This window comes from Litorilituus lipolyticus (assembly GCF_006439335.1).
Taxonomy (GTDB): Bacteria; Pseudomonadota; Gammaproteobacteria; order Enterobacterales; family Alteromonadaceae; genus Colwellia; species Colwellia lipolytica.
On the sequence record NZ_SAWY01000019.1, the window covers coordinates 115344 to 172400 of the forward strand.

The 57057-nt window shown below is 38.0% G+C and carries 53 protein-coding genes (1 of these 53 cut by a window edge); 31 read left to right on the top strand and 22 right to left on the bottom strand.

Annotation, left to right across the window (positions count from 1 at the left end):
• The 4 genes in view from glpG to EPA86_RS08575 are tightly spaced (at most 59 nt apart) and all read right to left on the bottom strand, a layout consistent with a single transcriptional unit that may run on beyond the window.
• Positions 1-204, bottom strand: the 5' end (the start) of a protein-coding gene (gene glpG / locus EPA86_RS08560; protein WP_140603019.1) for a rhomboid family intramembrane serine protease GlpG. It extends 684 nt beyond the left edge of the window; the window shows 204 of its 888 coding nt (coding positions 1-204); the start codon lies at positions 202-204; the stop codon falls past the left edge of the window.
• A complete protein-coding gene (gene glpE, locus EPA86_RS08565) occupies positions 204-506 on the bottom strand; it encodes a thiosulfate sulfurtransferase GlpE (RefSeq protein ID WP_140603171.1) in 303 nt (100 codons plus the stop codon). Before glpE ends, glpG begins: the two co-directional genes overlap by 1 nt.
• A gap of 59 nt (positions 507-565) precedes the next feature.
• Positions 566-1594 (bottom strand): L-threonine 3-dehydrogenase, encoded by a 1029-nt coding sequence (gene tdh / locus EPA86_RS08570; protein ID WP_140603020.1) that lies wholly within the window; start codon positions 1592-1594, stop codon positions 566-568.
• A gap of 28 nt (positions 1595-1622) precedes the next feature.
• Positions 1623-2837: a glycine C-acetyltransferase gene (locus EPA86_RS08575; RefSeq protein ID WP_140603021.1), complete on the bottom strand. Its 1215-nt coding sequence runs from the start codon at positions 2835-2837 to the stop codon at positions 1623-1625.
• Positions 2838-3014: 177 nt separating this feature from the next.
• On the opposite strand from EPA86_RS08575, the gene EPA86_RS08580 reads away from it, so the two are divergent.
• Complete coding sequence (locus EPA86_RS08580; protein WP_140603022.1) at positions 3015-3443, top strand: Lrp/AsnC family transcriptional regulator; 429 nt, start codon at positions 3015-3017, stop codon at positions 3441-3443.
• A 219-nt stretch (positions 3444-3662) separates the two neighbouring features.
• Here the strand turns inward: EPA86_RS08580 and EPA86_RS08585 are convergent, their stop codons facing one another.
• Together EPA86_RS08585 and EPA86_RS08590 are read right to left on the bottom strand one after the other, a co-directional pair.
• Positions 3663-6962: a putative Ig domain-containing protein gene (locus tag EPA86_RS08585; RefSeq protein WP_140603023.1), complete on the bottom strand. Its 3300-nt coding sequence runs from the start codon at positions 6960-6962 to the stop codon at positions 3663-3665.
• Between the two features lie 445 nt (positions 6963-7407).
• Positions 7408-8313 carry an alpha/beta fold hydrolase gene (locus tag EPA86_RS08590; RefSeq protein WP_140603024.1) on the bottom strand — a complete coding sequence of 302 codons (906 nt, stop codon included), beginning with the start codon at positions 8311-8313 and terminating at the stop codon, positions 7408-7410.
• A gap of 90 nt (positions 8314-8403) precedes the next feature.
• Between EPA86_RS08590 and waaA the strand changes: the two genes are divergently transcribed.
• From waaA to EPA86_RS08610, 4 genes are all read left to right on the top strand, one after another.
• A complete protein-coding gene (waaA, locus tag EPA86_RS08595) occupies positions 8404-9714 on the top strand; it encodes a lipid IV(A) 3-deoxy-D-manno-octulosonic acid transferase (RefSeq protein ID WP_140603025.1) in 1311 nt (436 codons plus the stop codon).
• Positions 9715-9787: 73 nt separating this feature from the next.
• Positions 9788-10522 carry a 3-deoxy-D-manno-octulosonic acid kinase gene (locus EPA86_RS08600; protein ID WP_140603026.1) on the top strand — a complete coding sequence of 245 codons (735 nt, stop codon included), beginning with the start codon at positions 9788-9790 and terminating at the stop codon, positions 10520-10522.
• Between the two features lie 12 nt (positions 10523-10534).
• Positions 10535-11026, top strand: coding sequence for a GNAT family N-acetyltransferase (locus tag EPA86_RS08605; protein WP_140603027.1), 492 nt, complete (start codon positions 10535-10537; stop codon positions 11024-11026).
• Between the two features lie 17 nt (positions 11027-11043).
• Positions 11044-11361, top strand: a complete 318-nt coding sequence (locus EPA86_RS08610) for a hypothetical protein (protein WP_140603028.1) — start codon at positions 11044-11046, stop codon at positions 11359-11361.
• 18 nt (positions 11362-11379) lie between these two features.
• Here EPA86_RS08610 and EPA86_RS08615 read toward each other — a convergent pair whose 3' ends face one another.
• A complete protein-coding gene (locus tag EPA86_RS08615) occupies positions 11380-12123 on the bottom strand; it encodes a helix-turn-helix domain-containing protein (protein ID WP_342777397.1) in 744 nt (247 codons plus the stop codon).
• Between the two features lie 227 nt (positions 12124-12350).
• On the opposite strand from EPA86_RS08615, the gene EPA86_RS08620 reads away from it, so the two are divergent.
• Genes EPA86_RS08620 through EPA86_RS08645 form a run of 6 tightly spaced genes read left to right on the top strand, consistent with a single transcriptional unit; the run spans position 12351 to position 19222 of the window.
• Positions 12351-13496 carry a Gfo/Idh/MocA family protein gene (locus tag EPA86_RS08620; RefSeq protein ID WP_425462567.1) on the top strand — a complete coding sequence of 382 codons (1146 nt, stop codon included), beginning with the start codon at positions 12351-12353 and terminating at the stop codon, positions 13494-13496.
• Positions 13497-13507: 11 nt separating this feature from the next.
• Positions 13508-14584 carry a sugar phosphate isomerase/epimerase family protein gene (locus tag EPA86_RS08625; RefSeq protein ID WP_140603030.1) on the top strand — a complete coding sequence of 359 codons (1077 nt, stop codon included), beginning with the start codon at positions 13508-13510 and terminating at the stop codon, positions 14582-14584.
• Positions 14577-15821, top strand: coding sequence for an MFS transporter (locus EPA86_RS08630; protein WP_140603031.1), 1245 nt, complete (start codon positions 14577-14579; stop codon positions 15819-15821). The genes EPA86_RS08625 and EPA86_RS08630 overlap by 8 nt, the downstream gene beginning before the upstream one ends.
• 25 nt (positions 15822-15846) lie before the next feature.
• Positions 15847-16515 (top strand): gluconate 2-dehydrogenase subunit 3 family protein, encoded by a 669-nt coding sequence (locus EPA86_RS08635; protein WP_140603032.1) that lies wholly within the window; start codon positions 15847-15849, stop codon positions 16513-16515.
• 39 nt (positions 16516-16554) lie between these two features.
• On the top strand, positions 16555-18273 hold the full coding sequence (locus EPA86_RS08640) for a GMC oxidoreductase (protein WP_140603033.1): 1719 nt from the start codon (positions 16555-16557) through the stop codon (positions 18271-18273).
• 37 nt (positions 18274-18310) lie between these two features.
• Positions 18311-19222, top strand: coding sequence for a sugar phosphate isomerase/epimerase family protein (locus tag EPA86_RS08645; RefSeq protein ID WP_246058318.1), 912 nt, complete (start codon positions 18311-18313; stop codon positions 19220-19222).
• Between the two features lie 65 nt (positions 19223-19287).
• Here EPA86_RS08645 and yiaA read toward each other — a convergent pair whose 3' ends face one another.
• The 3 genes from yiaA to EPA86_RS08660 form a co-directional block, all read right to left on the bottom strand.
• Entirely contained in the window at positions 19288-19761 is a 474-nt protein-coding gene (gene yiaA / locus EPA86_RS08650; RefSeq protein WP_140603034.1) for an inner membrane protein YiaA, read from the bottom strand.
• Between the two features lie 157 nt (positions 19762-19918).
• Positions 19919-21286 carry an alpha/beta hydrolase gene (locus EPA86_RS08655; protein ID WP_140603035.1) on the bottom strand — a complete coding sequence of 456 codons (1368 nt, stop codon included), beginning with the start codon at positions 21284-21286 and terminating at the stop codon, positions 19919-19921.
• Positions 21287-21296: 10 nt separating this feature from the next.
• Positions 21297-22034 carry a helix-turn-helix domain-containing protein gene (locus EPA86_RS08660; RefSeq protein WP_140603036.1) on the bottom strand — a complete coding sequence of 246 codons (738 nt, stop codon included), beginning with the start codon at positions 22032-22034 and terminating at the stop codon, positions 21297-21299.
• A gap of 144 nt (positions 22035-22178) precedes the next feature.
• On the opposite strand from EPA86_RS08660, the gene EPA86_RS08665 reads away from it, so the two are divergent.
• The gene (locus EPA86_RS08665; protein WP_246058319.1) at positions 22179-22694 is read left to right on the top strand and encodes a hypothetical protein; all 516 of its coding nucleotides are present in this window, start codon (positions 22179-22181) and stop codon (positions 22692-22694) included.
• On the top strand, positions 22694-23524 hold the full coding sequence (locus EPA86_RS08670; protein ID WP_246058320.1) for a DUF2145 domain-containing protein: 831 nt from the start codon (positions 22694-22696) through the stop codon (positions 23522-23524). Before EPA86_RS08665 ends, EPA86_RS08670 begins: the two co-directional genes overlap by 1 nt.
• Positions 23525-23625: 101 nt before the next feature.
• Here the strand turns inward: EPA86_RS08670 and pyrE are convergent, their stop codons facing one another.
• The 3 genes from pyrE to EPA86_RS08685 form a co-directional block, all read right to left on the bottom strand.
• On the bottom strand, positions 23626-24291 hold the full coding sequence (pyrE, locus tag EPA86_RS08675; protein WP_140603037.1) for an orotate phosphoribosyltransferase: 666 nt from the start codon (positions 24289-24291) through the stop codon (positions 23626-23628).
• Positions 24292-24319: 28 nt separating this feature from the next.
• The gene (gene rph, locus EPA86_RS08680; RefSeq protein ID WP_140603038.1) at positions 24320-25033 is read right to left on the bottom strand and encodes a ribonuclease PH; all 714 of its coding nucleotides are present in this window, start codon (positions 25031-25033) and stop codon (positions 24320-24322) included.
• Between the two features lie 138 nt (positions 25034-25171).
• On the bottom strand, positions 25172-27154 hold the full coding sequence (locus tag EPA86_RS08685) for a CHASE3 domain-containing protein (protein ID WP_140603039.1): 1983 nt from the start codon (positions 27152-27154) through the stop codon (positions 25172-25174).
• 435 nt (positions 27155-27589) lie between these two features.
• On the opposite strand from EPA86_RS08685, the gene EPA86_RS08690 reads away from it, so the two are divergent.
• The 5 genes from EPA86_RS08690 (at position 27590) to EPA86_RS08710 (ending at position 32566) form a co-directional block, all read left to right on the top strand.
• Positions 27590-28159: a thioredoxin family protein gene (locus EPA86_RS08690; RefSeq protein WP_140603040.1), complete on the top strand. Its 570-nt coding sequence runs from the start codon at positions 27590-27592 to the stop codon at positions 28157-28159.
• A gap of 3 nt (positions 28160-28162) precedes the next feature.
• The gene (locus EPA86_RS08695) at positions 28163-28816 is read left to right on the top strand and encodes a gluconate 2-dehydrogenase subunit 3 family protein (RefSeq protein ID WP_140603041.1); all 654 of its coding nucleotides are present in this window, start codon (positions 28163-28165) and stop codon (positions 28814-28816) included.
• A complete protein-coding gene (locus EPA86_RS08700; RefSeq protein ID WP_140603042.1) occupies positions 28816-30555 on the top strand; it encodes a GMC family oxidoreductase in 1740 nt (579 codons plus the stop codon). Before EPA86_RS08695 ends, EPA86_RS08700 begins: the two co-directional genes overlap by 1 nt.
• An 84-nt stretch (positions 30556-30639) precedes the next feature.
• Positions 30640-31557: a DM13 domain-containing protein gene (locus EPA86_RS08705; protein WP_140603043.1), complete on the top strand. Its 918-nt coding sequence runs from the start codon at positions 30640-30642 to the stop codon at positions 31555-31557.
• Between the two features lie 145 nt (positions 31558-31702).
• The gene (locus EPA86_RS08710; protein ID WP_140603044.1) at positions 31703-32566 is read left to right on the top strand and encodes a YicC/YloC family endoribonuclease; all 864 of its coding nucleotides are present in this window, start codon (positions 31703-31705) and stop codon (positions 32564-32566) included.
• 85 nt (positions 32567-32651) lie between these two features.
• On the opposite strand, the gene EPA86_RS08715 is transcribed toward EPA86_RS08710, so the two are convergent.
• Positions 32652-33863: an aromatic amino acid transport family protein gene (locus EPA86_RS08715; protein ID WP_140603045.1), complete on the bottom strand. Its 1212-nt coding sequence runs from the start codon at positions 33861-33863 to the stop codon at positions 32652-32654.
• Between the two features lie 199 nt (positions 33864-34062).
• The gene (locus EPA86_RS08720) at positions 34063-34656 is read right to left on the bottom strand and encodes a carboxymuconolactone decarboxylase family protein (protein WP_140603046.1); all 594 of its coding nucleotides are present in this window, start codon (positions 34654-34656) and stop codon (positions 34063-34065) included.
• A gap of 276 nt (positions 34657-34932) precedes the next feature.
• Between EPA86_RS08720 and EPA86_RS08725 the strand changes: the two genes are divergently transcribed.
• On the top strand, positions 34933-35436 hold the full coding sequence (locus tag EPA86_RS08725) for a MarR family winged helix-turn-helix transcriptional regulator (RefSeq protein ID WP_211664918.1): 504 nt from the start codon (positions 34933-34935) through the stop codon (positions 35434-35436).
• Positions 35437-35634: 198 nt separating this feature from the next.
• Here the strand turns inward: EPA86_RS08725 and EPA86_RS08730 are convergent, their stop codons facing one another.
• Positions 35635-36870 (bottom strand): DUF4785 domain-containing protein, encoded by a 1236-nt coding sequence (locus EPA86_RS08730; protein WP_140603048.1) that lies wholly within the window; start codon positions 36868-36870, stop codon positions 35635-35637.
• A gap of 8 nt (positions 36871-36878) precedes the next feature.
• Positions 36879-37736, bottom strand: a complete 858-nt coding sequence (locus tag EPA86_RS08735; protein ID WP_140603049.1) for a hypothetical protein — start codon at positions 37734-37736, stop codon at positions 36879-36881.
• A 359-nt stretch (positions 37737-38095) separates the two neighbouring features.
• Between EPA86_RS08735 and EPA86_RS08740 the strand changes: the two genes are divergently transcribed.
• The gene (locus tag EPA86_RS08740) at positions 38096-38761 is read left to right on the top strand and encodes a YceH family protein (RefSeq protein ID WP_140603050.1); all 666 of its coding nucleotides are present in this window, start codon (positions 38096-38098) and stop codon (positions 38759-38761) included.
• An 18-nt stretch (positions 38762-38779) separates the two neighbouring features.
• On the opposite strand, the gene EPA86_RS08745 is transcribed toward EPA86_RS08740, so the two are convergent.
• Positions 38780-39469 carry an SIR2 family NAD-dependent protein deacylase gene (locus EPA86_RS08745; RefSeq protein WP_140603051.1) on the bottom strand — a complete coding sequence of 230 codons (690 nt, stop codon included), beginning with the start codon at positions 39467-39469 and terminating at the stop codon, positions 38780-38782.
• A gap of 130 nt (positions 39470-39599) precedes the next feature.
• Here EPA86_RS08745 and EPA86_RS08750 point away from each other — a divergent pair, with 130 nt between their 5' ends.
• From EPA86_RS08750 to nrdD, 4 genes are all read left to right on the top strand, one after another.
• Positions 39600-40595 carry an adenosylmethionine decarboxylase gene (locus tag EPA86_RS08750; protein ID WP_140603052.1) on the top strand — a complete coding sequence of 332 codons (996 nt, stop codon included), beginning with the start codon at positions 39600-39602 and terminating at the stop codon, positions 40593-40595.
• A 182-nt stretch (positions 40596-40777) separates the two neighbouring features.
• The gene (locus tag EPA86_RS08755; protein ID WP_140603053.1) at positions 40778-42106 is read left to right on the top strand and encodes a sensor histidine kinase; all 1329 of its coding nucleotides are present in this window, start codon (positions 40778-40780) and stop codon (positions 42104-42106) included.
• 201 nt (positions 42107-42307) lie between these two features.
• The gene (gene nrdG, locus EPA86_RS08760; RefSeq protein ID WP_140603054.1) at positions 42308-42808 is read left to right on the top strand and encodes an anaerobic ribonucleoside-triphosphate reductase activating protein; all 501 of its coding nucleotides are present in this window, start codon (positions 42308-42310) and stop codon (positions 42806-42808) included.
• A complete protein-coding gene (gene nrdD, locus EPA86_RS08765) occupies positions 42795-44576 on the top strand; it encodes an anaerobic ribonucleoside-triphosphate reductase (RefSeq protein WP_140603055.1) in 1782 nt (593 codons plus the stop codon). Before nrdG ends, nrdD begins: the two co-directional genes overlap by 14 nt.
• Positions 44577-44643: 67 nt before the next feature.
• On the opposite strand, the gene EPA86_RS08770 is transcribed toward nrdD, so the two are convergent.
• On the bottom strand, positions 44644-45270 hold the full coding sequence (locus tag EPA86_RS08770; protein WP_140603056.1) for a helix-turn-helix transcriptional regulator: 627 nt from the start codon (positions 45268-45270) through the stop codon (positions 44644-44646).
• 205 nt (positions 45271-45475) lie between these two features.
• Between EPA86_RS08770 and EPA86_RS08775 the strand changes: the two genes are divergently transcribed.
• Genes EPA86_RS08775 through EPA86_RS08785 form a run of 3 tightly spaced genes read left to right on the top strand, consistent with a single transcriptional unit; the run spans position 45476 to position 46984 of the window.
• The gene (locus EPA86_RS08775) at positions 45476-46096 is read left to right on the top strand and encodes an NADPH-dependent FMN reductase (protein ID WP_140603057.1); all 621 of its coding nucleotides are present in this window, start codon (positions 45476-45478) and stop codon (positions 46094-46096) included.
• Positions 46097-46128: 32 nt separating this feature from the next.
• On the top strand, positions 46129-46512 hold the full coding sequence (locus EPA86_RS08780) for a VOC family protein (RefSeq protein WP_140603058.1): 384 nt from the start codon (positions 46129-46131) through the stop codon (positions 46510-46512).
• 52 nt (positions 46513-46564) lie between these two features.
• Positions 46565-46984, top strand: coding sequence for a VOC family protein (locus EPA86_RS08785; RefSeq protein ID WP_140603059.1), 420 nt, complete (start codon positions 46565-46567; stop codon positions 46982-46984).
• A gap of 143 nt (positions 46985-47127) precedes the next feature.
• On the opposite strand, the gene EPA86_RS08790 is transcribed toward EPA86_RS08785, so the two are convergent.
• Positions 47128-48072, bottom strand: a complete 945-nt coding sequence (locus EPA86_RS08790; RefSeq protein ID WP_140603060.1) for a carbon-nitrogen hydrolase family protein — start codon at positions 48070-48072, stop codon at positions 47128-47130.
• Between the two features lie 118 nt (positions 48073-48190).
• Positions 48191-48709: a hypothetical protein gene (locus tag EPA86_RS08795; protein WP_170309606.1), complete on the bottom strand. Its 519-nt coding sequence runs from the start codon at positions 48707-48709 to the stop codon at positions 48191-48193.
• A 263-nt stretch (positions 48710-48972) separates the two neighbouring features.
• Here EPA86_RS08795 and EPA86_RS08800 point away from each other — a divergent pair, with 263 nt between their 5' ends.
• From EPA86_RS08800 to EPA86_RS08810, 3 genes are all read left to right on the top strand, one after another.
• Positions 48973-51336, top strand: coding sequence for a fatty acid cis/trans isomerase (locus tag EPA86_RS08800; RefSeq protein WP_140603061.1), 2364 nt, complete (start codon positions 48973-48975; stop codon positions 51334-51336).
• Between the two features lie 212 nt (positions 51337-51548).
• Complete coding sequence (locus tag EPA86_RS08805) at positions 51549-53714, top strand: prolyl oligopeptidase family serine peptidase (RefSeq protein ID WP_140603062.1); 2166 nt, start codon at positions 51549-51551, stop codon at positions 53712-53714.
• 352 nt (positions 53715-54066) lie between these two features.
• Positions 54067-54426, top strand: coding sequence for an STAS/SEC14 domain-containing protein (locus tag EPA86_RS08810; protein WP_140603063.1), 360 nt, complete (start codon positions 54067-54069; stop codon positions 54424-54426).
• Positions 54427-54455: 29 nt separating this feature from the next.
• Here EPA86_RS08810 and recQ read toward each other — a convergent pair whose 3' ends face one another.
• Entirely contained in the window at positions 54456-56288 is a 1833-nt protein-coding gene (gene recQ / locus EPA86_RS08815; RefSeq protein ID WP_140603064.1) for a DNA helicase RecQ, read from the bottom strand.
• A 172-nt stretch (positions 56289-56460) separates the two neighbouring features.
• Between recQ and EPA86_RS08820 the strand changes: the two genes are divergently transcribed.
• Positions 56461-56916, top strand: a complete 456-nt coding sequence (locus tag EPA86_RS08820) for a thioesterase family protein (RefSeq protein WP_140603065.1) — start codon at positions 56461-56463, stop codon at positions 56914-56916.
• Positions 56917-57057: the final 141 nt, after the last annotated feature.

Genomic DNA, 57057 nt, shown 5'->3' on the forward strand with positions numbered 1-57057 from the left:
CTCAAATTCAGCTTTAGCTTGTGCCAAATGATTTTGGTCACAGTAAATAATATAGTTTTGCTGCTGAGTCACTACTTCAGTTTCAATGCTCAACGTAGCAAGGTAATTGGCAAATAATAGTGCAAGATTATGATCTTGCAGCTGCACTAACGCTTGCAATAAACAATTGTTTTTCTCTATGGTATTGCCTGCGTTGTCAATCATTAGCGGGCAATGACATCAGGGTATTGGGTTTGCCATTGTGTAAAACCACCATCAAGTGAATACACTTCGGTGAAATCTTGGCTAATTAAATACTGAGCAGCTTGGATGCTTGAAATACCGTGGTAACAGCAAACCACCACTGGCTGGTCTAAATCAGCCTCTCTAACAAAGTCAGTAATATTTTCATTGGTTAAATGGCTGGCTTGTTGAATATGACCATTAGCAAAAGAGGTCGCATCACGAATATCCACTACTTTATGACTGCCAGCTGCAAGTAAATCATGTAACTCTGACACCGACATATGTTTCACTGTATTTGAATTATCTGACACGAATACCTCTTTATTTCATTTAATTAACGTTACTTATTCCAATCTAGAATCACTTTACCTGATTGACCAGAGCGCATCACATCAAAGCCTTGCTGAAAATCATCAATACTGAAATGATGTGTGATCATTGGTGATAAATCTAACCCTGATTGGATCAGGCTTGCCATTTTATACCAAGTTTCAAACATTTCGCGACCATAAATTCCTTTAATGGTTAAACCCTTGAAGATAACTTTACTCCAATCGATCGCCATGTCATTGCCAGGAATGCCTAGCATAGCAATTTTACCGCCGTTGTTCATGTTCTCTAACATGCTAGTAAATGCCACTGGTACACCCGACATTTCAAGGCCGACATCAAAGCCTTCAGTCATGCCCAACTCATTCATCACATCAGCTAAATTCTCTTTACTGACATCAACGGCGCGGGTAGCGCCCATAGTTTTCGCAAGATCTAAACGGTATTCATTGATATCGGTAATAACAACATGACGAGCTCCTACGTGCTTAGCAACTGCAGCCGCCATAATACCAATAGGGCCAGCGCCTGTGATCAGTACATCTTCACCGACTAAATCAAATGACAAAGCTGTATGTACGGCATTTCCAAATGGGTCAAAAATAGCCGCTAAATCATCAGAAATTTCATCCGGTAATTTAAAAGCATTGTAAGCGGGAATGACTAGATACTCAGCGAAAGCACCCGGGCGATCGACACCTACACCTACAGTGTTACGACATAAATGCGTTCTACCGCCACGACAGTTACGACAATGACCACAAGTAATATGCCCTTCGCCCGAAACACGATCGCCAATTTCAAAGCCTTTAACTTCTTGACCAATACCAACTACTTCGCCTGCATATTCATGGCCAACAACCATAGGAACTGGAATCGTTTTTTGCGACCACTCATCCCAGTTATAAATATGTATATCAGTACCACAGATAGCCGTCTTATTGATTTTAATTAAAATATCATTATGCCCAAGTTCGGGTTTATCTGTTTCTTGTAACCAAATACCCACTTCAGGCTTTAATTTAACTAAAGATTTCATAATATTTTTCTCTATAAATAGCGCAAACTTAGGCTGAAATAATGCCCATTTCTTTACCAATACGTGTGAACGCATCAATGGCTTTGTCTAATTGCTCTCTAGTATGGGCAGCAGAAATTTGCGTACGAATACGTGCTTGGCCTTTAGGTACTACTGGGAAAGAGAAACCGATAACATAAATGCCTTCAGCTAATAATCTATCAGCCATGTCGCTAGCCACTTGGGCATCACCTAACATAACTGGCACAATAGCGTGGTCTGCACCAGCACAAGTAAAGCCTGCTGCTTCCATATTTTTTCTAAAGTATGCGGCATTATCTTTTAGCGTGGCACGTAATTGATCACCATCAGCGAGTAATTCAAGTACTTTTAATGAGGCGTTCACAATTGCCGGAGCTAATGAATTTGAAAATAAATAAGGGCGTGAACGTTGACGTAACCATTCAACCACCTCTTTTTTACCTGAGGTATATCCACCTGATGCGCCGCCCATCGCTTTACCTAACGTACCAGTGATAATATCTACGCGATCCATTACCTCACAATATTCATGGCTACCTCGACCTTGTTCACCAACAAAGCCCACGGCATGTGAATCATCGACCATGACCATAGCATTATATTTATCAGCAAGATCACATACACCTTTTAGGTTAGCAATAACGCCATCCATTGAAAAAACACCATCGGTAGCAATTAATTTAAAGCGTGCGCCTGCTTCATCTGCTTCTTTCAAACATTGCTCTAATGCTGCCATATCGTTGTTAGCATAACGAAAGCGCTTAGCTTTACATAAACGAACGCCATCAATAATTGACGCATGGTTTAATGCATCACTAATAATGGCATCTTCAGGCCCTAAAATGGTTTCAAATAAACCGGCATTGGCATCAAAACACGAAGAGTAAAGAATAGTGTCTTCCATACCCAAGAATTTACTGATGCCTTGCTCTAATGCTTTATGAATATCTTGCGTACCACAAATAAAGCGAACTGACGCCATACCAAAACCGTGCTCATCTAAACCCGCTTTTGCCGCCGAGATAAGCTCAGGATGATTGGCTAAGCCTAAATAGTTATTAGCACAAAAGTTAACCACTTGCTCACCTGTTGTTACGGCAATTTTTGCTTGTTGTGCTGTGGTGATTATACGCTCGGCTTTATATAAACCATCTGCTTTAACTTGATCAATTTGCTCAGTTAAGTGTGAAAAAAAGCCTTGTTTAGATACAGAACCAGTCATGTGAATTCCTTAAAATTAGTGTGCTTCAATAAGCCTATTATCAACGTAGACCCTATAACATTAAAAGTGACACTACTTGTTGATTTAACCTTTTTTATAGTTAAATTGACATATTTACCTGTCAAAGTGTACATTGATAGCTAGATTATGAATGTAACTATGAAAGTGGAGTATAGTTTGCTAACTGAAAAAGATGAAGAATTGCTGTCAATCTTACAAGTTAATGCCAGAGCAAGTGTCTCTGATATTGCCAGAGCAACAGGCGTTTCAAGAACCGCGATTCAAAACCGTTTAAATAAACTTGAAAACAATAATGTAATCAAAGCCTACAGTGTAGTACTTGATAGTGCCTATACTAGCGGCCTTATTTCTTCAAACGTTTCATTAAAAGTAAAACCAAACTTACGACAACCTATATGCGTGGCATTAAGAAAAGTACCTCAGATCAGTCATATTCACTCAATCAGTGGAGAATATGACTTGCTGGTGACAATTCAAGCCAGCACTTTAGAAAAGCTGAGTGAGGTGCTCAATATTGTTTGCTCAACAGAAGGAGTTGAAAGAACCAACTCAGCCATTATTTTAGATACGATATTTGAACGTTAAATTTTAATGGTTGATATGTAATTTTAAAGTTTGATCTAACTGCACAATATCTAAAGCATCGAAGAGCTTAAAGCAATCAAAAATGGAAATTACCTTTATAATAAAGAAAGGCTCTTAAACCTATATTAATTCTAATTAAGAAACAGCCTATTTAAGTATGATTTTTCCACTCTGGAAGGCTGTAATGTATTTCCGTTATAAACGCGTAATCTATGTAGATTAATATTGCCTCACCCGTAGCCTAAAGCTATTTAGAAATAAAATTGTCAATAAAACTAGAAGATGCGATATTCCTATCGACCCACCACCAGAAGATGAGGATTCAGAGGGTGTATCAGTTACAGGTGTGGGCACATTTGATATGCTCTCTTCAACAACAATCGAAATGCTTCCTACAGTTTCTTCAGAAACTGAGTCATTAATTGATATTTGAATAGTATAATTACCAGCAGGGGCACTACTTATAATCAAATTACCTTGTTGGTCTAATGCTATTCCTTCAATACTTGGAGATAAACTCAATATCAAAGGATCCCCATCAATATCTTCAATAAAAGGATATAAATTAAGTGTATAGTCCTCATCTACTTTAAGCTTAATCTCAGATAATAAGTGAAGGTTAGAAATAGGGCTTCGATTTCGGTTTTTAATATTAAATGTATAAGGCAATGAAGTAGTCTCACTTTCATCATCAGAAACTATTACTTCAATATTATCAAATATCCCCGTAGCACCATTTGGAATAAAACCATTAATCAGCCCATTATTATCAATAGATAGCCAGCTGGGTTGATTATTTAGTTTGTACGTTAATGGCCCCAGATCAGGGTCACTAGCTCTATACGGAATATTAACAAGATCACCAGTTTCATAAAAATATTCTTCACCTGATTCTACTATTGGAGTACGGTTTTCAACGATATTTACACAATGTTGTTTTAATATACATTCAATATCTAAAACTGAAATTTCATTCGATTTTTCAGTACCTCCGAGTCTAAAAGCTATAAAACTACTACTTTCAATAGCTTCTCCTTTAACAGAACCTTCAACACCTGGCCTTAAATCTAACATGTGCATCTGAGCAGTTTCTGTATCAAAAATAAAAAGCTCTTTGTACGTAATGATCCGCTCATCTGTAACTACATGATCTGTTCTCGTGGCATACACTCCGTATAAGTATTTCCCATTTGCACTGACTTTATATTCTCCAATATCAATATTTAAATCTTCAGGTTTTGAATCAAAAACTTTAAGCATTTCATCATTCTTCACTATAAACAAATCATCAGAGTGATGATTTTTTAAATATATTCCATTTAAAGTAAATATAGGTTCCCACGAGCTAGTTAAACTTATATTCGAAGAAAAGTCGTTATAGATGATTCGGTTTTCATTATCTTCAAGAGACACTTCATATAAAGAGCCTTTCCATATAAAATATGATTTATTATTGAATTTATTAAAATAAATTTCATCATATAGCACCACGTTGCTTTCTGGTAAGGTAATGCTAAATGCTGTGGTTAGTGTTTCTGATGCACAATCAAATACCTTCACTTCATGATCATATCTAATAACCAGTTTGCCTGTTGAACGAGTATTTTGATAAACATATAGTTGTTCTGACTCACCCAGTATCGTTGTAGATTCGCCATTATCAAATTGCATTAATTTATTATTTAAGCTATTGCCAGCTAGAAAATATAACTTATCGCTACAGGTGAATACTTGGTCTGCATTTTCATTTCCAATCTCATAAGTAATATTTGATTTAAGATCCGTTACAGTCCAAATTGAATCCTTTCGACTAAAAACTTGGCTATTAATGATATTAATAACATCACTACCACTAGGCAGCACAATCTCTTGGGTAGTGAAGTCTACAAGATTAATCGCAAATAGATTGTTTCCTGTTGTTGTGATATAAGCTGTATTACCACTGTCATACCAGACAAAATTACTAATTCCATAATCTAGCGTAAACTCATATTTTTTTCCGTTAAAGGTTAATCCATAATACTTTACATAATCAGAGTGTTCTCCCGATCTTAGTAGCCAGCCATTATCAATAGTATGTATAGAAGAAATCCAACTACGATCAGTTTGCCTATTTCTTTTTGAAAGCAAAATAGGTTTAAAGTACTTTGCATCAGGACTAGTCTTATAAAGACCAGGGTAAGGAAATTTTCCTTCTAAGTATAAATTCCCTTTATATATTGGATGCTTATTATAGAAATTTGACTCTATATCTTCATGCCCTATTTGATTATGAAAATCTATTCTGCCTCTAATTGATTCTTTTACAAAAGAGTGTACGTTTAATCGAAATAAAGACTTTCTGTCGCATGATTCTTTTCTATCACAGAAATAACTAACATAAGCAAATAAGTAATCATCCCCACCTTGAACTAGCTTAATGATCTTCTCCATAAATGATGTATGCGGAAAAAGAGGCAAAATAGAGTCTTGGGTAAAATCAACCTGAAAAAGGTCATAGTACGCATTCAACTGGTTTTCGTTACCTTTTGATGAATTTCCTTTTATAATCAAACCCTTGCTATTTGCAGCAAAAATCCTAAAATTAGAATGTACGCCAAGTTGAGTTTCACTAAATCCTTTAATATCGCCATTTTGTTCATTGACACGATAAAGGCAATTTTGCTCGGTCCTGAAATATACATAGTCTCCTTTATTAATAACTTGATCTATTCCAGTTACTATTTCTGTAGATTGATGACATTCAGGAATATCTTCAATTGATATAAGATCTGTGAAACCGCTATCAGCACCAAAAGAAGCGAAGTAGCTTTTATCATTCTTTTTATATGTGAAATAGATTTTTTTATGAAAATCCGCAAATGAAACAGATCCAATTGAAGTGTATACTTTTTGAAAGTCATCAAAAACCATCGATTTGTTAAAATCAATCAACTCATAAATATGTTTCTTACCACTATCACTGTAAAAAAATTGCTCATTTAGTCTTTGCTTATCGTTTAAATAAGCAGGTGAACCTATTTTTGGCTTATCTCCCAACAGTGTATATTCATTACTCCTTGCATCATATTTATAGACTTCTAAACCCTGTGTATAAAAGTATTCTTCATTATCAGTTTTCCATTTAAAACTACTATAATGTGAACTAATACCGAATGGTTCGTGAGAGTATCTCAACTCAAAAGCTGGAGTCCATTTAATAGTACCTGAGTTAGTACCATCGGTTATAAAATGATTTTCTACTCCATTATATGCTGTTGCTTGTACAATAAATTCATTGCTACTGTATGGTTTCATACGAATTGAGTTAAATTTAAGATTTACATCTTTTTCATATAACTTGTTGAATAATAAAACAATCTCATCTGTATCTGGGTTAAGTGCGTAAAGCTCACTAAAGCCATCATCAGTTTTACCAACAAATATCAGATTTTTACCTAAGCGATGATAAGAAGTAGGATCATAATAATCAAAATTGCTATTTGATATATATTCTTGGTTGATATCAACTTCAAACAAACCATTACTTTGTGTTGCACTAAGTGTAAAAGAGCAGAAAACTATAGTTACTAGAAAACAACTAAAGCATAACAATTTGTTTTTTAAGATTATTATCACTTATAAATCCTTTTTAAGTTGCTAAGATGAAAGAGCGGGTAGAATACATACAAAGATTCGAAATGACAACGTTAGGAAGTATTCTTTTATCTGATTGAATAAAAACAAGAGCACATAAACTACTTTTTTTAATCATTAAAATAAAGAGTCATTTTATACTACTCCGTAAATCGATATTATAGTCAGTTTTCTTTTCTACTTACCGTAACTGCCAGCTTTTAGCGAGCAGCTGTCATAAACTTCAAAAAGCACCTAATATCTTCAGTACAGGAATAACGACCTTTTATATTTTTACTACGTGCAATATAAAATACTAAAGCTAAAGTTAATTTCAACCATAGCATTTTCATCGCAATATAGATTTAAGCCATAAAGCAATATCATTCACTAAGTATTCATTAGCATTAATTAAATACCGGTTAGTTTTGTCGCCTTTAAAAGTTTGCATCTTAGTGCGTTTAGCGCCATTCCAGTCAAACAATTCTTTTGCTGTTGAGTAACTGGCTTGGTGATGAGTAGAGCCAATAAAGTAGGTAGGGATATCAATTAAATTCTTATAACGCTCTTTATCGCCATAAGTCATTTCAGGTGTGATGAGCACTAAAGCACTAATATGAATTTTTTCTGCTAATGATACTGCGTAGGCACTCGAGCAACCACTAGCAACTACCGCTATACCTTTGCTTTTATCCATTTTATTGCGCAAATATTTATATCCTGCTAGTAAATCATCAGCCCAATACGTGGTGAGTAAAGCCACATCGTTTTGATAACTCACAATATCTTTAGCATTCTTCTTAATTTCAAGCTCAGAAAACCCCTGTGCAACACTTTCACCATAACCGCGTAAATCTAAAGATAAAGTATGTAAACTGTGTAAAGCAATGGTTTCACTTAACGAGTTATAACGGCTACGATTTGACTGACAATCATGTAGTACAATAACGCCTCCCGTTGATTGCCTTTTTACCTGCGCTTTGGTTTGCTCTTTTACGACTTTTTTAGTGGTGAGATAATCACCAACCAACAAGAAATCATGATCTTTATTCGCCTGAATTCGTGCTGTACTCACATAAGGCAGCTTTTCAGTTTTACTGCCTAGACTGTTCACATTAAGTAATGGATTTTCTTGTAATGAAGGAGTTTGCTGAGCATAGCTACTATTCATTATCATTAGTGCTGTGCAGGTAATCGCAAACATATGTGCTGGCACACGTTTTAAAAGATTCATCGCGTTTTGCTGATCATTCATAATGCTGATGCTTAAATTAAATGGAAATTTGTTTATGTTAATTTTAACTTATTAGTATAATCTACCGACATTATCATAATAGAGCAATGTATGTTCTCCTTGTTATTTTATCGTTTACTTTTCTTATTGTTACTGCCGGTATTAATCATTGCTTTGTTGATCCGATCTCGTCGCAACCCTGACTATAGAAAACGCCTTGCTGAGCGCTTAGGTATAATACCCAGTCATTTCAAAACCGGTGGCATAGTGTTACACGCTGCCAGCGTAGGCGAAGTTATAGCGTTAACATCTTTTATTGAACAACTGCTTGCAACTTACCCTAGTTTACCAATTACCGTCACCACCTTTACACCAACAGGCTCTGCCCAAGTTCAAAAGCTTTTTGGTGATAGAGTGCAACATTGCTACTTGCCTATTGACGTATTGCCTTGTAGCTATTTGTTTTTAGCCCGATTAAAACCGCAATTAATGATCTTCATGGAAACAGAGTTGTGGCCAAATATCATCGCACAGTGTCAACACAGCCAGATAAAATTATTGTTAATTAATGGCCGTTTATCCAATAACTCAGTAGCAAACTACAGCAAAATCAAAGCTTTGATAACGCCAGCCATTAATCGCTTTGACCATATATTGTGTCAAAGTCAGGAAAACATGGAGAATTTTATCCAATTAGGTTGCCAAGAACAGCGCGCACTGGTGAGCGGAAACTTAAAATTTGATATCAGCATTAATAACGAGCTTGAAGCGAAACAAGCAGAGCTCGCTAAATCATGTACATTTAAACCAAACAAGCCACGTTCAGTTTGGTTAGTGGCTAGTACTCACCCTGGTGATGAAGCGTTAGCATTATCTGCCTTTAAACAGATTAAACAACAAGATAAAAATACATTACTCATTTTAGTACCTAGACATCCTGAGCGATTTAATGACGTTGCTCACTTATGTCTTGCGCAAAATTTTACTTTATCGAAACGCAGTGACAACACCCCTGTTAGTCAGCAAGATATATGGTTAATTGACACTTTAGGTGAGCTAATGGCCGCCTTTGGCTTAGCGGATGTTGTCACCATGGGGGGAAGCTTTAGTGATGTTGGCGGTCATAATCCACTTGAGCCTGCACTATTTAAAAAGCCGGTTGTGGTCGGCAGTAATATGAGTAATTTTAACGAAGTACTCATGCAATTAAAGGATCACCAAGGTATTGTTCAATTAAGTGAGCAAGCGTTAAGTGAACATTTGACAAGTACCAGTGCAGAATTAGCCGAATGTGTATCATCACTATTGCTAGATGAAAAACGAAGACAAAAAATTGGTGAAAATGCCCATCTTGTAGTATTGGAAAACCAAGGTGCAAGCCAACTTTCGCTAGATTATGTGCAAGCACTCATGGCAAGATGATGACTTATTTAAAGATATGTTGTTTGAGGTTCACTGATAAAGCAGCACCAATCATACATTTGTATTTAACATCATGATAAACGAATTAAATCTACATAATCATTTTTGCCGTTACGATAGCGATAAAGTCAGTAACTTTTCAGTTGACATGTTATCGGCTAATTATTGGCAAGCAAAAGATGCCATTACAGGAAGTGCGCAAGGTCGTGGCACTACATGGTTTATTCAATACCAAAGCAATGAATCAAATTCACCCGTTCAACAATGGGTGCTGCGTCACTATTATCGAGGTGGCCTTATTGGTAAGGTAATAAACGACAGTTATTTTTTTACGGGTATAGATCACACTCGTGCTGCGAAAGAGTTTGCCTTGCTTCATCACCTGCAATCACTTAATTTACCAGCGCCTTTGCCCATTGCCTTTGGTGTTAAACGAAGTAGTTTATTTTATCAGGCAGATTTACTTTCTAGCCGCATTGAAAATGCGCAAGATCTCGTTGCCATTTTGTCTAAACAGACCCTTGATGGGGTGATTTGGCAACGCATTGGCGCAACAATAAAACGTTTTCATAAACATAATATTTATCACCATGACTTAAATGCCCACAACATTTTACTTGATGATAAACAACAAGTTTTCATCATCGATTTCGATCAGGGTGAGGTCAAAAATTGTAGTAATACCGCTTGGAAGCAAGGGAATATTGCTCGCTTAAAACGCTCTTTCGAAAAAGAGAATAACAAGTTGCCAGAGTTTAACTTTACCCAGCCTAACTGGCAGCAATTAATTACTGGGTACAATAAGTGAAGAGTTAAGATAATGGACGTAATTATTCGACATAGTGAATTAAGTGATGTGCCTGCAATCAAAGCCATCTATCAACAAGAAAGTTGTTATGGGGGCACCTTACAACTACCGTATCCAAGTGTCGATAAATGGCAAAAACGCTTTGAACAAGCCGATAACAACTTTTACAGCCTGATTGCTGAAGTCGACGGCGAAATAGTTGGTCAAATAGGCTTAGATCATTTCAGTAATCCAAGAAGAAGGCACGTCGCCAACCTAGGTATGGCAGTTTCGGAATACCATCAAGGCAAAGGCATCGGCAAAAAACTGCTCAATGCCATGTTAGAGTTAGCCAACAATTGGCTCGCCGTTACCCGGATTGAACTTGAAGTCTACATTGATAACCCAGCAGCGATAAAACTCTACCAATCAAGAGGCTTTGAAATAGAAGGTACAGCCAAAGGCTACGCCTTTCGACACGGCAAATATGTTGACTGTCACTTGATGGCTAAAGTGTCTTCTTAAGAACACAGGTATAATAAATGAAGAGTATTATTGCGCTTATTATCAGCATACTAGTTTTATCAAATTTGGCTTATGCTGAAAAGCGTAAAACCCGTGATATCAGCCACCTGATCAGCAAAAAAGAGTTTTTAAGCTATAAAGATGTTGCCGATTTCATTGATAAATCGCCCAAAGTCACCGTCATGAAGCCGCCATCAAAAAATGATATTGATGACCAAGGTAGACCTTTTACAACCTCGTTGACCGGTTCAGACTGTGATCGTGATGGCAAAATGGATGATAATGCAACCTGTAACGCGGTATTTTACAAACTGTGGTTAAAATACGCCCGCTAGACTGTTATCAATAATAAATTAGACCCGTGTTCGGTTAATATACTGCTTTCGTAATGTCGTAGGCAATTCTTCAAAGTATTTCATGAATTGTCTTGTAAAATAGCTATTATCTACAAAGCCTGTTTCATGTGCTATTTGCGCGATAGGACGTTGCGTATCTATTAATAACCGCCTAGCCTGCTCTAATCTAACTTGGTTAATAAACTGCTTTGGCGTTAACCCTAAATGCTTTTTAAAACGCCTCTCTAACGCACTTATCGATAAATGACTTAAGTGAGCAATCTCTTTCACGGTAATCTTTTTAGAATAATGCTCCCGAATGAAGTTAACCGGTATTTTTACTGCATCCATACTCGAGGTGGATGTCTGAGCTTGATTCAAGTGCTTAGATAAGCCAAAGGTACCAATCACAGTATCATCATTATTGGTCAATACATGTTTTGACGTGATAAACCACGCAATATCTCCATCTACTAATGTATTGACTTCAAGGCGGTTATTAACTGAAGTTCCTTTCATCACTTTTTGATCATCCACAACAAATTGTTTAGCGATATGCTTTGGAGAAAAGTCAAAATCGGTCTTACCAACCACTTGCCTTAAGTGCTTGACCCCCAAATGCAAGAGAAAGTACTGATTACCATACACAAACTCACTTTTGCTATTTTTAATCCAACACAACGTGTCTGGCATTAAATCAAACAACATCATCAACTGTTCGATACTGACTTGATTTAAAAAATTATTTTTGCTTTGATCCACTCTACTTCCATCAGTCTTGTCCAATTTAGCAGTTGCGCTGAATTTACACTCACCTTAATTATTCAAAATAACTCTATACAAGAGTTACATCTTGCATTACAAGAGACGTAAAAATAACAAACGCCGATTTTGTTATATTACTCACTGATTTTATCCTACCCTATTTCTATAAAATAATCTTATGCTTTAACCTCATTCAATAATTCTATATGACATTTTCAATGACAATGGTAAAACTTAAAATGGGTATGGTGGGTGGTGGTCAAGGTGCTTTTATTGGTGCCGTGCACCGAATAGCAGCACAGCTTGATAACCAAATAGAGCTTGTTTGCGGTGCTTTCAATCAAAACCCTGACGATACTATCGCTTCTGGTTTATCTTTTGGTTTGCCAAAAAATCGATGTTATGCCTCGTATAAAGAAATGTTCATTGAAGAGCAAAAACTTCCTGACACAGAGCGCATGGATTTAGTCGCCATAGTTACGCCTAATCACCTACATTACGATATTGCCACACTCGCCATTGAACATGGTTTTCACGTTATATCAGACAAGCCTGCTACACTAAATTTAAACCAAGTCATCGCATTGAGCGAAACGTTAGCAAAGCATAATAGTTTATATGCGCTAACACATACTTACTCTGGCTACCCTATGATTAAAGAAGCCAAGCACCGTATTAAACAAGATGAACTCGGCGAAATCAGAAAAATTGTCGTTAATTATCCGCAAGGCTGGCTTTCTCAACCCACTGACGAAAACAACAAGCAGGCGGCATGGCGTTTAAATCCAGAAATGGCTGGTATTAGTTGTTGTATTGCTGATATTGGTGTTCATGGCGCGCATCTAGCTGAGTACATAAGTGGCTTAACTATTTCACATGTTTGCGCTGACTTAACCACTACCGTTGCAGGCCGTTATTTAGATGATGATGGCACAGTAATGCTTCGCTTTAGCAATGGTGCAAAAGGCGTATTACTAGCCAGCCAAATTGCCACGGGTGAAGAAAACAATTTAACAATATCTCTCTATGGCGAAAAAGCCAGTTTGCATTGGTCACAAGAATCCCCCAACAGCTTAATTAAGAAATATCCTAATCAATCAAGTGAAATTATACGTACAGGTGTTGGCAACTTATGTGCAATAACACAAAGCAATACGCGTTTACCTGCAGGTCACCCAGAAGGTTATATCGAAGCCTTTGCTAATATTTATCTCAACTTTGCCCAACAGATTCACGCATTAAAGCATCAACTTGTACCACCTACGTCAGCCCTAGATGTCCCTGATATAAAGGATGCTATCCGGGGTATGACATTCATTGAACGTGTTGTGCAAGCCAGTGAGTCAGATCAAAAGTGGCACAAAATATAATGAGTAAACCAATGAACAAAATTCAAGGCCCAGCCATCTTCTTAGCTCAATTTATGAGTGATGAAGTGCCCTTCAACAATTTAAACAACCTCTGCAAATGGGCAGCGAGTTTAGGGTATAAAGCTATACAGTTACCGACTAATGACCCTGAGATATTCCATTTAGAAAAAGCCGCACGCAGTCAACATTACTGTGATGAGATCATAGCGATTGCTGCAGAGCATAACATTGTTATTTCAGAACTGTCGACGCACATTCAAGGACAACTTGTTGCCCTGCACCCAGCGTATACAGAAATGTTTTCAGCTTTTATTCCCGAACATTTGCAAAATGATCATCAAGCCATTACCCAGTGGGCAACAAGCCAATTATTATGCGCTGCCCAAGCCAGTATGCGCTTAGGGTTAAAAGCACACGCCACCTTCTCTGGTGCATTAATGTGGCATACGGTCTACCCGTGGCCGCAGCGGCCAGCAGGCTTAGTGGATTTGGGTTTTGAAGAATTAGCCAATCGCTGGCTGCCAATACTCGATGCCTTTGATGATGCCGATGTTGATGTTTGCTTTGAGTTGCACCCAGGAGAAGATTTGCACGACGGCGCCAGTTTTGAGCAATTCTTAATTCATACCAACAACCATCCACGTGCCAATATTTTGTATGATCCAAGCCACTTTGTTCTACAACAGTTAGATTACTTAGCGTTTATCGATATTTATCATGAGCGCATAAAAGCATTTCACGTAAAGGATGCTGAGTTCAATCCTACTGGCCGAAGCGGTGTCTATGGCGGCTATGCTCCTTGGCAAGAGCGCGCTGGTCGTTTTCGCTCATTAGGTGACGGCCAAATTGATTTCTCTGCAATTTTTAGCAAGTTAACCCAATATGGTTACAGTGGCTGGGCAGTGCTTGAGTGGGAATGTTGTATAAAACACCCAGAAGATGGTGCCAAAGAAGGGGCAAACTTTATTAAAAAGCACATCATTAGGCCAACAGATAAAGCCTTTGACGACTTTGCTGGCGGTCATAGTAACGCAGACTTGAACAGAAAAATTCTTGGTTTAACATCAGAGGTAGCTGACGATGGATAATACAACTCAAAGTAGAGCATTGTTTATCGCTTCCTGTTTTGCCTTACTCGTTACTGCTATGACCTTTGCTATTCGTGCAGGAATGTTATCGCAATTGGGACAAGATTTTGCCTTAAGTGACAGTCAATTAGGCTGGGTTAATGCGATGGCATTCTTGGGTTTTCCTGTGGCAACTTTGCTAGGTGGCTTGCTCTATAATACGCTCGGTGCGAAGAAATTATTAATAATCGCCTTTAGCTTTCATCTGCTTGGGTTAATTTTAACTATTACTGCTACAGGCTTTCTCGCTTTACTTATTTCAACCTTTTTTATCGGATTTGCTAATGGTGCGGTTGAAGCAGGTTGTAACCCGCTAATTACCTCACTTTACCCTAAACAAAAAACCACCATGTTGAATCGTTTTCATGTGTGGTTCCCTGGCGGTATTGTTGTCGGTGCACTTTGTTCACAATTTATGACTGATCTTGGCTTTAATTGGCAAAGCCAAGTCGCCATTATGATTATACCAACCTTAATTTATGGTGTTATGGTATTCAAAATTGCCTTTCCAGAAAAAGCAGAGGAAGTTGTTAATACTAAGCCGCTTTCAACCTTAGATAATTGCAAAGCCTTAATGTCACCATTATTCATTTTTATGCTCTTTTGTATGACATTAACCGCAACAACAGAACTTGCAACACAGCAATGGATAGAGAGAATCCTCGGTGCATCAGGTGTTTCTCCTATGCTAATTATGGCAATGATTACCGGTGTTATGGCCATAGGTCGTTACTTTGCCGGCCCTATTGTTAAACGATTAAATCCACTGGGTGTCTTATTTACCTCTGCCATGTTGGCTTTTGTGGGTATTTCACTAATGAGCAAGGCAACGGGAGTTCACGTGTACTTGTCGGCATTATGTTTTGCGCTTGGCGTAACTTATTTCTGGCCAACCATGTTAGGGTTTGTCGCAGAAAAAATGCCTGAAACAGGTGCACTGGGCTTATCGCTAATGGGCGGCGCTGGTATGTTTGCCGTAAGTATTTGGAATCCCATTATTGGCCACTGGATTGATCAAGCAAAAACTAATGCTGCAACAGCAACTACAGCGCAAAATATTGACCTGCTCGCAGGTCAATCTGTGTTATCGAGCTTGAGCCTTTTCCCGTTAGTTTTAATCGCTGCTTTTGGATTATTATGGATAAAGACATATAAGAGGTCGACGATATCAGCTTCACAGGCTGAGTCTACTAGCTAATTTAACGCATACTTTATAAGACATTATGAATACTGATAAGCAAAAGCGTAAAACACCACTAAACCAAACTCAGCCTGATCAAATAACAGATCAGGCTAAACGGCAATTCATAACAGGACTAGGTAAATGTTTTGGTATGGGGTTAGTGACGACAATATCGACAAACCTTATCAGTAATAATGCACTAGCTTTTGCACTTAACTATCAAGCCAAGCCCTTAACAGCCTTAAGTAAAGGAAAACTATTTTCCCTTAATGAAATGAAGCTACTTGCTGATATTTGCGCGTTAACTATTCCGGCAACTGAAACACCAAGTGCTGCCGATATTGATACCCACGGTTTTATCGATAATCAATTATTCTATTGCGCAAAAAAAGCAGAGCAGCATCAAGTTATTGCCATTTTAGCTATGATTGAACAACAAGCTCAAACTCATTATCAGCAAGATTTTATGCAACTTAGCGAAAAAAATAAAGTGCAATTATTAACCAAAATAGAACAAGGCACATTGCCATATTCATCAAAAAATAGAGCCGATATAAAACAATTAAAAGCATTAATCTGTTTTGGTTACTACACCTCAGAAATAGGTGCTTCACATGAGTTAATTTATCAAAAAGTTCCCAATGGTTTTAAGGGGTCAATTAGTTATAAAAAAGGACAAGCAGGTTATGGCTCTTTGGCTTATTACTAACGCTTATGAGATCAGTTTCAACGTACCGAGTAAGATGTTATGACAATATATGTAAAAGAGAGCCAGCAAATTTATGATGCCATCGTAATTGGTTCTGGTATTACTGGGGGATGGGCCGCTAAAGAGTTTTGTCAGCGAGGGTTAAAAACACTCATGATTGAACGAGGCCGTATCGTCGAGCATAGAAAAGACTATATTGGGGAAGGCAAGGCACCTTGGGATTTACCTTTTCGCTCAAAAGTACCACTGAGCCTCATTGAAGAACAGCACTCAGTACAAAAGAAGTGCTACGCCTTTAATGATGCCACTAAGCATTTTTTTGGCAATGATCGCGATTTACCTTTTCAAACAGCTAAAGGGACAGACTTTTGGTGGATCAGAGCTAATCAACTTGGTGGGAAATCTTTGCTGTGGCATCGTTACTCGTATCGACTCAGTGACTATGATTTCAACGCGAATAAACTTGATGGCTATGGCACTGATTGGCCCTTACGTTATAACGACCTCAAAGACTGGTATAGCCTAGTTGAAAAGCATGTAGGTATTTGCGGACAAAAAGAAAATCTACCGCAATTACCCGACAGTGAGTTTTTACCACCATTTGATATGACCAAGCCAGAGCAGTTTGTTAAAAGCAAAATTGAAGCTGCTTTTCCTGACAGGCGTGTTATTCATGGCAGACAAGCTCATTTAACTAAACCAAGCAAAATACACCTTGAACAAGGCCGAGGCCAGTGCATGGCAAGGAATGAATGCCAAAAAGGTTGCTCTTTTGGCGCTTATTTTTCCACCCAAAGTTCAACCTTACCTGCGGCGAGTGAAACGGGAAATTTATCTATAGCGCCAAATAGTGTTGTACACAGCTTAATTTATGATGAAAAAACTAATCGCTTAAAAGGGGTAAGAGTCATTGATAATGATGATTTAACTGAGCGTGAATATTTTGCAAAAGTCATCTTTGTTTGTGCCTCAACTTTAGGCTCGACGCAAATATTACTTAACACAACCTCAGCTAAGTTCCCTCATGGCATTGCCAACAGCTCAGGCGTTTTGGGACACTATTTAATGGATCACAATTATAACGCGTGGGCCAATGCCGATATTGAAGGCTTTGATAACGAGTTTTACTCTGGTCGTCGTCCTGGAGGCATTTATATTCCTAATTTTTATTTCCAGCCTGATAAAAAACGCCCTTTCCTTCGTGGCTATGGCATGTCTGCTGGAGCTTATCGTGAAGCTTGGGATGACTTGCAAGCAAGTGATGGCTTTGGTGTTGATTTCAAAAATACACTCAAACAACCAGGTAAATGGAAGTTTTATTTAGGTGCTCAAGGGGAAATGCTGCCACGCTTTGAAAATCAGGTGAAATTACATCCAACCTTAAAAGACAAATGGGGTATTCCCCAACTAGAGATTAACTGCACTTTTTCCGAAAATGAAACACTTATGATGCAAGATGCTGCTGAACAAGGCGCTCACATGCTAAAAACAATTGGCTTAACAAATGTAAAAAGTGGTGTTCGCGATAAACCTCCAGGATCAGGCATTCATGAACTGGGTACAGCTCGAATGGGCAGAGATCCAAAAACCTCTGTACTCAATGGTTTTAATCAAAGCCACGATGTACCGAATTTATTTGTTACTGACGGTGCTAGTTTTTGTTCTTCCGCTGTACAAAATCCCAGCCTAACATTTATGGCCTTAACCGTTCGCGCGGTTAATTATGCTGTACAAGAGTTAAATGCCAAACGCCTATAACCTATTCATAAAAATAACATTATCAAAGGTAACTATAATGCAAAGAAAATTAATTCAACTCGTTTCAGCAATAGGTATGAGCTGCTTACTATTAAGCGCTTGCCAAGATAGTTTTACAAACAGCAGCGCTGAGCAAGCTAAAACTAAGAGTCAAACAACCATGCAAGATATTCCGAAAATAAGTGTGCAATTATGGTCAGTTAATGAAGACCTTGCCAAAGACTTTAAGAACACAATGACCGAAATAGCAAGCATGGGCTTTACCGCGGTTGAGTTCGCTGGCGATTTTGGTCCATACGAAAATGACCCGAAAGGTTTAGTACAATTTTTAGATTCTTTAAACCTTAAGGTCAGTGGTGCTCACGTACCAATGCGCAAATTAACGGCCGATAAATTTGATGAAACTGTCGATTTTTATCAAGCCATAGGTACACCGATGATCTTAGTACCCAGCGATAAACGTGCCGAAAAAGCAGAAACCATTAACGCATTCGTGACAGAACTAAATGCTGTCGCAAAAAAAATGCGCGCTCGTGGCATCGGCTTTGGCTTTCATAACCATGATCGCGAACTAGTACCATATAAAAACTCTACCTTTTGGGATTATATTGCCGAAAACACTCAACAAGACTTTATTTTGCAATTGGATGTTGGCTGGGTGCAATATGCGCAAAAAGATCCAGTAATGTACGTTCAACGCTACCCTAATAGAACGGTAACGACTCATTACAAAGCGAAATATACTGATGATGTGAAAAACAAAAAGCCACTAATTGGCCAAGACATTACCGACTGGAAAGCAGTATTGAAAGCGAATATTGCAGTGGGTGGAACACAATGGCTTGTGGTAGAACAAGAAGAATACCCAGATGGCTTAACTCCCCTTGAAGCGGTACGAATATCTAAACAAGGTTTAGATGAGATTATTAACGAGCTAATCACTCATTAATTCAAGATTACTTAAATAATACAGACAAAAAGGGCGACTTAATCTTACTTAAGTCGCCCTTTTCATTATTCTTCAAAAACGATATCTGTATCTTGTTTACTGTCTGTATTTGTCTCATTCGCCCAAGCTTTATCTCGAATATTTTTTTGCATAACAACCACTGAGAATACACTTAACGTATAGGCCATCGCGTAAAAGCCCTTCTCACTTAATAAAAGCTCGGCATTATACAAACCTAAAACCAGCAAACTTATGGCAATTGCTGAAGACGCCCAACAAATACGTGTGTAGATTTTTGATGTTTTAATCCCTTCACGTTCATCTCGTACCGCTTTTTGAACTGATACCATTGAGAATAAACCAAACAAAAGAATGATTAAGTAATAGCCTTTTTCATTTAGCGCCATATCCGCATTGTATAAGCCAATTCCGTAAGCAAAACTTCCGATAATTAATGCTGCTACTGAAGCTAATATATATGATTTTGTTGGAATAGTTGCTTGAGTTATTGTTTTAGCCGTTTCATTTGCTGTTGTCATGATTGATTCCTTTTAAGTGTTTCTTGTTGTTGACGAGAGACACTATGAATCAAAGATAACAGTAAATAAACTTTGCTGTAACAAGTCGATTCAAATACAGCCAAAGGTATCTTTATACTATACTTTAAGTTGCATTCGACTGGTTAACTCTTGTCGTTTACTCAATCGCGGCAATAAAACCTTTTAATGATGTCAACATTGCTTGGTAATGCGGATTATATGTTAAGCGCTGCATGACTTTGATGTTAGCAAGGTTTTCTTCTGTCAATTCACCTTTCACTACCCCTTCATTGGTTTTACAGGCACTAAAAAGAGCAATATCCTTAATATAATGCTCACAATTACGATATTGTCCAAGTACACCATAGTGTGGGTTTTCAGGAGAGTTTGTCGTTGCGGTATGAGCAATATCTACAATTTTTTCACATAAAGGGTTAGTTTCACATGTGGGGTTAATCACGCTAATGCTTTGCTGTATTGCTTCAGGAATGCTGTCTTTATCCCCATAAAAAACAAAGCGGCTCGGATCATCATTTGCGCTTACTTTTCCTTGCTGCCACTCATCCACTAACACAAAGGTTTGCTTTGTCTCTATGGTTTGATCGTGCTCACTAGCTACAAGAAATAACGGAATATCATGCATTTTTCGCTTACTAGACGCATTTTCTCCAACAATGCGGCTCATCAAACTATGCACTTGTGCAGCAGCGTTATAAGGAAACGATTCATATTTGGCAAAATCAGCATCCATTGATAAATCAATCCAATCAACAAACGGAATATAATCAACATATTGCGCTAACCAAGCCATATCACTTTTTGCTTTTGATGCAGGAGACCACATAAACAGGCCAGCAATCTTTTTATCAATAGTATCTTTATGCATGAAATAATCGAAAATTAATGCACCTCCTGTAGAAAACCCACCTAAATAGACTTGATCAAAATCTCGCACAGTGCGTTCAATGCCATATTTTGCTGCCAGTTGCCAATCTCGATAACTAACATGTCTCAATGCGCTCGGAGCCGTTCCATGACCAGGTAAAAGCAGGGTCCTTACCGTAAACCCCTGTTGATAGAAAAACTGTGCTAAATCATGATAAGAATATGGGGAGTCGGTTAAACCATGGATTAATAGTACCGCCTTTTTAGTATCAGGCTGTGCTAACTCAAAAGGGGCAATAAGCTGGGCTATAGTCGGTTCTTTAGGCCAGCTGTTTACTGTAGCAAGTTGATTAAAGGTTTTGCTATAAATTGGACAAGGTAGCTCAGCCCTGGGGTTTTTTGATTCAATAAGCTGATAACTATATTGAATATACTGCTCAAAACTTAAATCAGGTGAAAAACTAAACTCAATTTCCTTACCTGCTGCTGGGTAGTGACTTTCTCGATATTTACCTGCAGCAATATGTTGTTCTATCGCTTTTGGCTCAAAAGAAAAGTCCAAACATGTTGCTTGCTTGGCGAATAATGTCGGCGAGATAAATATTAATAAGCCGATAAATAATTGACTAAATAGGTTCATGTATATTCCTTTATATTGGTTTTCTTAACTTAGCAAACGGTGTGTATTCCCATGGTCGCATGGCGCACAACATACCAACGTGCTTTCTTTTATCTAGCGGAATTTTCGCATCTTCTTGATTAAGTAGCGCAGCCTCTTTTGTTAATTGATTAAGTTTACGCTGAATAATATCAATAGAAGATTGCGAATAAGTACCTCGTAAATAAAAGCGAAAGTTATTTTCACCTTTAAAGCGTGAGTGCATAAATTCACTAAAGACATCGGTGGCAATATTTTGCTCAAGTGGTCCATCAGGTATCCAACGAAAATCTTGTGCAATTAGCAACTTGTATTCATTATTAGGCAATAACTGAATCATCTTAAGCTTATCTAGCTTTGCTAATAAACGGATACATTCATGTTCTGTTATTTGATAATACTTAAGAATATCTGAAAACGTCCACGAGTCTTTTACACACACCGCAACTAAAAATAGTTTGGTATCAGACACCAGCTCTTTTTCTTGCTCTGGCGTTAGTTGCGATATTTGATCTTGCTGCTTTTCTGCAATTAAAAATAGATCAGATAAGCTTAAATTTAATAACTGACATATCTCTTCTAAACGATCTAAAGCAAAAGATTGCGTAGAAAAAATACGTTTCACATTGGCTTCACTCATCGACAAGTGCTTAGCAATATCTTTATAGGTAATGTGTTGCTGACGTAACAACGCCTTCAAGGTGTTGCTTATCTGTTTAATTTGGCTCATAACAGCCTTAAGGTATATTTATATAATACTTTTAGTGGCATTACAGTATACACAAGACAACATAGTTTACACAAACAATCCTTACTCATATATTTGCTGTCAGTTAGCAAGGGCTAGCAACTCAAACAAATAAGGAAAATAACTATGTTTACTTCTAACACCATGACTAAAATTCAAATTACTACTAAGCAGCTGACTTCTAAAAGCTTTCTAAACAACATTGTCGCAATTCTATTAACATGTTCATTGTCTACCAATGCCATTGCCGCTGACTCTGCTCAACATACTAGTAAGGCAGGTAAACATTCCGCACTAGCAACATCGCATGGTGTAGCGTCAACAGCAAAAGTTGCAGCTGCAGTGGTAGCTGTACCAGTAGCAGTTTCAGGAGGCGCTATGCTCGGCACTGGCGTAGTGAGTGCCGGAGCAGGCTCTGAAAAAGTAGGCAGTCAAGTTGCCTTATCTGGCGCAGTAACAATGAGCGCAGCAGCTCAAGCAGTCCACAGTATTAAATATGAACATAAAGATGAATTAATAATCTCTGATATCACAATCACCGCAGATCCTGCTCCACAAACTGTAATGCAACAAAATAAAACGGAAACGACTAAAACTACAGTTACCACTAAGACAACTATTAAAACAACGGAGCAAAAATAATGAGAGACTTCAACTTATTTACTACAGCAAAATACGCTATTTTTGCACTATCTTTGATGATTATTGCCAGTATCACCACAGCACATGCTGGCAGCACGCAAATAGCAGAGCCTAAGCATTCTGTTAAAGAGATAACCACCTTTGCTAAACAAGTGGAAAAATATGCTGCTAAACAAGGTGCTAGAGCTTTTATTATTGCTAGAATGGGGCGCCCAAAGAAGGACTTACCTAAAGGTATTAGTTTTACTCACACTGCAATTGCCGTGTATTCAGACATTCAATTAGGTAACGGGAAAACTGCCAGAGGCTATGCTATTCATAACCTTTATCAAAATGAAGGACAGTTAGACACCAGCTCATTAGTTATTGACTACCCAACTGATTTCTTTTGGGGCGCTGAAGAGTTGAAGGCTGGCATTATCATTCCAAGCCAAGAACTACAGCATAGGTTAATTGAAGCAATAACCTCGGGAACGCATAGAACAGTACACAATAGTAACTACTCTGTTATTGCCAACCCTTTTAATAGTCAGTTCCAAAATTGTACTGAACATACTTTAGATGTGATCAATGCTTCAATTTACCAAACCACTAATATTAAACGATTAAAGCGTAATGCTAAAAGTTATTTTCAACCACAACGAGTACAAACAAGTCGATTTAAATTAATGCTAGGCAGCGCCTTTATGGATGATGTCACAACAAAAGACCATGATGGTAAAGTTTACACCACAACCTTTACCACCATTGCCAAGTACTTAAAGAAAAATCAATTAATGCAATCGAGTGTGGTATTTAATCAGCAAGGAAATGCGATAAAGTTGATATAAAGACTTAGATACATCGACGCAATAAAAAAGCCTTTAAACGTTCATGTTCAAAGGCTTTTTTAAATTAACTGTACTGATTAGTTAACTTTCAAACAGTACAGTTAAATACCGTAATCTAGGCGATATTTATTAATACTCGCTAAGCTTGTCTCTAATTCTTCAGCATTGGCAGGTTTTGCCGATAACTTCTCTTCAAGATAAGTGACCACATCGGCAAGTTTCACTATTGATACCACTTGCGTACCAAAATCACGCTCTACTTCTTGAATTGCTGATAATTCGCCTTGGCCTTTTTCTTGGCGATCAAGTGCAATTAACACACCTGATAACTCAGCATCATGAGCTTTAATGATTTCCATTGATTCACGAATCGCCGTACCTGCGGTGATAACATCATCAACTAACATGACTTTACCGTTTAGATCAGCACCCACTAATGAACCACCTTCACCGTGAGTTTTTGCTTCTTTACGGTTAAAACAGTATGGAACATCCAAGTTATGCTGATCAAATAACGCAACCGTTGTGGTAGTAGCAATTGGAATGCCTTTATAAGCTGGGCCAAAGACCAAATCAAAATCAATGTTTGAATCAACCAAGGCAGCAGCATAAAAGCGACCTAAACGTGCTAAATCGCCACCCGTTTTAAATAAACCAGCATTAAAAAAGTATGGGCTTGTACGGCCTGATTTTAAGGTGAATTCGCCAAAACGTAATACTTGCTTCTCTAGTGCAAACTCAATAAATTCGCGTTGATAATCTTTCATGTGCAAAGTTTCCTAAAGATTAATTAAATTAGCTTAATGCCGCTTTTTGTAAGTCAAATAACTCATTGATACCATCTTTGGCTAATTGCATCATAGCGTTCATCTCATCAAAGCTAAATGGCTCTTCTTCTGCCGTGCCTTGTACTTCAATTAACTTACCAGTATCTGTCATGACGACATTCATATCAGTTTCAGCGCATGAATCTTCATCGTAATCTAAATCAGCAACTGGCTCGCCTTTATAAACACCAACCGATACTGCAGCAATCATGTATTTTAATGGGTTTGTTTTGATTATATCTTTAGCGCGCATATAGTTAAGTGCATCAACCAAAGCAACACAAGCACCTGTAATAGAAGCAGTACGCGTCCCACCATCAGCTTGAATCACATCACAATCAACAGAAATGGTATTTTCGCCCAAAGCTTTTAAATCAACTGCGCCACGCAATGCACGAGCAATTAAACGAGATATTTCTAATGTACGGCCACTTTGTTTGCCAGAAGCTGCTTCACGACGCATACGGGTATGTGTTGAACGAGGTAACATACCGTATTCAGCAGTAACCCAACCTTTACCTTGGCCTTTTAAAAAGCGTGGTACACCTTCTTCAACCGATGCTGTACAAATGACTTTAGTATCACCAAACTCAATTAACACTGAGCCTTCAGCATGGCTGGTAAATTGACGAGTGATAGTGACTGGGCGAATTTGCCCTAATGTTCTGCCGCTTGGACGCATAATGTGATCTCATGAAGTAAATAATTGCTGCGCATTATAATAGGAACTTGGTGATATTGACATAATGGCGAGTAAAGATTTTAATTTTTAGCTAATTTTTGAGGGTAATTTATAATGAAGATCAGCGGATGTTTCTTCTTAGTTTTCCCTATTAAGCATTCGAATCGCTTGAACAATATCTTCAACGTTAATAGGTTTATTAATAAAATTATCCATGCCTGCATCGAAACATTTTTGCCTATCCTCAGCTAACACATTGGCTGTCATGGCGATTATTGTCGGGTGATTATCAGGTTGTAGTTCAATAATTTTATTGGTTGCAGTAACACCGTCCATCACCGGCATTTGCATATCCATAAACACAGTATCATAAACCTTACTTTGTACTGCTTGCACCCCCTCTTCACCATGGTTTGCGATGTCAACGCTATACCCCAGTTTTTCAAAGATTTTTCTAATAATTATTTGGTTTATTTTATTATCTTCAACCACCAAAATGCTAAGTGGAATTTCATCAGCAAGATTAGCATTAACTTGCAAAAGTTGTTGCTGATGGTTCGTTTGTTCCACGGCCTGTGTTTGCCTATGTACAACTGGCAATGTTAATTCAAAGCTAAAAGTAGAACCTTCACCAACCGTGCTTAATACAGATATATTACCTTGCATCTTTTCAACTAGCTTTGCACATATAATAAGGCCTAAGCCAGTCCCACCAAAATCTCTACTGATTGAAGTATCGACTTGAGAAAATGGCTTGAACAATTTTTCTTGATCTTCAACAGAAATACCAATCCCTTGATCTATCACGTTAAATAACAATTTGTCTTCATCAGTCCCTTTTTCTACAGCCTTAACAATCAGTTCAACAGTACCTTGAGCAGTAAACTTGATAGCATTGGATAGTAAATTTAATAAAATTTGCCTCAGGCGTAAGTTATCCCCCTCATAACTGGCTGCTAGTTCTTCATCTAGGGTAACCTTCAGTGTTAACCCCTTTTCTGAAGCGAGACTATCCAGCAAGAAAGTGACTTCTTCGATTAAACTCCTCAGATTAAAAGCTTGCTTATCTAGGCTGAGCTTGCCTGCTTCGAGTTTCGAAATATCTAAAATGTCATTAATAACAATCAACAAGCCATCACCGCATGAACGTATTGCCGAAGTATATTCCTGCTGCTCTTTATTTAGCTTAGAATTTTCAAGTAAGGTTAGCATGCCTAAAATACCATTCATCGGTGTTCGGATTTCATGTGACATATTGGCTAAAAAACTACTCTTAGTTTTAACTGCTTTCTCCATCTCATCCACAGCAAATTTAACCGCTAAACTCATGTTGTTGAATGCCTTAGCCAGTAATGAAAATTCATCATTGCCATGAAGCTCTATAACAGTTTGATAATCACCTTGTTCTATTTTAGTGGTACCAGACATTAACGTTTTAAGTTTTCTCGAAATATGTGAAGCAACCAATGCGGCTACAATAAGAGCGAGCAATAACGAAAGTAAGGTTCCTGCAATTACCACAAATAGAGTCTGACTTGCGGCTTGAGCTGACTCTTGCTGACGCCGTTTCATCAATGATTGCTCCATGGCATTAAAATTAGCCTTAATTGCTCTAATTTGATCAATAATATTTTTACCCGTTTGCAATTCAACCAACCTAACCACTTCAGCCATAACAAGTTCTGGCGACATACTGGTATCTTGACGAGCGGCTATCTCCACAAAAGCGGCTTCTTTGAGCCATTTTTTTTGTAGGCTTTCAATTTCCGTTAATCGTGCTACTTGCACAGGGTTATCTGAAACCAATCTTTTCAACGCCTTTAATTTCGACGTCCAAATCTCTCTTGCTGCAATATATGGCTGTAGAAACACCTCATTACCAGTAATTAAAAAGCCACGTTTACCCGTTTCCATATCAACCAATAATTTAATTAGCTCATTGCTGTCGGCCATGACTTGGTGAGTATGCTCAACCCAATGTGTTGTTTCAGTGTTTTTTTCAATACTGATATAGACAATTAGTGACACAGTTAACATCATTAAGAATGGTACTGTAACAGCAATAAGAATTTTGCTTTTAGTACTCAGGTTATCAAAAAAAGAATTCTGATTTTTTTCCAAGGCTACGTCCTAACTGTAATGTGATGGCTACTCGAAAATGTTAACAAGTAGATACTGACTAACAATTAATATTCAATATAGTTAAAAGCGACTAAAAAGATAGTTATGATAACCATTTCATTAAGGTAGTGAATATACTTTGTACAGACATGATCTTATCAACTTCCTAGCAGTAAAATTTTACTCGTGAAATCAACCCTGCACGTAGTTTGTAATATACACTATTGAATTGGCGGTGAATAACATTGGATTGATATATTTTAGCTGCTTAGAATACAAATTATACTCTCATGATAGATAATAAAAGATAAACCTGTAATACATTGTTAAGCAAGAGTCTCAGTGAAAATGATATAAATGTCATGCTGCTGAAAGATAAAACTAACAAGCAAGGTCATATCTGCTATAGACAAACACCAACACAAAGGCCATAGAATGAAGCTTACTATTTACCTGTTTTTGCTCAGCAGTCTAGCTGTACACTTTAATACTAATGCTGAGCCCAAAAGTATGCTTTCTTCAGATTTACCAGCATATAGCCAAATTTATGATGATACTCGTGATCCGTTTAAAGATGCTCGTAATGCCTTAGCCTTAGCTAAAGAAACTAATCGCCAAGTGTTAATAGAAATAGGCGGTAATTGGTGTACTTGGTGTCATAAAATGGATGATTTCTTAGCGAAAAACCCTGATATATTCCAAGCTCTACATGCTAATTACGTACTGTTAAAAATTAATGTCAGTGACAGCAATGAAAATGAAGCTTTCATGAGTGCCTTACCACCGGTATTAGGTTACCCACATATGTATGTTTCTACTGCGACTGGCAAAATGATCTTATCAAAGGATACCGCAGAACTACTCACAGGAAGTGAATACTCGCGAGAACAGTGGTTAACATTTATTGATAAATGGTCGCTTACCCAATGGCTGGCAAGTAGTGAAAATAACCTTCCTGCAACTAAAGGTAACACCTCAAACAACCAACAAAAAACTGAGGACTAATCGTTGAATATTATAAAGTCATTCTTTGATAAATCTTTCACTACGCCTGAATTTTTAAAAGAAAAACAACAAGCAAGACGAAGGTTACTTAAATCTGCCGCTGGTGTTTCTGCCCTAACCGTTTTACCCGTATGGACTGTTACCGCCAATCAACAAAAGCAACTTAACGCCTTAATTAAAACTGACCCTTGGCAAACACTCGACAGTGTAATGAATCACTTATTGCCTGTTTCCAAAACAGGTCCAAGTGCTGTAGAAATTCAAGCGATGGAGTTTTTATATAACTTGGTATTTGAACGTCCAACACCACAAGATGAAATTGACTTTATCTTCAAAGGTGTGGGTTGGTTAAATGGTTACACCCAGCAGCAACTCAACCGCTCATTTGTTTCATTAACTTTTGATGAAAAAGAAACAATGTTACGTGATATTAGTCAGTCTAATGCGGGTAGTAATTGGATCAACATGATGCTGACTAACTTATTAGAAGCTATGTTATCGCCACCAGCTTATGGCGGCAATCCTAACGGTATCGGCTGGCAATGGCTAGAGCATAAAGCAGGCTTTCCTTTGCCTGAAAAAGGACAACGTTATTTCGAATTACCTAAACGCGCTAGCATTATTAAACTATCGCGTTTATCAGAGGAAAACTCCTAATGGATTTTGATATTTGTATTGTTGGCTCTGGCGCTGGCGCTTCTCCAATTGCATACCGATTATCACAAGCTGGCGCGAAAGTTGTGGTATTAGAGAAAGGCCCATGGCTAACCGAAAAAGAATTCTTTAAAGACGAGCAAACCATCAGTTTACATGATGCTTACAACCCCTCATTAACTGATGAACAGCACGTAATAGAAGAAGAGTACCTCGACGATAATAATGAAAGCTATTGGCAAGGTGAATCAACCAGTGAATCAGGTTGGAGTTGGTGGAATGGCACAGTAGTTGGTGGCTCATCAAATTTTATGAGTGGTTACTTCCATCGCTTAAAACCAATAGATTTTCGTTTAAAGTCTGAGTTTGGTGATATTAAAGGTGCCAATGTTGCAGATTGGCCTATTAGCTACGATGAACTTGAACCGTTCTACGCTATGGTTGAAAAAGAAGTGGGGGTTTCTGGCAAAGCCGTAAAGCATCCGCATCAAGAACCACGCTCTACTGATTTTCCTTACCCTCCTGTTGCTGAATTACCTGTAGCTTCATGGATAGATCAAACCGCTTCAGAGATTGGTTTTCATGCTATTCCTGTCCCTAGAGCAATATTATCACAGCCAGATAAAGGTAGACGCAGTTGCGAATACTCAGGCTATTGCAGTAGCTATGGCTGCTCTTCTGGCGCCAAAGGTAGTGGTCGTGCCGCATTATTAAATCAAGCTGTTGCCTCAGGTAACTGCACCATCAAGCCAAACTCAAAAGTTTATAATATTGCCACCAACAAGGCAGGCGAAATAACGGCCGTACAGTTTTACGATGCTGTTGGTAAGCGACAACAAATAAGGGCCAAAATTTATGTTGTTGCCTGCCAAGCCGTAGAAACTTCACGCTTATTACTTGCGTCAAAAGGCGAAAAGTTCCCCTATGGCTTAGCAAATAATAATCAACAGGTAGGCAAAAATCTGCTTTTTAGTGGTGGTGGCACAGGCCAAGGTGACTTTCTTTATAATGAACTCAGTGATGAAAAAGTTGCGCAGTTAAAGCAAGTAGGTCCTTTTATCAATCGAGCATTACAAGATTGGTATCAAATTAACGATAAACAGTTTGCCAAAGCAAATGAAGGAATAAGCCCTACCGGACAAGCAAAAGGTGGCACCATAGACTTTCTTTTTCATCAAAACCCGATTGCACGAGCACAGGGCAGCCAATGGCAAGAAGATGACAATGGTGTTGAAAGCCTTGTGTGGGGAGAGCAACTTAAACAAGCACTGAAGCAAGAATTCACGACTTATAAAACCTTACGTTTCGAAGTGTTTAACGATTGGTTGCCCACTAACGACTGTTTTGTAAGCTTAGATGAAGACGTTACTGACAAATGGGGTGATCCTGTCGCTAAGGTACGTATTGGCTTTCATAATCATGACCTTGAAGTTGGTGCATTTTTGGCTGAAAAAGGCGAACAATTATTGACGGCTATGGGCGCTAAAAATGTTTCATCTTCAGTTAGCGGATATCCTTCGAGTAATTTAATGGCTGGCGGCTGTCGCTTTGGTAATGACCCAAAAACATCAGTATTAAATAAAAACTGTCAGGCTCATGAAGTAGAAAATCTCTATGTGACAGACGGCTCATTTATGCCAACAGGTGGCAGCGTACCTTATACCTTCACTATTTATGCAAACTCATTTAGGGTAGCTGAAAAAATCACTGAGCATTGGCAAGTTTTATCACAACAAAGCTAATTTTTTAGTTTTTGTGATACTTTTGTGAAGACTCATCTTCATACTTTATTTAGATAATATATTTATATAGTGAGAGGAGGAAGTATGAAAAACATCGTTCTGATGAGTTTATTACTAACATTATCTGCATGTGGTGGTTCAAGTGACTCTACTGCACCAGATAAAGAGGTGTTACCTCCTCCGCCCTCAACTTACACTGGGGTGTTTCTTGACAGTGCTGTTGAAGGGCTTAATTACTCAACAAATAGTCAAAGCGGTACAACTAATGCTGGCGGAGAATTCTTATTTCAAGCCGATGAATTAATCACTTTTTCTATTGGCGGTATTACTTTTCCAGCAATATCAGCAGAACTTATTTTAACGCCATTGTCACTCTTTAAAAGCAGCGATATTAATCAGCTTGAGGTAGTCAATACGCTACGTTTATTACAAAGTTTAGATAGTGATGGTGACTTGACAAACAACATTCAAATCCCAGAAATAGCCCATGAATTAGCTCAAGATCTTACCGTAGACTTTAGTGATGAAAATTTTGAAGACGTGGTGAGTGGCCTTATTACGATGATCGGCTCAGTACATCAACAACTGGTTTCAGCACAAAGCGCCATTGATCATTTTCAACAAACGTTAAACTTACTTAGTAATGAAAATCCTACTAGCTGCGAATCAACGCACACCATGGTTGGCTATAGCGGCTTTTTTGAGACTTTTCATCACAATGTCGCAGGAAAGGCGACAATTATTGACGACTGCACCATTGAAATTTCACAATTTGATTACGATGGTGGTGGCCCTGATGTGTACTTCTACGGGGCTATTAATCACAAGTACAATAGCACGGACGCTTTCCCTATTGGTAACAAACTCAATGGCCAAATTTATAACAACGCCACAATCACGATCAAACTGCCGCAAAATAAAACCTTAGATGACTTAACTGGTTTAAGTGTGTGGTGTGTTGATTTTAGTGCGGATTTTGGCCATATGGAATTTACACCTTAGCAGCTTAATACATCAATATTACTCTAGCTACCTACCCTAAGGTGAGGCATAATTGCGTTAATCCAAGTATCAAAATTAACTATTGCAGGTATTAAATTCACTGCATTTTAGATACTGACCATTAACGCAATTAAAGGTAACCATCATGATCCACAGCATGACAGCATTCGCACGCCACGAAGTAAAAGGCGATTGGGGCAATGCTATTTGGGAAATTCGCTCAGTCAACCAACGTTTTTTAGAGACCTACTTTAGATTACCTGAGCAATTTAGAGGCATAGAGCCATTACTACGCGAACGTTTTAGAAAACAGTTAAATCGAGGTAAAGTAGAATGTAGTTTACGCTTTAATGCCAACCCCGCCGCTAAAAGTGAAGTAACCATTAACGAAAAACTGGCACTGCAACTTATACAACATGCTAACTGGGTGAATGAACAAACCTTAAACAGCCAAGTAAACCCAATTGAAGTAATGCGCTGGCCCGGTGTAATGGAGGCCGCTGAAACAGATATTTCTGCCATTCAAGCAGAACTATTAGCAGGCTTTGATGTTGCAATAAAAGATTTCATCAAAGCAAGAGCAAGCGAAGGTGAAAACCTTAAGGCAATGATAGAGCAACGCTTAAACGCTATTACGGTTGAAGCAGACAAAGTACAAGAGCAAATGCCCGCTATTATCGAATGGCAACGTACTCGCATCACAGACAAATTCAGCGAAGCCAAAATTGATTTAGACTCAAGCCGTGTAGAGCAAGAGCTAGTATTACTTGCACAAAAGATGGATGTTGCTGAAGAGATAGATCGCCTAAAAAGCCACGTAAGCGAAACCCAAAAAATACTAAACAAAGGCGGCGCTCAAGGGCGACGTTTAGACTTCATGATGCAAGAATTCAATCGCGAAGCAAACACTTTAGGCTCAAAATCTATTAATACAGACATCACCGCAAGTGCCGTTGAACTTAAAGTATTAATAGAGCAAATGCGCGAACAGATCCAGAATATCGAATAATAACCAATTATCCGGCCTATATTCAATCCTATACGTCAACATATAGAACTTCTAAATAGCCTAGATAACTAGGCTATTTATGGTTTTATTTAATCGCTGGCACAACGCCTAACATCTGCATAAATTGCGCGCTTATAATTAACACGCCAGAGATAGCAGCCATTGAAAGCGCAAGTTTCCCGCCTTTAACTGTGTATTGTTCCCCATTATCACTCGCCAGCGTTTTTCGTTGCTGCCAAACCATAGCCACAGGTAAGAATATTGCCAGAACCACTAGCGCTATGGCGGCATAACCCAGCGCGGTAATAAACCCTTGGGGATAAAATAACGCAAAACCTAAAGGTGGCGCAAAGGTAACTAATGCGGTCAAACTTCTATCTTTCATTGAGTCAGTTTTCTTTAACATATCACTAAAGAAATCGAACAAGCCTAAGCTTACTCCAAGAAATGACGTGGCAAGCGCTAGGTTGGCAAACACCGAGACAATGCTGATAATCATCGGGCTTTGTATTACGTTTGCTAAACTGCCAATAAACCCCTCTAAACTTCCGCTATTGTGTAAACTTTGTTGACTCAACACTCCCTGACTAACAATTTGCCAAAACAAATAAATAACTAAAGGTAAAGAAGCGCCAATCATGATCACTTTTCTCATGGGTTTAACACTTACCCCCATATATTTGATCACTGAAGGTATAGAGCCATGAAAGCCAAACGAGGTAAAAATAACAGGAATGGCCGAAATGATTAACCCCTGCTCTAGCGGCATATGAAGTAGGTTTTGCCCTTGAACATAGGGAGTCAATAAATAGAAAATACTGGTTAACACTAATATTTTAATCACAAAGAGAATGCGATTAACTTTATCTACAGCGCCAGCGCCTAGTGTGATAATTGCTCCGAATATCAAGGCAAAAAGTACCACACCAATTTGCGGCACTGCTTGCCAGTCAGTAAATTGATTTATTTTGCTTTGTAACTGCGAGCCACCGCCTGCGATATAAGCAGCACACAGCGCGTAAAATAAAAATATCATGGAAAAATTAGCAATTAATTGCCCTTTCTTTCCTAAAATATTTTTAGCTAAGGTATTAAGGGTTGCATTAGCCTCAGCGTGTTGATGAAGCTCTATGGTGAGTAAGGCAGTGTAGGTCATCAAGCACCAAGCAAAAATAAGCACTATCATTGCCGTAGTAAAACCTAAACCTGACGAGGCAATAGGCAGCGCTAACATCCCTGCACCTATTGTTGTCCCTGCAATAATTAGTGTACTTCCCAGCGTTTTGCTTACTTTCATGGTTGCCCCTATTTTTATTATTATGTTCACCACAGTAAAAGGAAGCTTTACTAATTAAAAGGCGCTTGTAAAAAAAAATAAAGATACTGTGTAATATAACATTGACGATTGATTCATCATTTACTTATAAATCAATCGCGTTTTGCTTAATAATACATCCTAAGCATACAGTGGTAGGGTTTTATAAACGGCTTCGATGCTATACGTGTTTACCTCTCACCCAAGTAGAGTTATCTTTGAGTAAACGCTCACCAGCATCAACAGCGCCTGTTTCCATTGTAGTTCCCATGGAATCATTCCATCGGTTTAAATATCCAAATAATGAAATAACCCCTAATATCTCAACAATCTCACCATCATCCCAATATTCATGTAGCTCAGCACTTATTAAATCGTCAACCGCATTGGGTACACTTGAAGCAGCTAGGGCAAATTCAAAAGCTGCTTTTTCAGCAGGCGTATATAAATCGCTTTCTCTGAATGACCAAATGTTGGCTAAGCGCTCATCGGTTCCGCCATATCGCTCTGCGGCCAAAATAGTATGAGCTTCGCAATATCGGCACCCAGTATTAGCACTGGTAATATACCCAATCAGACGTTTTTGTTCTGAGGTTACACTTCCTTCATTTGCCATTACTGCCATATTTAAATTAATAAATGCTTTAGCAATAGCTGGGCGCCTTTGCATCGTTAAAACACTATTAGGACAAAAGCCTAGCGTTTCATTGAAAAATTCAGCAAGTTTAGTGACATCTTCGTTTTCATCTGTAGCTAAGGGGGTAACTAATGGCATAACACGGTTCCTCTTTGTTTAACTATATGGTTTGAATTTATTAAGATACAATCTAGATGTTGCAAATGCAACATCTAGGGTAATTAATCACAATCCCATGCATACCTTAGGTTAAACCAATGTACCTACCTCCCTATTGGCGACTTTTTTCTTTTGTGATTAAATACTGCTTAAGAAAATACTAAGAAGTTAGGATTAATTATCAGCAATTACACTAGAGAGCAGGCATTTAAGTTATCTACGCAAACAATAAAACCTCTCGATCTAACAACTCACTTGCCTTTTCGTGTTGCAGTCGTCAGTAATTTACTCGCGTTAAACCGAGATTGGGAAATAAGAGAACTATGTGACTTAGAACCAAGAGAAATACGCGTATTGCTCAATATTGGCTCTTATATGCCAATTAAAGCCGCTGATATTGCGTATCAATCACGTATTGATTCATACAACGTTAGCCGAGCGGTGAAAGCGTTAAGCAGCAAAGAGTTAATTAATATTGTTCCCGATAGCTATAGTAAAAATATAAAATACCTGACATTGAATGAGAAAGGACAAGAGCTTTATCAACAAATTAGTTCAGCAATATCGCACAGAGCAACAGAGCTCGAAAGTGTACTCACTCATGAAGAATTGAAGTCCTTTTATTCAATTTTAGAGAAAATAGAAGATAAATCTGAGCAACTACTAGCACAACAGGCCATAAAGAAAATTGATAAAGGACACACACCTCCTGCCGATCAAAAGGAGCTGATTCGTTGGTATCGTAAACGTAACGGCTAAACTATGAAGTTACAATAGAGCTCCTCTAAAATTCACTGTACTTTTTACCCAGCGCTCAAACCATTTCAGGTATGTGATCGCTGTTATGCCATTTACAAACGCAAAAAAAGCTCGTTCGCAAAAATTAAGAACGAGCTTTTCTTCATAGGGTGGTCACATTAATAACTCAAATTAATGACTTTAATTAATATCGCTTTATTACAACTGCTGCAGTAAAGCCAAGCGACTTTGATCCATTAACTGTACACTCTTAACGGTATATGGAGCTTGTAAGCCAGAGTTATCGATTATCGTTTGGTCAAACGCTAATTTTCGTTGATGAATTCCTACAGGTAAATAATACGCAGAACGGCTAAGCATAAATGGTACTGCATCACCTTGTTGGTTAGTCCCATAGACAATGCCGCTTATTTCATAACGCCCTTCACTAGCGACATTTACATTAAAAGCGACTGAGTCAGCCTTATGGTCAACTTTGCCCTCTAACCTTGCCGTTGGTCTATTTACTGCGAAGGCTACCTTACCATTTCGTTTTACGGTAACCCCTTGACTTTGAGCTTCTGTGACAATCAGTAACTCATATAGCTGTCCCGTATTTTGGTCATTAACATGTTGTGGCAAAGTTATTTTAAATTGATTATCTAACTTAACAACTTCTAACGCATTCACTTCACCATTTGGCAATTTAACACTGACCTTTTGAGTGCCTAACAATGCATGTCCTTGTCTACTTAACAGTTTGGAATTAAACAGGATATCTTGCCCTGCGCGATAACTTTGCTTATCAATAGTTAAATGTAGTTTGTGCTCGGCATTTTTCTCTTTAACATTAACCATATAGCGCTGGTCTTCTTCAAGTAGTTGTTCTACTTTCAGTGTAAATTTTCCTGCACCTAAAGTTTTATTTAGTTGTAACGCACTACTATTGGGGAAAATATTCGCGGTAGCAAACTGCTCAGCAGTCACTTTTTGTGAAAAGGCCGACTTCAATGTAACACCTGCTTTCAACAAAGAAACAAATTCAGGTTCTATTGCGTGTTGTTGCATATTGCGCATATCATTTTTCACGCTTTTGCCTGACAAACGAATTAACGCACCTGGTTGACTAATAGCAACAGCCACACCTGCCATTAACTCTCTACCTGTCACTTCAAACCAGTATTCATCACTAATGTCTGTGTACCCCTGGTTTTTAAAAGCAACTTTGTTTGCGCTGGATATCGCTTGGCTAAAGTGCACGCTTTGTCGTTCTATGGAGGACGACATAAGATCCACATTGACTAAATCGTAATCTTCCACTGCTATTTCAGATAATTTAGCTTGCTTAAAACCGTTATCCTTCAAACCGATCGCTAGTGAATTTGCATGCAATGATGAACTAAGTAGTAATACCGATAAGCTAGCGCCCATTACAACGTTTTTATTATTTTTCATGGTAAATCCTAAATATCGTTTCTAATTATCGTATCTAAATTAAAGCAATCTCTGCGGCTTTGTTGATGGCTTAGAGGCTCTCGACCTTTTGTACGCTGTTTGTCGGTAAACCACTCAACCCCAGCCCCTCGCTGAGAACTACAATTTAAAAAACCATCAGAACAAGAGTCTAACCAGTTTTGTGTTGTTTCTAAGGCAACTTGGTATTGGTAACCTGCGCAGTAGCTGTCTCCATCCCAAATAGCTGAATCAACATCAGAACCAACAACTGCTTTAAATAAAATAGGTAAATTAGGTCTATTCACAGTGCCTTGTAGCCAATGCTGATTATAATAAGCCATCCAACTTGTTTGCTGTTGACTCACTGCATCAGAATCATAACCCAATAACCAGCCTAACGAAGTTTCAAAAACATTCCCTTGTTTTACCGTATCTGCTAATGGCGTACCTAAACTTGAAGGAGCCAACGCAATAACTTTTGTCGTTTTACTAATAATATTGGGATAACGGTTATCATAGGTTGGATTAGACATGATCCAACGAACAATATTGCCACCATTTGAGTGGGTCAATAACACTAAGTCAGTAATGTTTTTTTGTTGAATAAAGGTCGTTAATTGTTCTGCCAAACAACCTGCGGCTTCACTCTTCCACATAAACTGATCAAAATCGCAATTTACGACGGCATACAACGAGGAGTTTGACAGTCCCAGCCGAACCGAATTTACAAAATCGCCAGTCCAATAATCATTATATGCGTCCGTTTGTTTACCTGTGCCATGAATAAAAGCGATGCCTTGAGCCGCATTTACAGACCATGACATTACAACGCTAAGCATCACCATTGAGATAATTCTTCTTACCATTTTGTTTTCCTTTTTGTAATTATTTTTATTTAAAAGGTCGAACCTCCTACCAGAAGGTTTACAAATTTTTAACATTAAATGTAATTAAAAAGCAAACAAAAATCGGTGTTTTTTTAAACAGAAATTAGCATGAGTGGTGACCTCTGTATTAAGCAGAAGCTCTAATAGGATGCAGACAATAAAGTTAATAACGTAATATAAGATAAGGGTTTAACCATAGACTGTTTAAAACAGCGTAAAAAAATATTTTTATCATCAGTAAAAGGAATGTTACTGAGTCTTGTACATACCTTGCTAATTTTGTTACTTTTATTTGAGCAGCTATATAGCGACAAAATACTTTCAAAGGATGCCTTCATATGATCTCTCTTTCCCCTGAACAAGCGCGTGTTATTGGTGTAATGCTAGAAAAAGAAACCACTACACCTGAACAATATCCTCTATCTATTAACGGGTTAGCTAACGGCTGTAATCAAAAAAGTAATCGTGAACCAGTGATGTCTCTCTCTGAAAGCGATATACAGAATATTGTTGATGAACTTGTTCAAATGAATCAGCTAATGGTTGACCATAAAGCTTCTGGCAGAGTTAATAAGTACTTTCATCGCTTTTGTAACACTGAATTCGGTAGCTTACAGCTCACCTTGCAGCAACGTGCAATTATTTGCGTATTGTTGCTCAGAGGCCCACAAACTCCAGGTGAGTTAAGAACACGCACTAACCGCTTAGCTGACTTTTCTGATGTAAGTGAAGTTGAAGCCGCATTAACCGCTTTACAAGATTTAAACGGTAATGTTTTAGTTAAAAAACTCGCTCGTGAGCCGGGCAAACGCGAATCTCGTTATGTGCAACTTTTCTCAGATGAAGAATATATTCAGGCGCATGAGGAGCCTAACGCTGCAACAGAAGGGGTTTTATCTACGAGTGAAAGTCAATTATTATCAGAGCGTATTATCGCCCTTGAAGAGCAAGTTGCCAGCTTAACCGAGAAGTTAACTCAGTTATCAGCACAATTAGATGACTAATTCATTCAACCCTGCTTGCTATAGGTGCTCATCAAGCAATTGCTGCATGCCTTGGGATGCAGTATTGGTTATGACTATTAGTGGGTTTGATAATATTAGTTGTTCTGTATTCGCGGGTTTAAGGTCAATGTAATAAACATCTGCTTCAGGTTTGGCATAATCAACCAAACTTGCTGCTGGGTATACCTGCATTGAGGTACCAATAATAATAATTTTATCAGCTTGCGATACCTCATATGCAGCAACCTCTAGCATTGGCACTTGCTCGCCAAACCAGACAATATCGGGCCTAATCTGATTTCCATTCTCACATAGGTCACCTATATTGATATCTGATTTATGAATAAAACTATCACTTGGCTCAAGAGAGCTTTTTGCTTTAAATAATTCACCATGTAAGTGAATAACGTGATTGCTCCCTGCTCTTTCATGTAAGTCATCAACATTTTGAGTAACAACAGTTACTTTGTAATCTTGTTCTAACTTAGCAATTAAATAGTGTGCTTTATTTGGCTCAACATCATGTAACTGTCTACGACGTTCATTATAAAAAGCTAAAACCAGTGCCGGATTTTGATGCCAGCCTTCAATTGAGGCAACCTCCATCACATCATGACCTTCCCAAAGCCCATCAGCATCTCTAAATGTACTTAGCCCGCTCTCTGCACTGGTACCAGCACCACTTAAAATTACTACTCTCTCTTTCATAGAACTCGCTGCCTAAATGTACACTTATTGATAGGTCACAATAAATAATAACGAAACTAGCTACATTTAACATGACCTTACATAATTCTGTTTTTCGCCCTTAATAATATGATTTACTGTAGCATTTTATTTGTTAGAATTCGGTACTTATATTGTTCCACGTTCTAAAATGGAGACTAGCCGGTTGATCTTTGAAGGCTCTGAAAAAAAAGCTGATATTTATATTGATGCAACAAAGCTATCTTTATTGAAGGATTTTGATGATGAATTTTGGCATAAATTAGTCAAACAATGCGGTGCAAAAATATTATCATCTATTGAAAATGAACATTGCAAAGCATTTTTACTATCTGAATCTAGCCTTTTTGTTTGGCATAACCGTTTGCTCATTGTTACTTGTGGTTTAACTCAACTGATAAAATCAATTGAATTTCTCTTATGTCATTTAGATAAACAAGTTATAGAGCAAGTAATTTATCAGCGAAAAAATGAGTATTTTGCCCCGGCGCAATTTACTTCTTTTGGTGAAGATATCCACCAACTAGAGCAGTATTGTGCGGGTAAAGCTTTTCGTTTTGGCGCACTTGATACCCACCACAATTATATTTTTCTTTCTGAACAAAATGTTTCAAATAGTCTAGAAAAATACGAAAACAGCCATGAAATTGAAGTAAATAAAACATACGAGCTTGTTGCTTATCAAATTTGCTATGACGCATCTGAGCATTTAACTACGACAAACTTATCAACTCATAACATTCGTGATTACCTAAAATTAACCACACTATTACCTGATTTCATTTTTGACGACTTCGTTTTTAAACCTTACGGTTACTCCATCAACGCCATAAAAGGCAATGACTATTTTACCATTCACGTAACACCTCAAGCAGATAGCAGCTATGTCAGTTTTTGTTCAAGCTTAAACTTAATCTCTATGGCAGCTAAAATTCTCGCTATTTTAAAACCACGCTCATTTGATTTACTTAACATCAATGAAACAGCTTTGCAGAACAAGTTACTAATCTTTTGCACTCTACACAATTCCTTTGCCAAATCTCAGTGGCTAAGCAGTTTACCAGTAATCATCAAGTTAACTTTACCACCTATATATTACCGAGTTTAACCACAGAAAGTCCTGTTGAACTAACGTCAAATGGCCAAAATAATACACTTTAGCTTATCTATCTAGCTCTACAAACTCATTGTCTTAACAATAATTGTTACACGCTTAATATGGAAAAAATCTAGCGATATGCCATAGTTATATCAGTATAAAGACATAGAAACATCAGTTAAGGCATTGAGATGTTAGAGAAGATCCGCGATATCATTGAAGGTGTTTCGAATAGCTATGGTGAAGAGTTCACCAACAACATTATGCTATCTCTTAATAAAGCTATCGATGCTGATTACACCTTTATAGCCAAGTTAAATGAGAAAGAATTTAGTGCTAAAACAATAGGGTTAGTAGCAAAAGGAGAACTAGTTCCTAACATTGAATACTCTTTAACAAACACGCCATGTGCTAATGTCATTGATGATACCGTTTGCTGTTATAGCAAAGATGTTTGCAAAATATTCCCTAAAGATCAATTGCTTATTGATATGCATATTCAAGCTTACTTAGGTACACCACTGCATAACTCAAAACAAGAGGTCATTGGCCTTATTGTTGCCCTATATGAGCACCCAATTGTAGATGAAGAAGAAGCATTAGCCCTATTTCAAGTGTTTTCTGGCCGAGTCGCAGCAGAGTTAGAGCGTAGAGAGCACGAAAGTTTACTAGAACAAACTGTCGCCATTAGAACTCAAGAGTTATCAGCTACGGTTGAAAAATTGCAAATCATGCAAAAGCAATTAATTGAATCTGAAAAAATGGCGGCATTAGGAGATTTAGTTGCCGGTATCTCTCACGAAGTCAATACGCCACTAGGCATTGCCATAACCACGCACAGTATAATGTTTGATGAGCATAAAAAACTATCTCGCGCCATCGCTGATAATAGCTTGTCATTGAAAGCCATGAACCACTACCAAGTTTCGGTGGAAAATGCTTTGAATATGCAAGGAGAAAACCTAGAGCGAGCGAAGAGCCTCATAGAAAACTTTAAAGAAACAGCTGCTGACCAACATCAATTAGAAATTGATACCATAAATATTAAAAAATATTATCAACGCGTAATTTCAACATTACACTCTTTAGTAAAAACTAAAAAGACTGCTTTATCTGTGCAGTGTCATGAGGATATCGATATTGCGACTTTTCCTGGTGTACACGCTCAAATTATTACTAATCTTATCAGCAATAGTATTCGTCATGGCTTTAATCATGAAGGAAAAGACCATGATAATCGTATTAACTTTTCCATTGAAAAGCTTGAAAATGATGTAGTGCAAGTCACCTACCTTGATAACGGATGCGGCTTGTCTGAAGAAGCAAAAGTGCATGTGTTTGAACCCTTTTACACCACAGCAAGAGACAAAGGTGGTGTTGGTTTAGGTATGTCTATTATTTTTAATCTTATCAGTCAAAAGCTAAATGGAAATATTAGATATAAAGACACTCCTGATGGAGCATGTTTTATTTACCAATTCAAAGAAAGTAAAGCAGCTATTTTATCAAGTGATTCTTAACAAACACTACCAATCACCTTGAGCATTGAGTCAACTCGCCCAAAAACCATATATAGTATATGGTTATCCACCTAGAACACCATATGTTGTGTTTTATTTTATTCTACCATTCAAAAATGTGATCGAGATCAACTATTTAACCCATCGAATTACTATATATTGTGTTTAACAAAATAATAATGTCTATATATAGGTGGCTAAATGGATTTCAATTGCATTGCACCCACAATCGTTTTTCAAGAAGTACCCAACGAAATCAGCTTATGTTTTAGCATTACTGGTTGCAAGATAGGCTGTAAAGGTTGTCATAGTACCGAGCTTTGGAATGAAAACTATGGCATGTCTTTATCAAAAGAAAACTACCTACATTGGTTAAAAAAATACAAAGGCCTAATTAGTTGTGTGGTTTTCTTTGGTGGCGAATGGCAGGCCAATGCTCTAATTGAAAAGTTATTACTAGCAAAGAATTTGGGCTTAAAAACCTGCCTTTACTCAGGTGAAAAACATATAGATATCAACATTAGCCAACACTTAGACTTTCTTAAAACGGGCGCATGGCATGCCGAGCTCGGCGGTCTTGAAAGTCCGACAACCAATCAAATATTTCGTGATATGAAAACTGGCGAAAAGCTTAATCACTTATTCATTAAAGACTCAATTAATTATAATTCACTCCAAGGAGCAGACAATGTTGCGGCTTAACCAAGAACAACTCGATGATAAAAAAGACTTCATAAAGCATTACTTTGCAGCGAAAAATGCCGCAGATGGTTCAAAAATGGACGCAAATGCCAACGTCAGCCATAAAAACATTGCCACCCTTGAAGCTGAATTACTCAAAGACTGCTTTGTGCAAATTAATCGCACCTTAGTGCACGATAAAATTAGTGAAACTTTTGACGCTGAACTTGCCAAAGAATACTTACGTCAAATCGAAGATCATGAAATTTACGTGCATGATGAAACCAGTTTAAAGCCCTACTGTACCTCTATCAGCATGTATCCATTTTTACTCGATGGTTTAACAAAACTTGGTGGTGAATCAAAGGCTCCAAAACATTTAGAATCGTTCTGTGGCTCTTTTGTTAATCTTATTTTTGCTATTTCTGCACAATTCGCAGGTGCCGTCGCTACGGTTGAGTTCTTAACCTATTTTGATTATTTTGCTCGCCTTGAATATGGTAATGACTACATAAACACCAATAAATTTGAAATAGAAAATCACCTACAGCATGTAGTTTACGCCATCAATCAGCCAGCCGCTGCACGTGGTTACCAAAGCGTATTTTGGAATATTTCTTTATTTGACCAACATTATTTTGCTTCCATGTTTGGCGATTTCGTTTTCCCTGATTTTAGTAAACCAAACTGGCATACCGTTGATCAATTACAACACTTCTTTCTTAACTGGTTGAACAAAGAAAGAGAAAAGTCGGTGTTAACTTTCCCTGTTGTAACTGCCGCTATGCTCACTGAAAACGGTCAATGTAAAGATCAAGCTTTTGCTTTAAAGCTGGCAGAAGAAAAGGCGCAAGGGAATTCTTTCTTCATATACTTATCTGACAGTGCAGATTCACTCGCGTCATGTTGTCGACTACGCAATGAAATTTCAGATAATACTTTTTCCTACACTTTAGGTGCAGGTGGTGTTGCCACAGGTTCTATTAATGTTATTACCCTAAATATGAATCGACTAATACAAGATGGCCGCGACTTACAAACAGAGATTGAGAAGATTCAAAAATACCAAGTTGCCTATCGCAAACTCATGGAAGAATACAAAGCTCAGGGCGCTTTATCCGTTTATGATGCCGGTTTTATTAGTCTTGATAAGCAATTTTTAACCATAGGCATTAATGGCATGGCTGAAGCAGCCGAGTTTAGTGGTATTACCGTTGGCAATAATCAAGCCTACAAAGACTTTGTCAGTAAGCATTTGCAAATCATCTATCAAGCAAATCAATCAGCTAAGAAAGAATACGGTTATATGTTCAATACTGAATTTGTCCCAGCGGAAAATCTAGGAGTTAAAAATGCTAAATGGGATAGCAAAGACGGCTATCAAGTCAATCGCGACTGTTATAACTCATACTTTTACTTAGTCGAAGATGAAGAGACTAACCACCTTGATAAATTTGTATTGCATGGGAAAGAAATCACCCAATACCTTGATGGTGGCTCGGCGCTACATTTAAATTTAGATGAAGCACTTTCTACCGATGCCTATGTAAAACTATTCAATGTCGCTGCATCAACAGGTTGTAATTACTTTTGCATTAACGTAAAAATTACTATTTGTAATGCCTGTGAAAAAATTGATAAGCGCACATTGCATCAATGCCCTGAGTGCGGCAGCGATAATATTGATCACGGCACACGGGTTATTGGATATTTAAAAAGGGTAACCGCATTTAGCCAAGGCAGACAAAAAGAGCATGGCCTTAGGCACTACCATAGAAAAAGCGCCTAACTAAGTATCTAATATCAGCAACATACAGGTAGTTGTATATACAAGAAAAGCAGATATGTATATACAACTATGCATTGTCGTTTGGTGTAACTTTATAGGCGCAACGTCTAGCCCCTTCTACAATATGTTCTTCTCTACTTACTTGAGCAACATCAGCCATTAATGTTTGAAATAAGTGTAATTCTGAGCGACAAAAGTTAGCGCATTTACTCGCCGCTGCACAAATCGGACAATGATTTTCTAACAGCCAATAAATATCACCTTCTTGTTCAACGGTTGCCATATAACCTTCATCTGATCGAATTTTAGCTAAGGTCTCAAGTTTTTCTTCTACACCATATCGATCTGCAAGTGCTAATCGGTAGTTGGTCATTGAACTAGTTTCACGATGCTCAATCAATTTGTTTAAACCGTCATCACCAAATATAGCAATGACAGAATCAAGTAACTGAACGGTGAGCTCATCATGCCTGTCATCAAAAAGGCTATTACTTTTCTCAGTGAGTAACCAAGAGCGAGTAGGTCGACCTCGTGCGGCTTTTTCATCTTTAAATATTACATCTCCTGACTCTTCAAGGGCTTGCATGTGTTGCCGTACTCCCATGGTCGTTAACTGCAATTCATTGGCTAAAAATTTTGCCGTCAATGCACCATGCGTTTTGAGTAAATGGAGAATCTTGTCATGGGTTTTCATAAAGTAGCGCCTCACCTTAATAAAATTTTCATGCTAACTCCCTCTTATTATCAACGATTTAACCATTAAGTAAACTTTTTAATTTATTTTATTGCTTGACCTAATTAAATAAATAATTTACTTTACATAATAATTAATAAACAAAAACATTTACTAATGTTTACATCTATAGATATGTCGCCATTAGATATAAGGAATTCTGCACATGAAACTACTGATAATTAGCGCAAGCCAAAGAACTGAATCTCAAAGTGCTAAAGTGGCAAACTACTTAGCTGAAGTAACCCAAGGCTTTGAAAGCATTACTCATATTGAACTTTGTAAACGTAATTTACCTTTGTGGGATGGTGAAGAAAGTAGCAAAGATGATCCTTCGAGTGACTGGTTAGCAATTAATGATGAGTTACACAATGCAGATGCATTAATTTTAATCACCCCTGAATGGTCTGGTATGGCCTCACCTTTACTGAAAAATTTATTACTTATGTGTACAAGTGAAGATGTCGCTCATAAACCAACATTACTTGTCTCTGTTGTTAGTGGTATTAACGGGGCATACCCAATCGCCGAATTAAAGATGAATGCTTTTAAAAATAATAAGTTAGTTACTATTCCTGATCATTTAATTATTCGCAATGTCGAAGAAATCTTAAATATTCAAACAGACAATAGCGCGACATTAACGCCAAGAGATAACAGTATTAGACAACGTATTGGTTATAGCTTGCACACCCTAAAGCACTACAGCAAAGCCTTACAAACATTACGCAAGGCCTTAATTGCCCAGCCTTTTCCTGGCCAAGAAAACTATAACTACGCCATGTAGTGAACACTCTACAAAGCGAAAGGAGCAACACGATGAACATGAACCAAATTACCTTACCCGTAACCGATATTAATAAAGCTAATCACTTTTATCTTACCTTAGGCTTTATACAAATAGTGGATACGCCCCATTATGCCCGTTTTGCATGCCCCAATGGTGAAGCAACATTTTCATTAAGTTTAACTGAGCAAGTAAACGCACATGACGTAGTAATGTACTTTGAGCATGAGCATTTAGACAATTGGGTTAAACAATGTCAGCAACGGGGTATTGAATTTGAGCAGTTACCTACGGATCAGCGTTACTTGTGGCGTGAAGCCAGCTTATCAGACCCCAGTGGTAATAAAATAAAGCTTTATTGGGCTGGTGATAATCGACTAAACCCGCCATGGCGAGTACATAAAACCTATGAATAGAGTACATCAACACACAGAAAAATCAGTGTAAAAGCAATGCAAGGAGAAAACTATGATCACTTTAGAACATTTAAATTTGGTAGTAAGTAATTTAGACAAGAGCTTAGCCTTTTATCAAGCTGCTTTCCCCCACTGGTCAGTGCGTGGTGGAGATACGGGTCAATGGTACGGCAAAAAACGACAATGGCTTCACTTTGGTGACGATTATCAGTACTTATCACTCAATGATAATGGTGAGGGCAGTAATCGTGACTTAACAGGGCATCAGATTGGTCTATCCCATTTTGCCTTTGTAACCAATGATATTAAAGGTGTAGTTCAACGCTTATCAGACGCTGGTTTCTCAGTAGATAAGGACGGAGCGGAAGATGAATTTAGAGAGAACGTTTATTACCTTGACCCTGATGGCTATGAGGTAGAGTTTGTGCAATACCATAGTGACTTGCCAAAGCAACGCAATCGCTATGGCTAAACAGACCATGTGGATGTCAAATACCTAGTCGATTATAGGACTAGGTATTCTTTCCCCACCTTCAATTTATCTTTAAGAACAATATTCTGCGAGCAACTACTGCGCTTTTTGAACCAATTATTCAAACTCACTTAGATAAATAATCAACGCCCATTAGTGAACTTAACTGGAGATTGTCGAGATTTATTCACTTCAAGTGTGAAAACATCTGGTCTGGCATAATGGCCTGCTACATCAAGTGCTCTTTTTGATTTAGTTGCTAAATCAACATCAATATCAACCATTAGATGCCCCTTAGTATTAGACATGGGGCCGGCAATGACTTCACCTGATGGCGAAATAACCGTTGAGTCACCTGGATTTATCCACGCTTCATCACTCGGATATAGGGTATCTAAATCGGGAAAGTCATCAGGTAAATCTGTTCTTTCTAATGCAACGCCACAGCTTAAGACCCAGCACTTCGCTTCTCTAGCAATATGCTGCATTGTGCCTAACCAAGCTTCGCCGCTATCGTAAGTGGGCGCAATGTAAATCTCAATACCTTGCGCATACAAAGCATAACGCGCCAGTGGCATATAATTTTCCCAACAAATTAAGCTACCAATCCTTCCCACAGGCGTATCTATTACATTTAAGCCATGCCCATCACCAAAGCCCCATACCATACGTTCTGGGTTTGTTGGCATAAGCTTTCGGTGATGATTGACTAATGCTCCATGTGCATCAATCGTGACAACTGAGTTATAGAGTGTTCCTTGGCTATTAGCACTATCGCGCTCATTCAATCCACAAACAATAGTGACCTGATTTTCTTTTGCTGCCTGCTGTAATGGCTGCAAATCATTTGAAGATAAATCAATAGCATTATTAAGCAACCTTCCATGAAGAAGTTCGCTATTGCCCCAATCTCCTCCTGGCCTTAAACGCCAAATCCATGCGGGATAACCTGGAATATAAGCCTCAGGAAAAACGATTAACTGAGCCCCTTTAGCTGACACTTCATTAATAATATCAACAGCTTTTAAAATAGTTTCTGTTTTATTCAGCACGCTGGGTGCTTCTTGAATAATGGCAATTTTTTTCATAATGACCTCATTTTGAGGCGTTAGTAACAAAGAATATGCTTTATTACTAACTTAATTATAGATAGGTAATCATTATCAATTAAATAACGATAAGGCTATTAGATAACCTGACAAAATATTACTCCACTGGCACCATGATATGCGCATACGGAGTATCACCCCACATTACATAAGGCCCACCTGATTTAGGATCGCGTGAAACACCTTCTAACATTGATTTAGGTACAATGATCATCATATGCGGACCTGTTTCCGTATAGTCATGAGCATTTTTATGATCAGGGTGATAAGGCGTTGAGTTACTGACACCAGAGCCAATATCACCTTTTAACATATAGGAGATGCCTATTCCTGTTGCGGTAAATTCAGCCTTGGTCGCAACAGCCTTCATCATTTTCATCCAGACAGCGTCATTACACATTGGTGCTTTATCACCAGGCATAGTATCTGGCATACAAGTCCAGCCATTAGTACCTTTTTGTAAAAGACTCCCGTCTGAATCAACTATTGTGGCATTTTGACTAATTGCAGCAGGTGCTGCGGCCATAGCACGTTGAATTTTAATATCTCTTGATTCTGCGTTAACTCCAAGATGAACAAAGAACAAGGATAAGATGAATAATTTGGAAATTTTCATTTAACTACCCTCACTTATTAAACTTATCGACGCTTAATTACATGATAAGAACACAAGTATAGTTCACGCCCAACAAAACATCGCTCATAGATAAACTCTTTAGCCAAAGCTAAAACAATTAATTTCCTAAAAAACACAACCATTGATAATAAAATCGCCGCAATTCTTTACAGTTAGCAGCTAGGTTACTAAAATTGCCTTCATTCTTTACTCTAAATATTCTCAAATATTTTAAGTAATTATTTTCATTGATAAGGCTCATTATGCGCACTTTCCATTACTTGCTTTTATTCTTTTTTCTGTCTGGCTGTGCCACCTTAGGTGTACTTGAATACGACAAGCATTATGGCACTGCTGACGTTGAAAATAGATTCCAACACAGCAATCTCGCTACTGATGCACAAAGCCACTTTAAAAAAGAAGTACAACCCATTCTTGATAACCGCTGTGTAGTTTGTCATGGCTGCTATGATGCGCCATGCCAATTAAAAATGGAAAACCCCATAGGTATTGAGCGCGGCGCGAATAAAGCACTTGTCTATAATGGTGAACGCTTACTTACTGCAAACAATACACAAAGTATAGGTAGTACCACTAAACTTACCCCTGATTTAATGAATCAATTTCGCAATGAAGGATTCTTTCCCGTCTTAAATGAACGTCAGCAAAGTAAACAAGCTAATACTCAAGCCAGTGTTTTTTATCAAATGTTGGCTCTAAAGCAAAAGCACCCTTTACCGAACGATAGTATTCTTAGTGATGACTTTGATTTTGCCCTAGATAGAAATCAACAGTGCCCCACTATTGAAGAGTTTGCTCAATATGAGAAAAATTATCCGTTAGCAGGTATGCCTTATGGCTTACCTGCCTTATCTACGCATGAACACCGCACTTTAACTGACTGGCTCGAAAAAGGCGCCATAATGTCTCAACCTGCTCAGGTAACAAGTGCAGAGCAAGATATGATTACCCGCTGGGAAAAGCTGCTTAATGGAGAGAGCAAGAAAGAGCAGTTAGTATCGAGGTACCTGTTCGAGCACCTATACCTTGCAAACTTATATTTTGATAAAAATCGCAGTAGTTACTTTAAATTAGTCAGATCTAGTACACCATCAGGTGAGCCTATTGATGTAATTCATACTAGACGTCCGTTTGATTCACCTTTTAGTACAGATAAAACCCAAGTGTTTTATCGCTTAGTTAAAAATAATGACACCATCATTGCTAAAAGACATATGCCTTACCCTTTTGGCAATGAAAAATATAAACGTTTAACAGAACTCTTTTATACCGCCGATTACTCCGTTGAAAGCTTACCTGATTATCAATTGAAAACAGCGTCAAACCCGTTTATTACCTTTAAAGACATTCCCGCAAAATCTCGATATAAATTCTTGTTAGAGCAATCACAATTTTCCATCATGAATTTTATTAAAGGCCCGGTTTGTCGAGGTCAGGTTGCGCTTAATGTGATTGAAGATCATTTTTGGGTAGCATTTCATGATCCAGAAACCATTGAGGCCTACCATACCGATGAGTTTATTGTAGAGAATAGTGATTTATTGCAGTTACCCGCTGCTACAAGTGATAAAACAATTTCACTCCTTTATTGGCGTCAATATGCCAAACGCCAAGAAGAATACATTAACAAAAAGCTGGAATATATTGAGAAAATCAACTTAAAACAACGCGATCTTGATTTAAACTTACTATGGACAGGAAATGGCAACCCGAATGCCACTTTAACCGTATTTAGGCATTTTGACAGTGCTTCTGTATTACAAGGGTTTGTCGGGCAAGCACCTAAAACGGCGTGGTTAATTAGCTATCCATTACTTGAGCGTATTCATTATTTATTGGTCGCTGGCTTTGATGTTTATGGCAATGTTGGCCATCAATTAAAAACGCGTTTGTATATGGATTTTTTACGTATGGAAGCTGAGAGTGCCTTTATCGCTTTGTTACCGGCAAAAGACCGAAAACGTATTCACGAACACTGGTATCGAGATACCAGTGCCGCCATCAAAGATTATATTTTCTCTGATGATTTTCATCAATTACCAGAAACAAATATTCACTACAAAACGGATAACCCTAAAACCGAGTTATACCAGTTAATTAAGACGCACACTCAAGGCTCCGTGGTCGATAACTATACGATCTCAGCGAGTTATAATGACATTGAAAAATCCTTTTCAATGCTTAACTATATGGCAGGCGAATCCATTGCCATATTGCCACAAGTAAGTTATGTCATGGTTAACAGTGCTCAAGGAAATCAAGTTTATAGCTTGATTAACAATTCTGCCCATAGCAATGTTGCGCATCTTTTTTCAGAAGCTAATAGACGCCTCCCTAGTGAAGATACGTTAACGGTAACACGCGGCATTGTCGGTACATACCCTAATGCGTTCTTTGAAATATCAGCAGACCAAATTGATAACTTTGTCAGTCAATTATCACAAATTAAGTCTGAACAAGATTATCGCACCTTAAAAGATAACTATGCCATTCGAAGGTCAAGCCCTAATTTCTGGCCCTTTGCTGATAAATTACACCAATGGTATTTTACTCATCAACCAACTTCAGCCGGATTATTAGACTTTAACAGACTTGAAAATCGCTGATTGTGCGGGATTTAATTAAACAGATTCTGTAACAAAAAACTGCCGCTTGTGCCAAGCTCTTTTGGCACAAGCCATAGTCAGAAGCTAAAAAGTTCTGCTACACTGCTGTTCGAATGTTAATTTGTTGTGAATACAACCAAGATTAACCACAGATACTTAGTAAATGACGCTACATCCAGCGTATATCCAATAAAAGTCACGTGAGAACCGCAATGAAGAAAAATGCTATTTTATTAACCAGTATACTTGTTACAGGTATATTGGCTGGCTGTTCAGGTAACAGTACTAATCAGGCATCAAACGCTGCCATAGCTCAACAAGATATAAAACTATCTTACCCAACAACAAAAAAAGGTTCAGTTACTGATACCTATTTCGGTAATAATGTTGCAGACCCATACCGTTGGTTAGAAGATGACCGCAGTGAAGAAACGGGTGACTGGGTTAAAACTCAAAATAAAGTTACTTTTAACTACTTATCTCAAATTCCATACCGTGAACAACTTAAAGACCGCTTAGGCGAACTATGGAACTATGAAAAAGTTGGCTCTCCGTTTAAAGAAGGTAAATACACTTACTTCTATAAAAATGATGGCTTACAAAATCAATACGTTGTTTATCGCCAGCTTGACGGCGGTGAAGTCGAAGTATTCTTAGATCCTAATACGTTTAGTAAAGATGGTACGACATCATTAGGACAATTAAGCTTTTCGAAAGATGGATCAATTGCGGCTTATGCTATCTCTGAAGGCGGTAGTGACTGGCGTAAAATCATCATTATTGATGTTGAAACCAAAAAACAATTAGAAACACCATTAGTTGACGTGAAGTTCTCGGGTATTTCTTGGTTTGGTAATGAAGGTTTCTACTATTCAAGCTATGACAAACCAAAAGGCAGCGAGCTTTCTGCTAAAACAGATCAACATAAACTTTACTATCATAAATTAGGTCAAGCACAAAAAGACGACGCTGTTGTTTTTGGTGCAACGGCTGAAGAAAAGCGTCGCTATGTCGGTGGCTCAGTTACTGAAGATGATCGTTACCTATTAATCTCTGGTGCTGTTTCTACTTCAGGTAATGACCTTTATATCAAAGATCTAACTAAACCAAATAGCCCATTAGTGACTATTACTGACAACTTTGATGCGGATACTTACGTTATAGAAAACGAAGGTAGCAAGCTATATTTAGTCACAAACTTAGATGCTCCTAATAAGAAAATTGTTACCGTAGACGCTTCTGCACCTGCAGCAAGTAACTGGAAAGATTTCATCGCTGAAACAGAAAACGTTTTAACGGCATCTACTGGCGGTGGTTACTTCTTTGCTGAGTACATGGTTGATGCAATTTCTAAAGTGTATCAATACGACTACCAAGGTAAAAAAGTACGTGAAGTGGCACTACCTGGCGTAGGTAGCTCTAGTTCATTAGACGGTAAAAAGAAAGAAGATACTCTGTATTACTCATTCAGCAACTACAAAACACCAGGTACTATCTATAGCTTTAACACGAAAACGGGTAAAAGCGACGTATATAAAAAGTCAGGTGCTAAATTTGATAGTAACGCCTATGAATCTAAGCAAGTGTTTTATAAATCAAAAGATGGTACACGCGTACCTATGATCATCACTTATAAAAAAGGTTTAGAGTTTAACGGTAAAAACCCGACTATTTTATATGGCTACGGTGGTTTCAATATTAGTCTTACGCCAAGATTTAGCGTAACTCGTGCAGTTTGGTTAGAACAAGGCGGTATTTATGCTGTTGCTAACTTACGAGGTGGTGGTGAATACGGTAAAAAATGGCACAAAGCTGGCACACAGTTAGATAAACAAAATGTATTTGATGATTTCATTGCTGCAGGTGAATACTTAATTAATGAAAACTATACCTCAAGCAACTATTTAGCGATTAACGGTGGTTCAAATGGTGGCTTATTAGTGGGTGCTGTTATGACACAGCGTCCTGATTTAGTTCAAGTTGCCTTACCTGCTGTTGGCGTATTAGATATGCTGAGATACCACACATTTACTGCAGGGGCTGGTTGGGCATATGACTATGGTACAGCTGAACAAAGTGAAGAAATGTTCAAGTACTTAAAAGGTTATTCGCCTGTACACAATGTTAAAAAAGGTGTTAGCTACCCAGCAACTATGGTGACTACTGGTGATCATGATGACCGTGTTGTTCCCGCGCACTCATTTAAATTTGCTGCTGAGTTACAAGCAAAACAAGCGGGTAGTGCTCCGACGTTAATTCGTATTGAAACCAACGCAGGTCATGGTGCGGGTACGCCTGTATCTAAAACAATAGAGCAATACGCTGACATTTATGCATTCACATTGTTCAACATGGGCTTCACCAGCTTACCAAAATAAGCATAACCTGAATAAATGCTGATCTCGATCAAGTACCTGACTAAATTAGTCAGGTACTATCACATCATACCAACTAGCTTATACCTAACAGGAGTAAATTATGGGATGTTGTGGTGGATGTGGCGGTGAAGGCCACGAAGAGAAAAAAGAGCAAGAAACAGCTCAAGACAATGCGACTGAACAAGCTGAATCAAAAGAAGAAGCTTAACTAGCATTTACATTACTTTGCTTTATAAACCGATTAACTGTTTGTCCTGTTAATCGGTTTTTTCTTATTTTTATGAAATAATTTATTAAAAACCCTGTCTATAATAAAATAGATAACTAACTAAAATCTGAGAATTTATTTGAAATGGAAGTCCACCAGGTATCATTTGCTACTATCAAAGTCCTTAAGCCAAACCTAGGGGAAGTTATTGTTAATGAGGGTGTTGAAGTGAATACCGTTATGGTAACAGAGATGCATCAGAAGTTTGTTGAGATTTTTGCGTCTTCATTTTCATTATTAATTAACAAAAAACATGCTTATTCAACCCAACTTGATGCACTAATTAAGTTTGGCGAGTTATCAGCCATTGATAAAATTGCCATTTATGCACCTAATCAATTAGCAAAACTGAGTGCCGATTTCTCAGCGACAATTCCTAGTTCAGCTAAATTAAATATCGAAGTATTTACCCAGCGCGACGATGCTTTATCTTGGTTATTATAGGAATAGCATCAAGTCTTTCTTACCAGAAACTATTTGCTTTGACTATGTTCTTTGATTAACCCTAAAAATGGTTGTCCATACCTAGACAACTTAATATCACCAATACCACTGATACTAAGCATTTGGTTTAATGTTTGTGGCTGTACTCTCGCTAACTCTGATAAAGTGGCATCATTAAATACAATGAAAGGTGCTATATCTTCAGCATCAGCGATAGTTTTTCTCAGCTCTCTTAACTTAGTAAATAAAGCGCGATCATAACCTTTTTGTGCTGTTTTTTGCTGCCAGTAGCTTGCTTTTTGTAAGCGTGGGCTTGCTAACATCAGTGGTTCACTCGCTTTCAAAATACTACGCGACGCTTCGGTTAAACATAAGCTTGATTGCTGTTCAATATCTTGTTGTAAGTAACCCAAGTGAATGAGTTGGCCAATGATTGCATACCAATAGCCCGGCGTTTTTCCTTTACCTAAGCCAAACGTTGAAACATTATGATGATCGAGTTGTTTAATATTCGCATTATCATCACCACGTAAAACGGCTATTACATGATTAATATCACCTTGCTGATTGATACGATAAACACAAGAAAGCACTTTTTGTGCTTCAACAGTGGCATCAAACTGACTCGGTGGATCTAAACAAATATCACAGTTACCACAACCTTGTTTAGTAAATTCAGCAAAGTAATTTAAAACCACTTGTCTACGACAGGTTTGCGCATCAACAAAGGCACTCATTGCTGCAAAGCGCTGTAGTTCTACATTGACGCGTTTGGGGTTATCGCCATCACTAATGCGTTTTTTAATGCGAGTAATATCTTTGTCATCAACCAAAAATAATGCCTCAGCGGGTAAACCATCGCGCCCTGCACGACCAATCTCCTGATAATATGACTCTAATGTTCTCGGGGGTTCATAATGGATAACATAACGCACATTCGGTTTATTAATGCCTAAACCAAAAGCCACTGTCGCAACAACCACTTGAATATTATCTTTGGTAAAACCTTCTTGCACTAAGCTGCGAATATCATTCTCTAGACCCGCATGGTAAGCCGCACAATTAACACCATTACTCGCCAAGAATTTTGATAGTTTTTCAACTTGCCAACGGCTATTACAATAAATAATACCGCTATCTTCACCTTTTTTTCGAATATAACCCAATAGTTGGCTTTCACCATTATATTTTTGCGCCAAAGTAAAACGTATATTGGCTCTATCGAAACTGTCTAAATGAATATAAGGTTGCTGTAAATTTAACTGCTGTAAAATATCTTTACGTGTGGTGACATCTGCCGTTGCCGTTAATGCCATAACAGGTACATAAGGAAAGTGCTCTTTTAGGCAAGCTAACTTAGTGTATGCAGGTCTAAAGTCATGTCCCCATTGAGAAATACAATGTGCTTCATCAATGGCAAATAAACTCAGCGGTAGTTCAGCTAAATTCTGCAGAAAGTAATAATTAGTTAACCGTTCAGGTGCGACATATAGCAGTTTTATATCACCTTGTGCCATACGTTGAAATATTTCGGTTATCTCATTTTGCTCAAGGCTTGAGTTGATAAAAGCTGCTGAAATACCTTGTCGTGTAAGTCCATCAACCTGATCTTTCATTAATGCTATTAACGGTGAAACCACTACAGTAATGCCCGGTAATAACACTGCTGGCAATTGATAACATAGTGACTTACCACCGCCTGTAGGCATCAAAACTAATGAGTCATGCCCTTGCATTAATTGCGCGATGATTTCTTCTTGGCCTGGGCGAAAACTTTCATAGCCAAAATGATGCTTTAATGTTTCAAGCAATTGGTCGCTATAGCTATTGTTTTCTTGAGGAGAGGCTAACGTGGTACTCAAAAATGATTCGACTAAATAAACTAGGATAATCTGCCTATTTTAACCTAGACGAGTAATGAATACCTAGCACTAATGCCATTCATCTGGCTTTTACACTTTGGCTAATTTTTGCTTTGATTAAAGAACATGCTAATCTATATCCAAAACACATCCGACCAGAAAGGATTTCAACATGAAGCAAAGTGAAATACATCAGCAGTTAATTGATTTTTGGAACAACAATATGCCTTTTAATCAATTGCTTGGTTTAAAACTTACCAAATTTGATGCACAGCACTCTGAAATTCGTTTTGACTGGCAAGATAAGCTCATTGGTAACCCTATTCACAAAATACTGCACGGTGGCGTAACTGCTTCTGCACTCGACTTAGCTGGTGGTACCGTAGCGGCAGCAAATATTATTGAGCAACTCGATAATGTTACTCCACAAAGTATAGGCAGTAGCTTAGGAAAATTAAGTACTATTGATTTACGTACGGATTATTTGCGCCCTGGCAGAGGTAATCAGTTTATCGTTACAGCACGCATCATTAGAAGTGGTAGCAAAGTTGCTGTTGCTAGAATGGAAATGCATAACGAGACAGGCGAACATATCGCCTTTGGCACGGGCACCTATATGGTTGGTTAAACGCAAACCCATTCCATTCTTTTTTAAATGGCAATGCACTCATACAATTCTAGACAGGCGAACATATCGCCTTTGGCACGGGCACCTATATGGTTGGTTAAACGCAAACCCATTCCATTCTTTTTTAAATGGCAATGCACT

What these genes read in the sequence shown, in the direction of transcription:
- rph (WP_140603038.1), bottom strand. Translation starts at nt 25,033, where the DNA reads ATGCGTCCAAGCGGCAGAACATTAGGGCAAATTCGCCCAGTCACTATC.
- EPA86_RS08690 (WP_140603040.1), top strand. Translation starts at nt 27,590, where the DNA reads ATGAAGCTTACTATTTACCTGTTTTTGCTCAGCAGTCTAGCTGTACAC.
- EPA86_RS08715 (WP_140603045.1), bottom strand. Translation starts at nt 33,863, where the DNA reads ATGAAAGTAAGCAAAACGCTGGGAAGTACACTAATTATTGCAGGGACA.
- EPA86_RS08605 (WP_140603027.1), top strand. Translation starts at nt 10,535, where the DNA reads ATGGACGTAATTATTCGACATAGTGAATTAAGTGATGTGCCTGCAATC.
- EPA86_RS08645 (WP_246058318.1), top strand. Translation starts at nt 18,311, where the DNA reads ATGCAAAGAAAATTAATTCAACTCGTTTCAGCAATAGGTATGAGCTGC.
- EPA86_RS08665 (WP_246058319.1), top strand. Translation starts at nt 22,179, where the DNA reads ATGTTTACTTCTAACACCATGACTAAAATTCAAATTACTACTAAGCAG.
- EPA86_RS08635 (WP_140603032.1), top strand. Translation starts at nt 15,847, where the DNA reads ATGAATACTGATAAGCAAAAGCGTAAAACACCACTAAACCAAACTCAG.
- EPA86_RS08805 (WP_140603062.1), top strand. Translation starts at nt 51,549, where the DNA reads ATGAAGAAAAATGCTATTTTATTAACCAGTATACTTGTTACAGGTATA.
- EPA86_RS08745 (WP_140603051.1), bottom strand. Translation starts at nt 39,469, where the DNA reads ATGAAAGAGAGAGTAGTAATTTTAAGTGGTGCTGGTACCAGTGCAGAG.
- EPA86_RS08700 (WP_140603042.1), top strand. Translation starts at nt 28,816, where the DNA reads ATGGATTTTGATATTTGTATTGTTGGCTCTGGCGCTGGCGCTTCTCCA.
- EPA86_RS08655 (WP_140603035.1), bottom strand. Translation starts at nt 21,286, where the DNA reads ATGAACCTATTTAGTCAATTATTTATCGGCTTATTAATATTTATCTCG.
- EPA86_RS08800 (WP_140603061.1), top strand. Translation starts at nt 48,973, where the DNA reads ATGCGCACTTTCCATTACTTGCTTTTATTCTTTTTTCTGTCTGGCTGT.
- tdh (WP_140603020.1), bottom strand. Translation starts at nt 1,594, where the DNA reads ATGAAATCTTTAGTTAAATTAAAGCCTGAAGTGGGTATTTGGTTACAA.
- yiaA (WP_140603034.1), bottom strand. Translation starts at nt 19,761, where the DNA reads ATGACAACAGCAAATGAAACGGCTAAAACAATAACTCAAGCAACTATT.
- waaA (WP_140603025.1), top strand. Translation starts at nt 8,404, where the DNA reads ATGTTCTCCTTGTTATTTTATCGTTTACTTTTCTTATTGTTACTGCCG.
- EPA86_RS08630 (WP_140603031.1), top strand. Translation starts at nt 14,577, where the DNA reads ATGGATAATACAACTCAAAGTAGAGCATTGTTTATCGCTTCCTGTTTT.
- EPA86_RS08755 (WP_140603053.1), top strand. Translation starts at nt 40,778, where the DNA reads ATGTTAGAGAAGATCCGCGATATCATTGAAGGTGTTTCGAATAGCTAT.
- EPA86_RS08795 (WP_170309606.1), bottom strand. Translation starts at nt 48,709, where the DNA reads ATGAAAATTTCCAAATTATTCATCTTATCCTTGTTCTTTGTTCATCTT.
- EPA86_RS08810 (WP_140603063.1), top strand. Translation starts at nt 54,067, where the DNA reads ATGGAAGTCCACCAGGTATCATTTGCTACTATCAAAGTCCTTAAGCCA.
- pyrE (WP_140603037.1), bottom strand. Translation starts at nt 24,291, where the DNA reads ATGAAAGATTATCAACGCGAATTTATTGAGTTTGCACTAGAGAAGCAA.
- glpE (WP_140603171.1), bottom strand. Translation starts at nt 506, where the DNA reads ATGTCGGTGTCAGAGTTACATGATTTACTTGCAGCTGGCAGTCATAAA.
- EPA86_RS08660 (WP_140603036.1), bottom strand. Translation starts at nt 22,034, where the DNA reads ATGAGCCAAATTAAACAGATAAGCAACACCTTGAAGGCGTTGTTACGT.
- EPA86_RS08785 (WP_140603059.1), top strand. Translation starts at nt 46,565, where the DNA reads ATGATCACTTTAGAACATTTAAATTTGGTAGTAAGTAATTTAGACAAG.
- EPA86_RS08705 (WP_140603043.1), top strand. Translation starts at nt 30,640, where the DNA reads ATGAAAAACATCGTTCTGATGAGTTTATTACTAACATTATCTGCATGT.
- EPA86_RS08575 (WP_140603021.1), bottom strand. Translation starts at nt 2,837, where the DNA reads ATGACTGGTTCTGTATCTAAACAAGGCTTTTTTTCACACTTAACTGAG.
- nrdG (WP_140603054.1), top strand. Translation starts at nt 42,308, where the DNA reads ATGGATTTCAATTGCATTGCACCCACAATCGTTTTTCAAGAAGTACCC.
- EPA86_RS08740 (WP_140603050.1), top strand. Translation starts at nt 38,096, where the DNA reads ATGATCTCTCTTTCCCCTGAACAAGCGCGTGTTATTGGTGTAATGCTA.
- EPA86_RS08730 (WP_140603048.1), bottom strand. Translation starts at nt 36,870, where the DNA reads ATGAAAAATAATAAAAACGTTGTAATGGGCGCTAGCTTATCGGTATTA.
- EPA86_RS08590 (WP_140603024.1), bottom strand. Translation starts at nt 8,313, where the DNA reads ATGAATGATCAGCAAAACGCGATGAATCTTTTAAAACGTGTGCCAGCA.
- EPA86_RS08710 (WP_140603044.1), top strand. Translation starts at nt 31,703, where the DNA reads ATGATCCACAGCATGACAGCATTCGCACGCCACGAAGTAAAAGGCGAT.
- EPA86_RS08625 (WP_140603030.1), top strand. Translation starts at nt 13,508, where the DNA reads ATGAACAAAATTCAAGGCCCAGCCATCTTCTTAGCTCAATTTATGAGT.
- EPA86_RS08640 (WP_140603033.1), top strand. Translation starts at nt 16,555, where the DNA reads ATGACAATATATGTAAAAGAGAGCCAGCAAATTTATGATGCCATCGTA.
- EPA86_RS08735 (WP_140603049.1), bottom strand. Translation starts at nt 37,736, where the DNA reads ATGGTAAGAAGAATTATCTCAATGGTGATGCTTAGCGTTGTAATGTCA.
- EPA86_RS08820 (WP_140603065.1), top strand. Translation starts at nt 56,461, where the DNA reads ATGAAGCAAAGTGAAATACATCAGCAGTTAATTGATTTTTGGAACAAC.
- EPA86_RS08600 (WP_140603026.1), top strand. Translation starts at nt 9,788, where the DNA reads ATGATAAACGAATTAAATCTACATAATCATTTTTGCCGTTACGATAGC.
- EPA86_RS08770 (WP_140603056.1), bottom strand. Translation starts at nt 45,270, where the DNA reads ATGAAAACCCATGACAAGATTCTCCATTTACTCAAAACGCATGGTGCA.
- EPA86_RS08720 (WP_140603046.1), bottom strand. Translation starts at nt 34,656, where the DNA reads ATGCCATTAGTTACCCCCTTAGCTACAGATGAAAACGAAGATGTCACT.
- EPA86_RS08775 (WP_140603057.1), top strand. Translation starts at nt 45,476, where the DNA reads ATGAAACTACTGATAATTAGCGCAAGCCAAAGAACTGAATCTCAAAGT.
- EPA86_RS08780 (WP_140603058.1), top strand. Translation starts at nt 46,129, where the DNA reads ATGAACATGAACCAAATTACCTTACCCGTAACCGATATTAATAAAGCT.
- EPA86_RS08620 (WP_425462567.1), top strand. Translation starts at nt 12,351, where the DNA reads ATGGTAAAACTTAAAATGGGTATGGTGGGTGGTGGTCAAGGTGCTTTT.
- nrdD (WP_140603055.1), top strand. Translation starts at nt 42,795, where the DNA reads ATGTTGCGGCTTAACCAAGAACAACTCGATGATAAAAAAGACTTCATA.
- EPA86_RS08670 (WP_246058320.1), top strand. Translation starts at nt 22,694, where the DNA reads ATGAGAGACTTCAACTTATTTACTACAGCAAAATACGCTATTTTTGCA.
- EPA86_RS08610 (WP_140603028.1), top strand. Translation starts at nt 11,044, where the DNA reads ATGAAGAGTATTATTGCGCTTATTATCAGCATACTAGTTTTATCAAAT.
- EPA86_RS08790 (WP_140603060.1), bottom strand. Translation starts at nt 48,072, where the DNA reads ATGAAAAAAATTGCCATTATTCAAGAAGCACCCAGCGTGCTGAATAAA.